Consider the following 57,419-nt stretch of genomic DNA (forward strand, 5'->3'; position numbering starts at 1 on the left):
CCTGTACCCATGCCGAACACAGCAGTTAAGCCCTAGAACGCCGGAAGTAGTTGGGGGTTGCCCCCTGTGAGATATGGTAGTCGCTTAGCAGTTATCCGCCATAGCTCAGTTGGTAGTAGCGCATGACTGTTAATCATGATGTCGTAGGTTCGAGTCCTACTGGCGGAGTTTCAAAGAGGTTTTACCTCTTTTTTTATTTTTACTGATAGAATATACTGGAGACGGAGACAAGGTATTCTATAGTCTTATTGATGAGCTATGAAACTTCTATTAGTTCTTAGTGTATTCTAAAGTTTGACTTTGTATTCTTTATAGTTGAATGAAAAAAGCAGAAGTTAGTCAGTGACTAGTTTCTGCTTTTTTGATCAGAGTTTGTTTGATAAAAATGGTTTCTAAATCTGGACTTACTTTAGAGTTTGGGGTTCAAAGAAAGCTCGGTAAAGTGCGCGAATGGCCGCTTTTTCTTGATTTTTTTCAACAACAAACATGATGGATACTTCGCTTGAACCTTGGGACATCATTTGAATGTTGATGTTGTTTTCTGAAAGAGCTTTGGTTGCAGTGGCTGTAACCCCGATATGACTCTTCATTTTCTCGCCAACAATCATGATAATGGAAAGGTCGTGTTCGATTTCTGCATGATCAACCTCTGCTTTTTGGACAAGTTGTCGAAGGATCTCTTCCTCTTTGATAGGAGTTAATTCGCGCTCACGTAAGATAATAGAGAGGTCGTCGATTCCTGTAGGCATGTGCTCCCAACCAATATTCAAATCTTCTAGAATTTGAAGGACGCGTCTACCAAAGCCGATTTCTCTATTCATCAGGTACTTAGACATGTTAATGCTGACAAAGCCTGCATCTCCAGCAATTCCAACGACTGGTAGATGGTCCTTGCTGTGTTTATGGACAATTTGAGTACCTGGATGTTCTGGATTGTTGGTATTTTTAATAACCAGCGGGATTTTGCCGCGGTAAGCTGGAAGCAGAGCTTCATCATGGAGAACTGTAAAGCCAGCGTAGGCCAATTCACGCATTTCCCGATAGGTTAGCTCAGGAATGGAATGTGGTTTGTGAACGATGCCGGGATGGGCAGCAAAGATTCCGTCAACATCAGTAAAGTTTTCATAAACATCTGCTTTGACTCCCGCAGCAATGATAGAGCCGGTAATATCAGAACCTCCGCGAGAAAATGTACAGATTTGTCCATCTTGAGTTACACCAAAGAAACCAGGAATAACTAGAACTTCATCAGAATTGTTGAGTTCTTCAATCTTATCATAGCTGGAAGGAAGAATTCTTGCATTGCCAGGTTCACTGGAAACGACGAGTCCTGCTTCTCTTGGATGTACGTAGCTAGCTGGAACGCCATTTTGACTGAAATATGCTGCAATCAGTTTGGCGTTGTTATTTTCCCCTGCAGCAAGAAAAGTATCATAAAGAAATGCATTATCTTCAATTGGCAAAGTAGCAAGGCTTGTGATGCTTTTGGAAATTTTCTCCAGAACTTTTGGTTTCAAACCAAGTTCTGCCACCATATCTGCATAGCGATTGATAATCCACTGTTGGTTTGGTGTGACATCATTTCCTGCAATATACTCTCGGTAATATTTAATCAGGGCATCGGTTACTTTGATATCGTCATCATGGCGTTTTCCTGGCGCTGATACTACAACAAATCGACGTTCAGGATCAGATTTGACAATGTTCAAAACTTTTTCTAATTGAGTCGCAGAAGCCAGTGAACTTCCACCAAATTTTACAACTTTCATTGGTTCTCCTATCTTATTTTAAAAATTATAACAAAATTCTGAAAATTATTCAAACGCTGTTTTTATACTATTTTTATCCAAATTATTACTTTCACACTTCAAATTTGAAGACCATCTAATTTTTCCCATTTTTTATTTCCTTTCTTTTATATTTTATGATAAAATATAAGTTGTGTATAATTTGAATATCAAATTATTTAAGAATAAAACAAAACGGCTGATTTGAAATCGGGTCGGGAATGGAGCTGAAATGACATTTAATGGAATTCTCTATCATGTAGCAGATGAGGTAGCAACGATTACTTTCAATCGTCCTGAAGTTTCAAATGGCTTTAATATTCCTATGTGTGAGGAAATTTTAGAGGCTATTGAACTTGCTGCTAAGGATGAGTCCGTCAAATTTTTAGTTATCAATGCGAATGGAAAGGTTTTTTCAGTGGGTGGAGACTTGGCTGAGATGCAGAGAGCAGTCAGTGATGATAATGTCCAATCCTTGGTGAAAATCGCTGAACTGGTGAATGATATTTCCTTTGCTATGAAGCGTCTGCCTAAGCCTGTTATCATGAGTGTTGATGGCCCTGTTGCTGGTGCGGCTGCTAATATGGTCGTTGCAGCAGATTTCTGTATTGCCACTGAAAAATCCCGCTTCATTCAGGCCTTTGTTGGGGTTGGTCTGGCGCCAGATGCTGGCGGTCTTTACTTACTGACTCGTGCTATCGGGGTGACTCGTGCGACCCATCTGGTTATGACTGGGGAAGCTCTGACTGCAGAGAAAGCTCTGGATTACGGCTTGCTTTATAAAGTCTGTGAAGCAGAAAAGTTGGAAAAAACAACGGAACAGTTGCTGAAGAAGCTGAAACGAGGCTCTCTAAATTCTTACAGAGCCATGAAAGAAATGGTTTGGAAGAGTCTGTTCAGCGGCTGGTCTGAGTATGCTGAGCTAGAATTGGAACTGCAGAAATCGCTGGCTTTCACAGAAGATTTCAAAGAGGGAGTTCGGGCTTACTCTGAGAAACGTCGTCCAAACTTCACAGGTAAATAATGTATTGGTTCAAGGTTGCTTAATTTGCAAGTTGTTTACGGAAATATCTGAAAATCAAATTAATTTTCAAAAAAGCTTGCAAATTACTTTTCTATCTGATAAAATTTGATTGTCAAAGTATTTTCTTAAGGAGGGTTGGTTTTGAATTTTCAGTTAGTAAATGATTACTTAACGTCTATTTTCAATAATGTCTTGGTTATTGAAGAATCGAGCCTAAGAAGCAGTCGCTTCAACGATGTCTCCATTAAGGAAATGCATACGATAGATGTCATCGGTACAACCCCCAATGCTACTCCAAGTGATATATCACGAGAATTGATGGTTACTTTGGGAACTGTTACGACCAGTTTGAATAATCTGGAGCGTAAGGGGTATATTGAGCGGCGTCGGTCGGAAGTTGACCGTCGTGTGGTGCATCTGAATTTGACAAAGAATGGGCGGCTTTTGTATCGTCTCCACAAGCGATTCCACAACCGCATGGTCATGCAAGTAGTGGATGGGATGAGTCCAGAAGAGAGACAAGTGATGCAAAAGGGCCTGCAAAATTTATATAGTTTCCTAGAGGATTTGAAATAATGAACTATGCTAAGATTAGCCAGGTGGCTCATTATGCTCCCCGTCAGGTTGTCAGCAATGATGATCTAGCCGAGATTATGGATACCAGTGATGAGTGGATTTCAAGTCGAACTGGGATTAAAAACCGCCATTTATCGTCAGATGAAACGACCAGTGATTTAGCTACAAAAGTAGCAGAGAATTTGCTGCAAAAGTCAGGAATTTCTGCTCAGGACCTGGACTTTATCATTGTTGCCACTATTACGCCGGATTCTTTAATGCCTTCAGCTGCTGCGAGAGTACAGGCCAATATTGGGGCTAAGAATGCATTTGCCTTTGATCTGACGGCGGCCTGCAGTGGCTTTATCTTTGCCCTATCTACTGGGGAAAAATTTATTTCTTCAGGCCGTTATCAAAAAGGTCTAGTCATAGGAAGTGAGACGCTCTCTAAGACGGTAGATTGGTCAGATCGTTCAACGGCTGTTCTCTTTGGAGATGGTGCTGGCGGTGTCCTGTTGGAAAGTGCTTCAGAACAGCATTTTTTGGCAGAAAGTCAGTTTACGGACGGATCTCGCGGAGATAGTCTGACCTGCGGAAAAATCGGTTTGTCTTCACCTTTTTCTGAAAAAGGTGAGAATCAGCCTTATCTGACAATGGACGGTAGAGCTATTTTCGACTTTGCTATTCGTGATGTTGCTCGTTCTATTAAAGAAACCATTGAAAGCAGTCAGCTTTCAGCGGAAGATTTGGATTTTCTGTTGCTGCATCAGGCCAATATCCGTATTTTGGATAAAATGGCTAAGAAGCTTGGTATTGCGCGGGAGAAACTTCCAGCCAATATGATGGAATATGGCAATACTAGTGCAGCTAGCATCCCGATTTTATTATCTGAGTGTGTGGAGCAAGGACTAATCAAACTGAACGGAAATCAGACAATTTTGATGTCAGGTTTTGGTGGAGGTTTGACATGGGGCACGCTTATTGTTACAATTTAGTTAATCAAGTGGAAACACATGATAAAAAATATTTTATTTTTAAAGGAGTCTATCCATGGCAGTATTTGAAAAAGTACAAGAAATTATCGTTGAAGAACTTGGCAAAGAGCCATCAGAAGTTACTCTTGAGTCAACTTTCGATGATCTTGAAGCAGATTCATTGGACTTGTTCCAAGTGATTTCAGAAATTGAAGATGCATTTGACATCCAAATCGAAACTGAAGAAGGTTTGAACACAGTTGGTGATTTGGTTGCTTATGTAGAAGAAAAAACTAAATAAGCAAGTAACTGAGAGTATCGAAAGATATTCTCTCTTGTTTAGGTAATAGTTTGACTGTCAAAGTAAAGAAAATACATCTAGCGTGTGGTAGTTTGAAATCAAGCTATTACTTAAGCAATGATAAAAGGAAGGTATTATGCAAACACGTATTACAGAATTATTGAACATTGATTATCCTATTTTCCAAGGCGGGATGGCCTGGGTTGCTGACGGTGACTTGGCTGGAGCGGTTTCAAAAGCTGGCGGTCTTGGTATCATTGGTGGCGGAAATGCACCCAAGGAAGTGGTAAAGGCTAATATTGACAAGATTAAGTCTTTGACAGACCGTCCTTTCGGTGTTAATATCATGCTCCTGTCTCCTTTTGCGGACGACATTGTGGATCTCGTCATTGAAGAGGGAGTAAAAGTAGTAACAACTGGTGCGGGTAATCCAAGCAAGCACATGGCTCGTTTCCATGAAGCGGGGATTACAGTTATCCCTGTTGTGCCAAGTGTGGCCTTGGCTAAGCGGATGGAAAAAATCGGTGCGGATGCGGTCATTGCAGAAGGTATGGAAGCCGGCGGTCATATCGGAAAATTGACTACCATGTCCTTGGTTCGTCAGGTTGCAGAAGCAGTCAGCATTCCGGTTATTGCTGCCGGTGGTATTGCTGATGGTGCTGGGGCTGCGGCTGGCTTTATGCTGGGAGCGGAGGCCGTTCAGGTCGGAACTCGCTTTGTTGTTGCTAAGGAATCCAATGCCCATCAAAACTATAAGAACATGATTTTGAAGGCTCGCGATATTGATACGACTATCTCTGCCCAGCATTTCGGCCATGCGGTTCGTGCTATCAAGAATAAGCTGACGCGTGATTTCGAAAAGGCAGAAAAAGAAGCCTTCAAGCAAGAAAATCCAGATTTGACTGTTTTTGAAAATCTGGGTGCTGGTGCTTTGGCCAATGCGGTTGTTCGCGGAGATGTGGAAAATGGTTCCGTCATGTCTGGTCAAATTGCTGGTTTAATCAGTAAGGAAGAAACAGTCGAAGAGATCCTCAAAGATATCTACTATGGTGCTGCTGAGAAGATTCAGCAGGAAGCAAAACGTTGGGCAGGAGTAACTAGAAATGACTAAAAGAGCCTTTCTCTTTGCCGGTCAGGGAGCGCAGTACCTTGGAATGGGGCGTGAGCTTTATGATCAGTATGAGCTTGTGCGGTTAACTTTTGATGAAGCTAGCCAAGTTCTAGGCTATGATGTCCGAGCTTTGATCGATCAAGATGAAGAAAAGCTCAATCAAACTCGCTACACGCAACCGGCTATTTTAACAACTTCAGTAGCTATATATCGCCTCTTGGCTGATAAGGGAATCGAGCCTGATATGGTAGCAGGTCTCTCGCTTGGAGAATATTCTGCTTTGGTGGCTGCGGGCGCTCTTGATTTTAAGACTGCAGTGGGCTTGGTCGCTAAGCGGGGTAGCTTCATGGAAGAGGCTGCTCCAGCTGGCTCTGGGAAAATGGTCGCTGTTTTAAATGCTGAGGTTTCTCTTATTGAAGAGGTCTGTCAGGAAGCAAGCGCTATTGGTGTAGTCTCACCAGCCAACTATAATACGCCTAGTCAGATTGTTATTGGTGGAGAAGTGGCAGCAGTGGACAAGGCTGTGGGGCTTTTGAAAGATGCTGGTGTCAAGCGCTTAATCCCGCTCAATGTATCCGGACCTTTCCATACAGCGCTTTTAAAGCCAGCCAGTGAACGATTGGCAGAAGTCTTGGAAACAGTTGAGTTTTCAGATTTTGTACGGCCATTAGTCGGAAATACTGAAGCAACTGTGATGGAAAAAGAAAGAGTCAAAGAGCTTTTGACTCGTCAGGTAATGGAGCCAGTGCGCTTTTATGACAGCATTGCTACAATGCAGAAAGCTGGTGTGACTGAATTTATCGAAATCGGTCCTGGCAAAGTTCTGTCTGGTTTTATTAAGAAAATTGATAAATCTGCAGATGTACGCCAAGTTGAAGATGTAGAAAGTTTGAATGCTCTTCTAGAAAAATAATGAGGAATCATCATGGAATTACAAAACAAGAATGTGTTAATTACAGGGTCCGCTCGTGGGATTGGGCTGGCAATTGCGCATAAATTTGCCAGTGTCGGAGCCAATGTTATCTTAAACGGACTAAGCGGGATTTCTGATGATATTTTGGCTGAATTTGCCGGCTATTCTGGTAAAGTCGTGGCTGTTATTGGGGATGTGTCTAAATCTGCGGATGCTCAGCGGATAGTGGAAGAAGCTGTTGCGGCTCTGGGGTCTGTTGATGTATTGGTCAATAATGCTGGTATTACCCGTGATAAGCTCATGCTGAAAATGACGGAAGAAGATTTTGAGCAGGTGTTGAAAGTGAATCTGACTGGAACGTTCAATATGACACAATCAGTCCTGAAACCGATGACAAAAGCTCGTCAGGGTGCTATTATCAACCTATCGAGTGTCGTTGGTTTGGCTGGAAATATCGGTCAGGCAAACTATGCAGCTTCCAAGGCCGGTCTGATTGGTTTTTCTAAGTCAGTAGCCCGTGAAGTGGCAGCGCGTAATATCCGTGTCAACTGCATTGCCCCTGGCTTTATCGCATCTGATATGACAGATGTGCTTCCAGAAAAAATCAAGGAAGCGTCTTTGGCACTCATTCCGATGAAGCGTTTTGGTACTCCGGAAGAAGTAGCAGATGTTGCTCTCTTCTTGGCAGGACAAGAATATCTGACGGGTCAAGTCATCACGATTGATGGCGGCTTTACTATGCAGTAAGTACAGATTTTGAATATTAACGAGTAGAAAATCAGTTGATTCATCTAAATAAAGGAGCTCAATATGAAACTTAATCGAGTTGTTGTAACAGGATACGGTTTAACTTCACCTATCGGCAATACTCCAGAAGAATTCTGGAATAATTTAAAAGAAGGCAATATTGGAATCGGTCCAATTACTAAATTTGATCATAGTGAATACAGTGTTCACAATGCGGCGGAAATTCAGGATTTCCCTTTTGATAAATACTTTGTCAAAAAGGATACCAATCGTTATGATAATTACACACTTTATGCAATTTATGCTTCCCAGGAAGCGGTCAACAATGCTCACTTAGATGTAGATGCGTTGGATAAGGATCGCTTTGGTGTCATTGTGGCTTCAGGTATCGGCGGGATTCAGGAAATTGAAGAACAGGTTGTTCGCTTGCATGAAAAAGGTCCTAAACGTATCAAACCTTTGACCCTGCCAAAAGCCTTGCCAAATATGGGAGCAGGAAATGTAGCGATGCGCTTTGGAGCCAATGGAATCTGTAAGTCTGTCAATACGGCCTGTGCCTCAGCAAACGATGCGATTGGTGAAGCATTCCGCTCAATTAAATTCGGTTATCAAGATGTGATGCTGGTCGGTGGTTCAGAGGCGTCTATTACACCATTTGCGATTGCTGGTTTCCAAGCTCTGACTGCTCTTTCTACCACAGAAGATCCTAAGCGTGCTTCTATTCCTTTTGACAAGGACCGCAATGGCTTTGTCATGGGTGAAGGTTCTGGTATGCTGGTCCTGGAAAGTTTGGAACATGCTGAGAAGCGCGGAGCTACTATCTTGGCTGAGGTGGTAGGATACGGTCATACTTGTGACGCTTACCATATGACTTCTCCGCATCCAGAAGGTCTGGGAGCTATCAAGGCTATAAAACAAGCGGTTGAAGAAGCTGAAATTGAGCCAAAAGATGTGGCTTATGTCAATGCTCACGGTACATCAACCCCTGCTAACGAAAAAGGCGAAAGCGGAGCTATTGTTTCTGTCTTTGGTAAAGATGTAGCGGTGTCTTCAACTAAATCCTTTACAGGACACCTGCTCGGAGCGGCGGGCGCAGTTGAGGCTATTGCGACGATTGAAGCAATGCGTCATAGCTATGTGCCAAAAACAGCTGGTACAACAGAGCTGCCAGACTATATTGAAGCCAACGTTATTTACGGTCAAGGTAAGGAACAGGAAATCCCTTATGCGATTTCTAATACATTTGGCTTTGGCGGTCACAATGCCGTTCTTGCCTTTAAACGCTGGGAGGCTTAAAAACCTATGAATATCAACGAAATTAAAGATTTAATGGCGCAGTTTGACCAGTCTAGTCTGCGTGAGTTTTCTTACAAAAATCAGAGCGATGAGCTGACTTTTAGTAAGAATGAAGGTCAGGTTGCAGTTCCAACAGCCAGTGCTGCTCCAATTGCTACACCTTTGCAGGCTGCGAATGCGCCTGTGATTGAGCCAACTCCTCAAGCAGCTCCGCCTGCAGAGCCAGAAACAGTTTCAGAAGCTCCGGCACCTGCTGCTGAAGGTGATGTTGTGGAAAGTCCTTTGGTTGGTGTGGCTTACTTAGCAGCTGGTCCAGACAAGCCGCCGTTTGTATCCGTTGGAGACCAAGTTAAAAAAGGTCAAACCCTTATGATTATTGAAGCGATGAAGGTCATGAATGAAGTTCCAGCACCTAAAGATGGTCTGGTTACAGAAATTCTGGTTCAGAATGAAGAAATGGTTGAATTTGGGAAAGGGCTGGTACGCATAAAATGATTGATATCAATGCAATAAAAGAAGCACTTCCTCACCGCTATCCGATGCTTTTGGTGGATCGTGTTTTGGAAGTTAGCGAAGATGAGATTGTTGCTCTGAAAAATGTGACAGTCAATGAGCCTTTCTTTAATGGACATTTTCCTCAATATCCTGTTATGCCAGGTGTCTTAATCATGGAAGCTCTGGCTCAAACGGCCGGCGTACTGGAATTGTCCAAAGAAGAAAATAAGGGCAAACTGGTCTTCTACGCTGGCATGGACAAGGTTAAGTTCAAGAAGCAAGTTGTACCAGGTGATCAGTTGATTATGACAGCTAAGTTTGTTAAGCGCCGCGGAACGATTGCGGTTGTAGAGGCGAAAGCAGAAGTTGATGGAAAACTTGCAGCCAGCGGTACTTTGACCTTTGCGATTGGCCAGTAGATAAAAGGAGCTTTCACCATGTTTCGTAAAATTTTAATTGCTAACCGTGGGGAAATTGCGGTCAGAATTATTCGTGCAGCCCGCGAGTTGGGAATTGATACGGTAGCTGTTTATTCAACGGCTGACAAGGAAGCACTCCATACCCTATTGGCTGATGAGGCTGTCTGTATCGGTCCAGCCAAGTCCACAGATTCTTATCTGAATATGAACGCAGTCCTGTCTGCTGCTGTTCTGACAGGTGCAGAAGCCATTCATCCTGGTTTTGGTTTTTTGAGTGAAAACTCTAAATTTGCGACCATGTGCGAAGAGGTCGGCATTAAGTTTATTGGGCCTTCAGGTGCTGTTATGGACTTGATGGGGGACAAGATTAATGCTCGGGCTCAGATGATTAAGGCGAAAGTGCCGGTTATCCCAGGATCTGATGGAGAAGTTCATACCTCTGAAGAAGCCTTGGAAGTCGCTGAAAAGATTGGTTATCCAGTCATGCTTAAAGCTTCTGCTGGCGGCGGCGGCAAGGGCATTCGTAAGGTTGAAAAGGCTGAGGATTTAGTAGCGGCCTTTGAGTCTGCTTCTAGCGAAGCAAAAGCAGCCTTTGGTAATGGTGCCATGTATATGGAGCGAGTAATCTATCCAGCGCGCCATATTGAAGTGCAGATTCTGGCAGATCAGCAGGGGCATGTGGTCCACTTGGGCGAGCGGGATTGCTCTTTGCAGCGTAATAATCAGAAAGTGCTGGAAGAAAGTCCATCTGTGGCGATTGGTAAAACCCTGCGCCAGCAGATTGGTGAAGCAGCTGTTCGGGCTGCTCAGTCTGTCAGCTATGAAAATGCCGGTACAATTGAGTTTCTGCTCGATGAAGCCAAGGGTGAATTCTACTTTATGGAGATGAACACTCGGGTGCAGGTTGAGCATCCAGTGACCGAGTTTGTGACTGGTGTGGATATTGTAAAAGAGCAAATCAAGATTGCAAACGGTCAAGAGCTGTCCTTCAGTCAGGATGATGTTGAAATCCGAGGGCATGCGATTGAGTGTCGGATCAATGCTGAAAATCCAGCCTTTAACTTTGCACCGAGTCCTGGCAAGATTTCAAATGTTTATCTACCGAGCGGTGGAGTGGGGCTGCGCGTGGATTCAGCCGTCTATCCTGGCTACACCATCCCGCCTTACTACGATAGCATGATTGCGAAGATAATTGTTCATGGGGAAAATCGCTTTGATGCTCTGATGAAGATGCAACGTGCACTCTATGAACTAGAAATTGACGGTGTTGTGACCAACAGCGGCTTCCAATTGGACTTAATCTCAGATCCTAATGTGATTGCTGGTGATTATGACACAGCCTTTCTCATGGAGAAGTTCCTTCCGGCTTATCGAGAGAAACAATAGATGAGACATGTAAGAGCTACTCTGTAAACTCGAAAGACGGCGGCTCTTGCAGTTTGATGTGCCTGAGTATAAAATCTTGAAAAGGAGAAGACGTAAACGATGGCTTTGTTTTCAAAGAAGGATAAATATATCCGTATCAATCCTAATCGAGCGAGTCGGGAAAAGCCTCAAGCAAAGCCTGAGGTACCGGACGAACTCTTTTCGAAATGCCCAGGTTGTAAGCATACCATTTACCAAAAAGATCTTGGGAATGACAGTGTGTGCCCTAACTGTGGCTATAATTTTCGTATTTCTGCTCATGAGCGCTTAAACCTAACCGTGGATGAGAATAGTTTTGAGGAGATGTTCACTGGAATTGAAACCAAGGATCCTCTGAACTTCCCAAACTATCAGGAGAAGTTGGCTCTTACCCGTGAGAAGACGGGACTTGATGAGGCTGTTCTGACTGGGACGGCTAGCATCAAGGGGCATAAAACGGCTCTTGGTATCATGGATTCAAACTTTATCATGGCATCTATGGGGACAGTAGTGGGTGAAAAGATTACCCGCCTCTTTGAGTATGCGACAGAGCATAAATTGCCAGTCGTTCTGTTTACGGCTTCTGGTGGTGCCCGCATGCAGGAGGGTATTATGAGCTTGATGCAGATGGCTAAGGTCTCTGCGGCTGTTCAGCGGCACTCTGCTGCAGGCCTCTTCTATTTGACTGTCTTGACAGATCCGACAACTGGTGGTGTCACAGCCTCTTTTGCCATGGAAGGTGATATTATTCTGGCCGAAACTCAGGCTCTTGTTGGGTTTGCCGGTCGTCGGGTTATTGAGTCCACAGTTCGTGAGAAGCTGCCAGATGATTTTCAAAAGGCTGAATTTCTCATGGAGCATGGTTTTGTGGATGCCATCGTCAAGCGTGGTGACATGAGAGATACACTTGCTACCTTATTAGCATTCCATGGAGGTCAAGCATGACAAAAATCACTCGGATTATAAAAGAAGCGCGTGATCAGGCTCGTTTGACTGCGCTGGATTTTGCACAAGGAATTTTTGATAACTTCGTCGAGTTGCATGGGGATCGCTCTTTTCGAGATGACGGTGCGGTGATTGGTGGTATCGGGACGCTAAACGGTCAGCCTGTAACGGTGGTCGGTATTCAAAAGGGACGCAATTTGCAGGACAATCTGCGCCGAAACTTTGGTCAGCCGCATCCGGAAGGCTACCGCAAGGCTCTGCGCCTCATGAAGCAGGCGGAAAAATTTGGCCGTCCTGTGGTAACCTTTATCAATACGGCAGGTGCTTATCCTGGTGTCGGTGCTGAGGAGCGTGGCCAAGGGGAAGCTATTGCTCGTAACTTGATGGAAATGAGCAATCTCAAAGTGCCGATTATTGCCATCATCATTGGTGAGGGTGGCTCTGGTGGTGCCTTGGCTTTGGCTGTAGCAGACAAGGTCTGGATGCTGGAAAACTCTATGTATGCAGTTCTCAGTCCGGAAGGCTTTGCTTCTATTCTCTGGAAAGACGGCAGCCGCGCTATGGAAGCAGCAGAGCTGATGAAAATTACTTCACACGAGCTCTTGCAGATGGAAGTGGTAGATAAGGTTATTCCTGAAAGAGGCTTTAACAACCATGAATTACTGGCTGCAGTGAAAGAAGAAATCGCAACTGAGTTGAATAGTCTGTCTCAGCTACCCTTGGAGCAATTACTGGAAAATCGCTACCAGAGATTCAGAAAATATTAAAAAATCGAAGCCAGAAGGCTTCTTTTTCTCGTTTCGGATTCTTGTTTAAAATTGATGTGGAGCTACCTCACGAGGGAAATATATTTTAGTTTGAAAAATCGTATTATATTCTCTTTATAGGACCTATATAAAATATATATTATACAAGCTATTGGTCCTATGTTAAGATAGTTTCTAATTAAAAGAAATGAGGTTTCATATGTCAGAATTTACTATCCACACGATTGAGTCCGCACCAGCTGAGGTAAAAGAAGTCCTGGAAACTGTTCAAAAAGATAACGGTGGCTACATTCCCAATCTTATCGGTCTTTTGGCTAATGCGCCAACGGCTTTGGAAACATATCGGACGGTTGGAGCCATCAATCGCCGTAACAGCCTGACACCAACTGAGCGTGAAGTAGTGCAGATTACGGCTGCAGTTACCAATGGCTGTGCTTTCTGTGTGGCGGGTCATACAGCCTTTTCAATCAAGCAGATTCAAATGAATGATGATCTTTTGAAGGCTCTGCGCAATCGTACTCCGATTGATACAGATCCGAAGCTAGATACACTTGCTAAATTTACCATTGCTGTCATCAATACTAAGGGACGGGTCGGAGACGAGGCTTTGGCAGACTTCCTAGAAGCAGGCTATACGCATGAGAATGCTCTGGATGTAGTTCTAGGTGTCAGCCTTGCGACCCTTTGCAATTATGCCAATAATCTGGCCAACACGCCAATTAATCCGGAATTGCAGCCTTATGCCTAGTCTTTGAGGAGGTGGCAAATGACATTTTTTTCAGAAGAGTTTATCAACTGGTTGGATGACCACGCTGACCAAATTGACAAAGAATCCTGTGCAGCAGGCAATCAATTGATTGAGCGTATCGCTGCTGAAGGAGCCTTCCGGGTTGGCGTTCCAGAAGAGCTGGGAGGCCGAGGTGGAAATGATACGGATGTGATTGAAGTGCTCAAGGATCTGGCTCACCATTCCTTGACCGCCTCCTTTATCTCTTGGGGGCAAAGGACCTTTATTGATAACGTCTTAAAGTCTGCTAATCCCTACTTTAGAGACCACTATTTGGAAGGGCTTCTGTCAGGGGAATATGCAGGTGCGACAGCACTGTCTAATGCCGTTAAATTCCTGTCGGACCTAGAAGAGCTAAATGTCTCTATTGTGGAGGAAGACGGGCAGCTTTATCTCAAGGGGCGTCTGCCTTGGGTAACCAATGCTCGCGCGGATCGCTTCCTCAGCATATTTGTTGCTGGTTTCGAAGACGGGAGCCGCCAGCCGCTGGTTCTGGCTGTGCCGTCTGACGCAGAGAATTTCTCCCGTTCAGCGGATTTAGAGTTTGTATCTCTACAAGGGGGAAATACAGCTGCCCTGACCTTTAATCATGTGGCTTTGCAAGAGGAATGGATTCTTGCACAAGATGCCCTGGAATTTTTGGCAGAAAATCGCCCAGCTTTTCTAGGTTATCAATTTGGTCTGGCTCTTGGCCTAGCGGAGAAGTCATTGGCAGAGGTCGAAGCTAATCTGTCAGTCCGCTCTATTTTGAGAGAGGAGTGGGAGGAGCAAGTGGCTACTCTTACTGCGATCCAGGATCAGCTCTATAGAGGTCTTCTCCAGCCTAGTTATTTTGTTGAGCGTCCTAAGGAGCTCTTCCAGCTGCGAATTGATATAATTGATGTGGTAGCCCAAAGTCTGCTCTTGGAGCTGCAGGCTAGTGGAGGCAGAGGATATTTGAGTAATTCGACTTCTGGCTTTATCCGCCGTTGGAACGAAGGAGCTTTTCTTCCCATTGTATCACCGAGTGCAGTACAGCTGCGGCATATTTTAGAAGTTTCATAGAAATGATGGCAAACAAACATTTGATTGTCATTGAAAAGGGACTTCAAGACATTACTATAAAGGAGTTGCTTCGTGAACAGTAAACGACCGCCCATTCTTTTATCTGGGTTGATTCTAGGCCTATTTGGCTTAGCTAATCTTTTACTGAACTACCATTCTATCTTTTTCCACTTCTTGAATGGTCTGGCTTTGATACTTTGGCTTTATCTGACACTGGCTTTGGTGCTGTCATTTTCGGACTATCGGCAAGATTTGCAAAAGGCCTCTTTCTTATCGAGCTTTGCGACTTATCCTATGGCTAGTATGCTTTTAGCTTCTTACCTAAGCAAGCTTGGTTTACTTTGGATGGGTCTGTTGCTTTGGTACATGGCCTTGCTGCTGCATCTTTCTCTAATAGCTATCTTTACTTGGAAGTATGTTCTTAAGGCTGAGGGGTTATCTTTGACCCCGAGCTGGACGGTCCTATATGTTGGATTAGCCATGGTAAGCTTGACTCAGGGTGTAGTTCATCAGCCGTTTTTGGGCTATTTGGCTTGGTTTTTTGCTCTGCTACTGAGTTTGATTCTCTATCCCTTGTTTTACAAGGTTAGGCGGTCACAAAGGCTGCCTGATGCTTTAAAGCCGCAGTGGGCCATTTACTGTGCACCTTTCTCGCTCCTGTTGGGAAGTTATATCCGTTTGGCTGGTTCTGATGCTGAAGGTTGGTTTGTTGCCTTGCTGATCCTCTTATCGCAAGCCTTTTATCTCTTGGTTTTATGTCTTTTACCTCGCATTTTCCGACTGAGCCCTCAGCTTAGCTGGTCAGCCTTGACCTTTCCTCTTGTCAATACAGCTTTTGCCCTGAAACTGGGACTTGATTATCTAGGTTGGACATGGCTTGTTTGGCTGAGTCATGCAGAAGCTCTGATAGCTTTCGTAATCATCCTCTATGTTTGTTTTTACTATATAGTCTCATTGCGAGCCAGAAAGATAACAAAAAATCCGAGATGATACTCTTTGAAACTCTGTTTTTGATTTTCTCTGAGTTGATCTCGGATTTTTTTAATTTTAGCAAAATAAGTCTGAACTTAGACCTAATAATACAGGCAAATTATCAGGATGAACTGCTTTTTATTTTGGCGCTATAACTTCTAATCCACCCATGTACGGACGCAGAACCTCTGGGATAGTCACAGAGCCATCTTCGTTTTGGTAATTTTCTAAGATAGCTGCCACTGTACGTCCGACAGCCAGTCCAGAACCGTTGAGAGTATGAAGGAGTTTGACCTTACCATCTGCTTCGTCACGGTAGCGGATTTGAGCTCGACGAGCTTGGAAATCTTCTGTGTTAGAGCAACTAGAGATTTCACGGTAGGTGTTCTGAGCAGGAATCCAAACTTCCAAGTCGTAGGTCTTAGCGGCTGAGAAGCCCATATCTCCAGTACAGAGTGCTACAACTCGGTAAGGCAAATTCAGCTTTTGCAGGATGTTTTCAGCGTTGGCAGTCATCTTTTCCAGCTCTTGATAAGATTCTTCTGGCTTGGCAAATTTCACCATTTCAACCTTGTGGAATTGGTGCAGACGGATGAGACCGCGCGTGTCACGACCAGCAGAGCCAGCTTCGGAGCGGAATGATGGGCTCATAGCTGTGAAGTAGATTGGCAATTCTTTTCCGTCCAAAATTTCATCTCGATAATAGTTGGTCAGCGGAACTTCAGCAGTTGGAATCAGAACGAAGTTGGTATCGCTTAGCTCAAACGTATCTTCTTTGAACTTAGGATATTGCCCAGTCCCAAACATAGAATCGTGGTTGACCATATAAGGAGTGATGACTTCTGTGTAGCCTTCTTTGCCATGCTCATCCAGCATGAAGTTGTAGATAGCACGCTCAAGTCTTGCTCCTAAGCCCTTGTAGAAGAGGAAGCGAGCACCAGTAACTTTTGCCCCACGCTCCCAGTCTAAGATATCCAGTTCTTCACCCAAATCCCAGTGAGCCTTGGCTTCAAAGTCAAATTGGCGCGGTGTGCCCCAGCGACGAACTTCAACGTTTTCGTCTTCGTCTGCTCCGACAGGAACACTTTCATGTGGGATATTAGGCAGAGTAGTAGTGAACTCGGTCAACTTAGCGTCTAGCTCAGCCAAGGTTGCGTCTAAGTTCTTGACTTCAGCAGAGAGTTTTTGCATGGCAGAAATCTTGTCATCTGCATTTTCTTTGTTGCGTTTAGCTTGGGCAATTTCAGCAGAAACAGTATTGCGCTCTGCCTTGAGTTCTTCGACCTTGACCAATAAATCCCGACGTTCTTTGTCAATGGTTTTCATTTGGTTTAGGGTAGCAGCGTCAACACCTCGCGTAGCTAATTTTTCAGCGACAGAATCAAAGTCCGTACGGATGCGTTTTAAATCTAACATAGGTACCTCCAAAAATAAAAGCACTTTATGAAACTGTTGGAGCGGCAGAGCCGCGGTTCCATCCAACTTCACAAAAGTGCACTTGCTTAATTATTCATTTTTAAAACTAACGGTAGAATTTCCTATTTTCTCCTTATCTGCTCACAGCCACCGCAGACTTTCTGAAAAGTGCCCAATAGTACTTATCCGTTTCGACTATTATACAGGATTTTCCGGAAAATGTAAATCCTAGGATAGGAAAAATCTTGACAGAAAAAGATAACTATGTTATCTTTAAATAAAGGTAACATAGTTATCTAAAGGAGTTCTTATGGTAAAACAAACAACGCGCGACCGTATGATTGAGAAGGCAAGCCAGCTTATCAGAGAATATGGTTATCAGAATATCCCCCTGAGGAAACTGGCATCTTTGCTGGGGGTTACGACTGGTGCTTTTTACAAGGCTTTTGAAAACAAGGAGGATCTTTACTATCAGGTCTGTCTTTTGGAAAATCAGAGCCAGCTTAGACGTTTAGAGGAGCAGTATCTTGACGGAGTATCTGATCCTTTGGATTGCATTTGGCAGATAGGACTTTTTCTTTTATCGGAATATGAGTCCAACAGTCGGATGATGGATTTTCTCTTTTTCAGTCCTGTGGCGATAGAGGCTTACCGGAGAGGTGAGCTTCTGGAAATCGGGAACAAGACGGTGGCTTATCTGGATAGGCTGCCTATTGAGAGTCAGAAAGAGAAAAAGATTCTCTTGCTCAAGCTGGATACCTTCATCACAGGCTATGGCCATTTTATTGCCAAAGGTTTGGAGCCTTTTGATGAGGAAGTCTATCGCTCAATGTTCAATGATTTACTAGGAGGTTACAAACATGATTAAAAATCTCATTGTTTATGCACATCCCTATGATAAAAGCTTTAACTATGCTATTTTAGAGCAGGTTCAGGACTTGTTGGAGAAGAAAGGTCAGACCTATGAACTGATTGATCTCTATGAGGATGGTTTTAACCCTGTCTATACCAAGGAAGAGCTAGCGCTTTTTAATAAAGGGCAGGCACTAGACCCGCTGGTTTTAAAATATCAGGAAGCTCTTGCGTCCTGTGACCGCCTTATCATGATTTTTCCTATCTGGTGGGCGGATATGCCAGCTATTGTCAAGGGCTTTGAAGATAAGGTCTTTTTGAAAAATAAGATTTACGAGGAGACGAAAACTCGCCAGTTAGTTGGTCGTCTGACCAATATTAAAGAGGTATTGGCTATTACTACCTCTGCAGCACCGACCTTCTATCTTAAGTATTTCTGTGGTGATGTCGTCAAGAAAGCCATGTTGGGCCATACCTTTAAGTCTATCGGTGCTAGACAGCGCCGTTGGTTGAATTTCGGGAATATTTCTCAGTCTACAGCTGAAAAACGGCAGGCTTTTTTAGAAAAATTAGCAGAAAAGATTTGAAGAGGTAGCTATCATGATTCGTTTTAGAAGAGCAGATGAAAGGGATCTTGCTGCTGCGGTCTCGGTTTTAACTGCTGCTTTTGCTGAGCATGAGGTCTACAGAGAAAAATTCCGTCCTCTCTTTGGCAGCAGTTGGTCTTATATTGATTTTCTAAATAGATTGCATGCAGTTATGGTTAAGGCGGCGATGCGTCATCATATTTGCCTGCTTGCTGAAGTGGACGGGCGTCTTATGGCGGTCGCTACCATTCATAAGCTCGGTAGCCATCCTGTCGGTATACTTTCCTTTTTGCAGGCAGGAGCATGGAGGATGTGGCAATATATTCCCCAGCTTTTAGCCTTTCAAAAAGTCTTTGGGGAGGGGAGCAAAGAAGCTAAGAAAAGGGGTGTTTCAACTCTATATCTTGAACTGCTGGGTGTGCTGCCTGATTATCAAGGACAGGGAGTTGGCGGTCTTTTTATCTCAAAGGGACTTGAGCTGCTTGCCAAAGAAGAGAAATGCCAGTGGCTTACTTTGATTACTCATACAGAAAGCAACTGTCGTTTTTACAAAAAGAACGGATTTAAACAACTAGATGTCCGTGATGTTGAAGGTGTCAAGACATGGACTTTCGAGAAAAATTTAGCTGATGTTTATACTTTTTGAAAATCTAATGATACGGTCTTGCATTGATAATGTCAGCTTACCCCACCCTATCATTTCAAGGGGCTGAAATAGTGCATTCTCAGATTGTTTCACTTTCCAATTTTTGTGCTAGCTCCATTTTGTTGATACAAGCAGTCTTTGTCTTAGTCGAAAATATAAAAAATAAGGTTGAAACTTTTTCAACCTTATTTTTTCTTCTTAAAGATTCCAGCAATTTTTTGTAACAGAGTCGGCAATCTAACTACCTTGTCATTGCCAATATGCTTACGCGCAATTTTGAGTATCTTACCAGAGTCTTTGGAGGCAAAGAGAAACTTTCCTTTTTCAGTCCAGATTTCAAAATGGCGGCTGACTTTCTTGCCAGAAACATTAGCACCGATAGCAGTGATGCTCGTCCAAGGCAGCTGGATATAGTCTTCTACATTGGCATCAGCGTAAAACTCCAGAGCAGTCTCGCCGATTAAAAATTTCCCAACCTTTCCGCCTAATCCAAGATAGGATACGCCAGTAGTATTAAACTCAACTGTTTTGTTTTGTGACTGTGCCATAGAGTAACTCCCTTTTAAATAATACAGCTATTATACCACAATAAAAAGAAGGCCGAAACCTTCTTTTTGATTACATCAAACCAGCAACGTGAGCTAGTACACCAACTACAAAGAGGGCGATGATGATAGTGATAGGGGATACTTTCTTCTTAAGCAACCACATACAAGCGAAAGTTAGAAGTAGTCCCATCAAACCAGGAATCAAGGAATCCAAGTTTTGTTGGAAAGTTGTAACTTTTTCAGGGGTTTGAGATAGTCCTTGACCTACTTGAGCAAAGGCTTCTTGGATACCCTTATAGCCACTAGACAATTTGTCCCAATGAATATATGCTTTATCATCTAGCTTAACAGATGAAACGTTAAAGACAAACTTAATAGATACCCAGCGCTCAACCAGAACAGCCAAGATAAACATACCTAGGATTGAAGCACCTTTAGTAATGTCTTGGAGGATACCACCAGACATGTCTTTAGTGATTTCAGAACCGGCCTTGTAGCCCAATTCTTGTGTGTACCAGAGGAAAGCCATCCGGATAGCATTCCAAGCTAAGAAGAAGATAAGTGGCCCAATGATATTTCCAGTCAAAGCAAGAGATGCCCCAAGTGCTCCAAGGATTGGACGAACTGTGAACCAGAAGACAGGGTCTCCGATACCAGCCAGAGGTCCCATCATACCGATTTTAACCCCTTGGATAGCCGCATCGTCAATTGCTGCACCATTTGCTTTTTCTTCTTCGAGCGCAAGTGTAACTCCGATGATTGGAGCTGCAACATATGGGTGAGTGTTGAAGAACTCCAAGTGACGCTCAAGAGCAGCAGCTTGATCTTCTTTTTTAGTATAAAGTTTCTTAATAGCTGGAATCAGTGAATAAGCCCAGCCCAAGTTTTGCATACGTTCGTAGTTCCAAGAACCTTGCAAGAAAGTAGAACGCCACCAAACTTTTTGACGGTCAGCCTTTGAAAGAGTCAATTTTCCTGACTCATCAGGTTTTACAGTATTTAATTCTGTCATGATAGTGTGTCTCCTTTCTTAGTAGTCTTCTAGGATGTCGCCGATTGGATCGTTAGATGAAGCTGTTGCTCCGCCGCCACCATTTCCGCCTTTTTTAGACAAGGCAAGGTAGATGAGGGCAATAGCGACACCGATTGCACCGAGGGCAATCAGAGTGAGTTCGCTGACAGCAGCTAAAGCAAAACCAATAGCGAAGAATGGCCATACTTCACGAGTTGCCATCATGTTGATAACCATTGCATAACCAACGGCTACGACCATACCACCACCGATTTGCATACCTTCTGATAGCCAAGCTGGCATAGCTTCAAGAGCAGATTTAACAGACTCAGCTGGAATCATCAAAAGAAGTGCTGCCGGGATAGCAATACGTGCTCCTTGCATGAAGAGAGCGATAAAGTGAGCGCGTTCAACTCCTTTAATGTCTCCTTTTTTCGCAGCAGCATCTGCACCGTGAACCAAACCGACTGACAAAGTACGGACAATCATAGTCAAGAAGAGACCAGCAACAGCAAGTGGAATAGCAACACCTTGTGCTACAGCGATTCCTTTGCTTGAGAAGTCTCCACCCAGTACCATGATGATGGCAGCGGCAACAGAAGCGAGGGCAGCATCAGGTGCTACAGCAGCTCCGATGTTAGCCCAGCCAAGAGCGATCAGCTGGAGAGAGCCACCCAGCATAACACCGGCAGCCAAATTACCAGTTACCAGTCCAATCAAGGTACAAGCAACCAGCGGTTGGTGGAATTGGAATTGGTCCAAGATACCTTCTAGGCCAGCTAAGAAGGCAACAAAGACTACTAAAACCATAGAAATAATAGACATGTTCTAAATCCTTTCCTAAATTAATAAAAGCAAAACGTTTGATTTTACTGCACGTTGGCTTTCTTAATCAAATCAAACAAATCTTTTTTAGAGTCATTTGGTACTTTACGTACGTCGAATTCAACGCCAAGGTCACGAAGCTTTTCATAAGTGGCAACGTCTTCCTTATCCATTGACAGTACGTTGTTGACCATTGTTTTACCAGTTGAGTGAGCCATAGAACCGACATTAAGGGTCTTGATTGGCACACCGCCTTCAACAGCACGAAGGGCGTCTTGAGGAGTTTCAAACAGAATCAAGGCATGAGTGTTGCCAAAGCGAGGGTCTTTTGAAACAGCAATCAATTTGTCGATTGGGACAACATTGGCTTTGACATTACCTGGTGCAGCTTGCTTAATCAATTCTTTACGAAGTTCATCTTGAGCAACTGAGTCAGAAGCAACGATAATACGATCTGCTTTTGAATCTGGCGTCCAAGCTGTTGCTACCTGACCGTGCAGCAAGCGTGTGTCGATCCGGGCAAGGTTGATTTTGAGCTTGCCGTCACCGATTACAGTCCCTTCAGGGATTGCTGCTTGGGCAACTGGAGCAGCTGCAGCAGGAGCATTTGCTTCTTCAGCAGCAGGATTCAGCTCTTCAGGCAGAGCTTTGACTCCTTCCTTGGCTTCTTTGATGATGTTAGCAACAACAGCTTCAACGCCGGCGTTGGCATCCATCATCCTTTCTGTATAAGCTTGAATCAGCATAGGCAGGTTCAAGCCTGTAATGATAGCGAACTTGCGGTCTGGATTTTCACCCATGACACGGCTAGCTTGGTTGAATGGAGAGCCACTCCAAAGGTCAGCCAAGACCAACACTTCATCGTCCGCATCAAACGAAGCCACAGCGTCATTGAACTTTGCATAGAGATCATCTGGTCCTTCGTTGGGCATGAAAGTTACAACTTGTACTTTTTCCTGCTCACCGAAAATCATAGAACCTGATTGATGAATACCAGCAGCAAATTCACCGTGGCTAGCAATAATGATTCCGATACTCATTATTGACATTCCTCCTTATAAAATGTTTGACTTAAGTTTTAAGAAAACTTTAAGGCAAGTTTATTATAAAACGTTTTCATGAAAAATGCAAGCGTTTGTTCCTAAAAACGACTTTTTCTTTCAAAAATGTCAGTATTTGCTGAAAACCTGATAAATATAGGTACAAGCAAACCTTAGCTATAGAAATGTTTTAATAAATTAGGAAAATAGAAAATATAATAGATTAATATATGAAAAACATTGAAATAATATGAAAGAGATTTTTGAAATGACAGAAGAGACTTTTGTTTGAGAAAGTGTTTATTTATCAAAAAAGAAAGAGGAGGACCAAAGACAGAAAATCGCATCTTATGTCTTTAGTCTCCCTCTATAATGGCAAAAGTTTCTAAATAATATCAAGCCTGTCTATCATAAGTTTCCAAAAGTTTGGTAAATGTTGGGATTAACATGTTTTAAAGTATTAGTGTGTGAAGTCAAGTACCATACGTCCCTGAATGGTACCCGCTTCCATTTCGTCAAAGACATCCACTGCATCTGAAACAGGGCGCTTTTGAACGACAGGAACCACCAATCCTTCAGCACCAAACTGGAAGGCTTCTTCCAAGTCCTTGCGAGTACCAACTAGGGAACCGATGACTTGGATGCCATCTAAAACGGTTTTGACAATACTGAGGTCCATCATTTCAGATGGCAATCCAACGGCAACTACCCGACCGCCAGCACGAACAGAGTCCACCGCTTGGTTGAAGGCAACTTTAGAAACGGCTGTTACTATGGCAGAATGCGCACCGCCAGTTTTTTCTTGGATAAGAGCAGCGACATCTTCAACTTCATGGCCGTTGATGACGATATCAGCACCAACTTCTTTGGCCAAAACTAGCTTATCATTGTTGATATCAACAGCGACAACATGGGCATTAAAGACTTTCTTGGCATATTGAACCGCTGGGTTACCCAATCCACCTGCTCCAAAGATAACTGTCCATTGGCCTGGTTGCAGCTGGGCTTCTTTGATAGCCTTGTAGGTGGTTACACTGGCACAAGTGATAGAAGAAGCTTGGGCGGGATCGAGTCCTTCAGGGACTTTGACAGCGTAGTCAGCTGTTACGATACATTGCTCTGCCATCCCACCATCAACGGAATAACCAGCATTTTTTACTGTACGGCAAAGGGTTTCGCGGCCAGTTGTACAGTATTCACAAGCGCCGCAGCCTTCAAAGAACCAAGCGACACTGACGCGGTCTCCGACTTTGAGACTTTTTACATCTGGAGCGATTTCTTTGACAATACCAATACCTTCGTGTCCAAGAACGCGACCTGGCACCTTGCCAAAGTCACCGTGTGCGACGTGCAGGTCCGTATGGCAGACACCGCAGTATTCGATGTCAACGAGAGCTTCCCCTGTTTCAAGCGGACGCATTTCTTTATTTTCAACGAGTTGGACATTAGTTCCCTCTGGATTTACAACAACTGCTTTCATAAGTAGTTTCCTTCTGTTATTTAGTTTTTTGATTATGTTAATTATATCACAAACTCAAACAAAATAGCAAACGCTTACAAAACTAAGCGTGAATTCACTCTAATATTCTGACATAGCTGATAAGCTCCTATTTTTAAAGCTTTTTGCAACTAACGGAGTTTGAGGGAAGAAAAAAATAAAAGACAAACTCTCGAACAGAGTTTGCCTAATTGTCTACTTTTATAAAAAGAGTTTGTTTAGCTCGTGGGCGACGCCATCTTGGTCATTGGTCAAAGATAACTGCTGGTCAGCGTATGGAAGAAGGTCAGTATTAGCATTTTTCATGGCATAGCCAGTGCCAGCAAAGGACAGCATCTCAGTATCATTTTGCTCATCGCCAAAGGCAATCAGATTTTTACGGTCTACATTGAGAATATTAAGCAGATACTGAAGGGCAAAGGCCTTATTGACACCCTTGGGAGCACACTCGAGGATGTTGAGTGGGCCGCCCCAAGAGTTGATAGAAAGTTCATGCTGGTAAAAAGCATTCATTTCCTCTGCCAAAGCATATTTGTCAGCTGCTCGCGTCTGCAGGAGAATGGCGTTAGGATTCTCCGTTACCAGATTGGCTTGAAACTGGTTTTCAGGCTTGAAAGCATCGATGCCAAAGAGCTTGGGATCAGCGATTTCTTCATTGGGATTGGTGATGTAGAACTTATTGCGGTATTCGCCAGCAATGAAATCCGCTTCAATCTCATCCCTGCGCTTAACCATATCCAGCAGAAAGGATTTATCCAGCGTTAGCGATTTTTCAAAGTCCCATTTCTTTTCTGGAATATGAGTCAAAGAGCCATTGAAGTTGATCATGGGCGTATTGAGCTCTAATTCTTTATAATATTTCAAAGCCATGCGGTAGGGCCGGCCTGTTGTGATAATGACCTTGTGGCCCTTTTTGGAAATTTTTTTGATAGTTTCTTTGGTGAAGTCAGACAGATTGCTGTTAGAATCCAGCAAGGTTCCGTCCAAGTCCACAGCGATTACTTTTTTTGTCATGTGAGTCTCTTTTCAGTGATAATACAGACTATTATAACAGAATTCAGTGTAAATAACACGACTTATGTTATAATGATGCTCTAATCAGTCACAATTATGACATAGCAAGGAGGAGCTTTTCGTATGCGTAAACCAATCATGATTCATGCTCTTTTTCTGATGATTGCCTTTTTTATCTATATCCAATCTCTAAATGGCGGTCCGACCTATCTCATCTGGAATATGACCTTGGCCTTAATCAGCTATGATGCAGCTATCTTGACACTTTTATTCAAGAAGCAGAAGTGGGTATATCCTCTTCTTTTCCTGCTGTGGTTGCTTTTCTTCCCCAACACTTTCTATATGATCACTGATTTGATTCATATGACTTGGGTGACAGATGTTCTGAGTAAGCCAAGTGTTTTCCTGCTCTTTTTAGCTTTTGTTTCCAGTATTTTATTCGGAGTTTTCTGTGGTATGGAGAGCTGGTATGTCATCAAGGAACGCTGGAAGTTTAACTGGTATTTGGACTTGTTGCTGATGGCAGCTCTGTCGGCTGTGTCCAGTATGGCTATCTACATAGGACGTTATGATCGTCTCAATAGCTGGGATTTATTGCTTCATCCTCAGCTAGTTCTACAGAAGCTCTTGCAAACTTTGCAGCCTGATCGTCTGCCTTTCATTCTTGGATTTGCCTTTTTGCAGTTTATGAGTTTGGTATTTCTGATGAGAGATAATAAAAAATAAGAAAAGCGAAACATTCATCTTGAAAAAGTGAATGTTTTTTATTATAATTTAAATTATCGTTCGTAAATAAACGAAATTCAATCTGTTTTTCTTTGTTATTGAACTAGATATTATAAATTTTACTCAAAAGGAGATTTATTGAAAAATGGATAAATTTTTCAAACTGACCGAAAAAGGGACAGATGTCCGGACAGAAGTTTTGGCTGGTCTGACGACTTTCTTTGCCATGTCCTACATTTTATTCGTCAATCCGGCCATGTTGGCTCAGACTGGTATGCCCAAGCAGGGTGTTTTCCTAGCTACGATTATCGGGGCTGTTGCCGGCACCTTAATGATGGCCTTCTTTGCCAACTTGCCTTATGCGCAGGCACCGGGTATGGGTCTGAATGCCTTTTTCACTTTTACGGTCGTCTTTGCCTTGGGCTACACTTGGCAGGAAGCCTTGGCTATGGTCTTTATCTGCGGGATTATTTCGCTCATTATCACTTTGACCAAGGTGCGTAAAATGATCATCGAGTCCATTCCTGGCTCCTTGCGCGCAGCAATTTCAGCAGGAATCGGGGTCTTTCTGGCCTATGTAGGTATTAAAAATGCTGGCTTGCTCAAGTTTTCAATCGATCCAGGCAATTATACAGTAGCTGGCAAGGGAGCAGATAAGGCTGCAGCGGCTATCACGGCTAATTCAGCAGCAACTCCCGGTCTGGTAGACTTTAATAATCCAGCTGTCATCGTAGCCTTGGTTGGTCTCGCCATCACAATCTTCTTTATCGTGAAAAATATCAAGGGTGGTGTTATCCTATCCATCCTAGTAACGACTGTGGTAGCTATTCTGGTTGGCTTGGTTGATTTGTCAGCTATTGACTTTGGGCAGAATAACATTGGCACTGCTGTTAGTGAATTGGGACAGATTTTTGGGGTGGCAGTAGGTCCGAAAGGTCTGGGTGCCCTCTTAGCAGATTCGACTCGCTGGCCTCAGACATGTATGGCTATTCTGGCTTTCTCCTTGACAGATATTTTTGATACCATTGGTACCTTGATCGGTACAGGTGAAAAGGTCGGGATTGTGGCAACTTCTGGGGAAAACCATGAATCAGAAGGTTTGGATAAGGCTCTTTACTCGGACCTCATCGGAACCTCTATTGGCGCCATTGCTGGAACCTCTAACGTGACGACTTATGTGGAGTCTGCAGCTGGTATCGGAGCTGGCGGCCGAACAGGTCTGACCGCCTTGGTCGTAGCTATCTGCTTCGCAGTGTCAAGCTTCTTTAGCCCACTCTTGGCTATTGTTCCTAATGCTGCAACTGCACCGATTCTCATTATTGTTGGGATTATGATGCTGGCTAGTCTGAAGAATATCCATTGGGATGATATGACAGAAGCCATTCCGGCTTTCTTTACTTCTATTTTTATGGGATTTGCCTATTCTATCACTCACGGGATAGCAGCTGGGTTTATTACCTACACCTTGGTCAAAATCTTCAAAGGTCAAGCCAAGGATGTGCATTCTATGATTTGGATTTTGGATCTTCTATTTATTTTGAATTTCGTAAATCTGGCTTTAAATTAGGTCTAAACATTGCTGGATTTCCTTGATTTTAGTACCCTTTGTATAGGATATGTTTTTGGTATAAAAAATCAGCTTTTCCTAGCTGATTTTTCTTTTGCAAAATTAAGCAGAAAAAAATTTTTTCTGGTATAATAAGAGAATGTTTAGTCATAATGAGGAAGAATTAATCCAGTGGGGTCAGCGTCTGGGCAAATTGCTTCGGGCAGGGGATGTACTGGTTTTAACGGGAGATTTAGGAGCAGGGAAGACAACCTTTACTAAGGGTCTGGCTCTAGGTTTGGGCATCAGTCAGATGATTAAAAGTCCAACCTATACCATTGTTCGGGAATACGATGGGCGCTTGCCGCTCTATCATCTGGATGTCTACCGCATCGGAGACGATCCAGATTCCATTGATTTGGATGACTTTCTCTTCGGGGAGGGTGTGACGGTCATTGAATGGGGGGAGCTGCTGGGAGAAAATCTGCCTGAAGACTATCTCAAATTAAGCCTCTTGAAAAAAGAAGACGGGCGTGAATTGGTTTTTGAAGCCAAAGGAAAGCGAGCCCAAGTGCTACTTGAGGGACTGCAGAATGACTGAATATGAATTGTGCTTGCGAGAAGCAGAAAAAACAGATGCTGCTGAGCTGATTGCCTTCCTCAATCAGGTCGGGTCTGAGTCAGATTATATGACGCTGGATGAGGCTGGAATCTTGATGAATCAAGAGGAGATGGCTTCATTCATTGAGCATCAGGCTGCTTCCAGTAATCAGCTTTATCTGTTGGCGCTTTTGAATGGTGAGATTGCCGGTCTTGTCAGCATCACAGCTGATTTCCATGAGCGAATTCGCCATATTGGTCAAGTCTTTGTCGTGGTGAAGAAAACTTTCTGGAACCAAGGACTGGGACGCATATTGCTAGAAGAGGCACTGACTTGGGCAGAAGATTCTCAAGTTATTCGACGTTTAGAATTGAGCGTTCAGGTTAGAAATGAACGAGCAGTTCACCTTTATAAAGATTTAGGATTTGAAATTGAAGGCTTACAAAAAAGAGGAGCCTATTTAAAAGAAGGGAAATTTCTTGATGTTTACCTGATGGGTAAATTGATAGACTAAAAAAGATATGTTTAAAAAGATTATAATGATGTTTCTTAGCCTCCTTGTCGTAACGACAGCTGGTATCGGTACTTATGCTTGGACAATCTATGGTCAGTCAACAGATGAGCTGTCCAAGACTTATAAGGGCTTGGGAAATGAGACAGATGTCATTTCTGCGACTAAGCCCATGACCATTTTGCTGATGGGTGTAGATACAGGGAGCGGTTCCCGCGAGGATACCTGGGTCGGGAACAGCGATACCATGATTCTCCTGAGTGTCAATCCCAAGACTAAGAAAACAGTCATGATGAGTTTGGAACGTGATATTCTGACTCAGATTGATGAGAACGGTCAGACAGTTGAAGCCAAGCTGAATGCAGCCTATGCGACAGGCGGAGCAGAGTTAGCCATTTCGACTATTGAGGGCTTGATGAATATCCACATCGACCGCTATGTGATGATCAATATGCAGGGCTTGGTTCAGTTAGTAGACGCAGTAGGTGGTATTGAGGTCAATAATACCTTTGACTTCCCAATTTCTATTGAGGATAATGAGCCGGAGTATACTGCTAAGGTTGAGCCTGGCAAGCAAACCATCAATGGTGATCAGGCGCTTGTCTATGCTCGCATGCGCTATCAGGATCCAGAGGGTGACTATGGCCGCCAAAAGCGTCAACGTGAAGTAATTAAGAAAGTGGTTGAAAAAGTTCTCAGTCTCAACAGTGTCAGCCATTATCAGGCTATTTTAAAAGCTGTCAGCAGCAATATGCAGACCAATATCGCGCTTGATTCAAAAAGCATTCCCCAACTGCTAGGCTATCAGGATGCCTTTAAGAACATCAAGTCTGAGCAGCTGCGTGGAGAAGATGCGACCTTGCCTGACGGTGGAAGCTATCAGCTGGTGACGTCAGAGCATTTGCTGAGCATGCAGAATCTAATCCGTAAGTCTCTGGGCTTGGACACAGTTAAGAGTCTGAAGACCAATGCTGTTCTCTATGAAGATATTATGGGCGGCAACAGTCTAAGAAGCAGCAATAGCAGCAGTGCGTCTAGCAGTACAGAAAGCAATAGTAACTACGTGCCTCCTTATAGTCAGCCAACTTATAATAATGGCTATGAGAATTACTCTTATCCGACGACAGATACAACAGTTGGAACTACGAATACGACTCCAGTTGCTCCAGCGGCTTCCTCCGCCCCAGCGGCAGATGTCAGTGTCAGCGCTCCGCAAAGTCAGCCAGTAGTCAATGCGACTACAGAGTAAAAAGTTAAATATAAAAAGAGGCCGGGACAAAATGTCTCGGTCTCTTTTGGTTATGACGGAAAGCTCTTGACGCGGCGGCTGATTGGAATTATTGTTCCCCTATCATACGCCTTTTCTCTATCAAGCCTCGTACTTTTCCCAGATCTCTTTGACTTGCTGGATCTGCACTTGAGCTTGATTTTCAAGGACTTTATATTTATAAGTAAGATCTTGGGCCATGTCTTTGACTTGCTCTTTTTGCTCTTGAATGATGGCAATATTTCGTTGGATATTGGCTAGACTGTCCTTTACTTTGTCTAGACTATCTGTTGTTTCAATGATTTCTTCTTGGATTTTTTGACGGTTTTCAACCAGTTTGTAGCTGGCTGCTGCGGCACCGATAAATAGGAAAATATTTGAAAGTTTCATATTCCCTCCTTAAGCTTGCGCAATCTTCTCAGCTAATTCGGCCAGAGCTGGGAAGTCTGGCTCGTGGGCTTCGAAAGTAATCTTGAGGTCATCTGCATCACTGTAGCGTGGTGCCAAATGCACATGGGTATGAAAGACAGTCTGTCCAGCAATTTCTTCGTTGTTGTTGATGATATTCATACCAGCTGCACCTGTGGCTTTCATCACCTTACGGGCAATGTCAGGTACGCGAGCAAAGAGCTGACTGGTGCTGTCGGCATCCATATCCAGCACATTTCGGAAATGCTCTTTAGGGACAACCAAGGTATGACCTGGTGTTACCTGGGAAATATCCAGAAAAGCAAGGACTTTCTCGTCTTCATAGACTTTTGAAGAAGGGATTTCTCCAGCAATAATTTTACAAAAAATACAATCAGCCATAAATGGTACCTCTATTCGCTAGATTTTGTTATAATATAAGAACCATTATACCAGAATTCGGAGAAAATATGTTAGAAATCAAAGAGCTTACGGGCGGCTATGTTAATATCCCGGTTTTAAAGGATGTCAGCTTTGAAGTGGGCAATGGCCAGCTGGTTGGTCTGATTGGTCTCAACGGTGCGGGCAAGTCCACGACTATCAATGAGATTATTGGTCTTCTGACGCCTTATAAGGGGCAGATTCAGATTGATGGACTGGAGTTGCGGACCAATCCCAGCGATTATCGCAAGAAAATCGGTTTTATCCCGGAAACGCCTAGTCTCTATGAAGAATTGACCCTGCGCGAGCACATTGAGACGGTAGCCATGGCATACGACATTGAACAAGAAACAGCTTTTATGCGCGTGGGTAAGCTACTGGAAATGTTCCGACTCAAGGAAAAACTGGATTGGTTCCCTGTTCACTTTTCAAAAGGGATGAAGCAAAAAGTGATGATTATCTGTGCTTTTGTAGTTGATCCCAGCCTTTTTATTGTGGATGAGCCTTTTCTGGGTCTGGATCCGGTAGCGATTGCAGACCTTATCCAGCTCTTGGAGGAGGAAAAGAAGAAGGGCAAGTCGATTCTGATGAGCACCCATGTTCTGGACTCTGCCGAGAAGATGTGCGATAGTTTTGTAATTCTGCACAAGGGTCAAGTGCGGGCCAAGGGCAGCTTGACTGAGTTGCGGGCTCAATTCCAAATGCCGGATGCTAGTCTGAATGACATCTATCTAGCCCTGACAGAAGAGGCAGCGCTATGAAAGAATTATTTGCTAAACGAAAGCAGGATTTTCGTCAGCAGTGTCTGAAATACCTGCGTTATGTTCTTAATGATCATTTCGTGCTCTTTCTGCTGATTTTTATGGGATTTTTAGGTGTTCAGTACAGTCAGCTTTTGCGACATTTTCCGACCAATCACCTACCCATTATTGTCAGTCTAGTTATTCTATCGCTCTTTATCCTGCCTTTTGGACGGATTGCGACCTATCTGGAAAAGCCGGATGCTCTTTTTCTCTTGGTCAGAGAAGCAGAAGTCAGGGCTTTTATCAAGGCTCAGATTCTACGTTCCTATCTCTTGTACGCAGTCTTACAGACAGGGCTATTGCTACTGTTAGCTCCGCTTTTTCTGGCTTTGGGATTGCCTATTTGGGGCTTTGGGCTCTACTGCCTCCTTATGCTAGTCTTAAAATGGTTTTTGTTTCAGGCTAAGGCTAAGAAGTTCTTTACTGAAAATGGTTTAGATTGGCAGGTTCTGGTGGCTTATGAAGCTGCTCGAAAGCAGATGATTCTCCGTTTCTTTGCTCTCTTTACCAATGTTAAAGGCATTTCAAATAGTGTCAAGCGCCGGGCCTATCTGGATGGTTTGACGAGACTTGTGGGCAAGCAGCATAGCAAGACTTGGCAGAATCTCTTTTTACGTTCTTACTTGCGAAATGGAGATTTGTTTGCTTTGACCCTAAGACTGCTCTTTCTAGCTCTTTTGGCTTTGGTTTTTGTCAGTCAAGCTTGGATTGCTGCAGCTTTTGCGGTCTTGTTCAATTACCTCTTGCTCTTCCAGCTGACGGCTTTGTATGAAGCTTTTGACTATCAATTTTTGACCCAGCTTTTTCCAATAGAAATAGGGGAAAAGCTGAAGGGAGCAAGACAAATTATCACATCTATTGGCAGCAGTGTTCTCTTGGCTGAAGTGCTGACTGCTCTGCTCTTTTTCCAAGACAAGACAGCCGTGCTGGCCGTGCTGGGAGCGACTGCCCTACTCTATCTGTTCTATCTGCCGTTTAAGTTACGGAGATTGGTTGACTAAAAGAGGTAAAACTAGTAAAATGATAAAGAAACTTTTTACGGAGGGGAAATATGGACTTGGTTGATAACGAGCTGACCCTGACACCGATAGCTGGCAAGAGCGGAAAGGCCTATATGGGGACTTATCCGGACGGGGGGCGCGTTTTCGTCAAGATGAATACAACCCCTATCTTAGCAGGCTTAGCTCGAGAACAAATCGCACCGCAGCTTTTGTGGAGCCGCCGGATGCCGGACGGTAACGTAATGAGCGGGCAGGAGTGGCTTTCAGGCACTATTCTGACCCCAAATGATATGTCCAAAAAGCAGGTAATCAATATTTTGACACGGCTGCATCGCTCGCGCCCATTGATGACTCAGCTGACCAAGCTGGGCTATACTTTGGAAACGCCGACTGATTTGCTGAATGCTTGGCTCAATCAAGTGCCGCTTGCTTTGAGAAATAATCAATATCTGCAATCAGTTATCCGAGACTTGCGCCAGACAGTACCGGCCTTTCGTGAGGATTATGCGACCATTGTTCACGGAGATGTGCGCCACAGCAACTGGGTAGAGACCGACAGCGGGCTTATTTACTTAGTGGATTGGGATTCTGTGCGCCTGACAGACAGGATGATGGATGTAGCACATATTTTGAGCCATTATGTGCCTGATTCAGGTTGGCAAGAGTGGCTGAGCGCTTATGGTTATAAGTATAATCAGACTGTTTTCAATAAGCTATACTGGTTTGGTCAGTATTCTTATCTGATGCAGATTGCCAAATACTATGAAAATAATGATTTAGAAAATGTGAACCGGGAGATTTACGCATTACGAAACTTCCGTTCCAAATACGGAAGAGGACAATGAGAGTAAGGAATCGTAAAGGAGCGACGGAACTGCTAGAGGCGCATCCCCAGTATGTGATTTTAAATCCGGCAGACGCCAAGGGCAGATGGCAGGAGATTTTTGGTAACGACCATCCCATTCATGTAGAGGTTGGCAGCGGTAAAGGAGCTTTTGTATCCGGTATGGCCAAGGCCAATCCTGAGATTAACTACATCGGGATTGATATTCAAAAATCGGTCCTCAGCTATGCCTTGGACAAGGTGCTGGCAACGGATGTTCCCAATATCAAACTGCTCTGGGTGGACGGTTCGGATCTGACTGATTATTTTGAAGATGGCGAGATTGACCGCCTTTATCTGAACTTCTCAGATCCTTGGCCCAAGAAACGCCATGAAAAGCGCCGTCTGACTTATCAGTCCTTTCTGGCGACCTATCAGCAGATTTTGCCGGAAAATGGAGAAATCCACTTCAAAACGGACAACCGAGGTCTTTTTGAATATAGCTTAGTTAGCTTTTCACAGTATGGTATGAAGTTGAAGGGTGTGTGGTTAGATTTGCATGCCAGCGACTTTGAAGACAATGTCCTGACTGAGTATGAGCAGAAATTTGCTAACAAGGGACAAGTCATCTATCGGGTGGAAGCAGCGTTTGAATAAGAAAGAGTCTTCTAGGAAATACTCCTTGAAGACTTTTTATTGGGAAAGAATTTTGCTTAAAAATAAGATCGTTTTAAGTGGAATTCCGTCTTAACAAGCTTGCATGGCACATTTCCCTTGCATTCTGGGACTTGTCGTGCTATAATACTAATAATGAATAAGGAAAGAGAGGCGAGGAAGTATCTTCGCCTCTTATCTGTGAGGAGGTGTCGTCATATCGCAACGATTGTTGAATTGGTGAGGGAGGTTATTGAACCAGCCATTTTGGCCCCCTATGAATTAGTTGATATTGAGTACGGAAAGATGGGCGGAGACTACGTTCTCAGTGTCTTTGTAGATAAGCCTGAGGGCATTACGGTCAATGATACAGCGGATTTGACGGATATTATCAGTCCGCTCTTGGATCAAATCAAACCAGATCCCTTCCCAGAACAGTATTTTCTGGAAGTGACCAGTCCTGGCTTGGAGCGTCCGCTCAAGACCAAGGAACAGCTATCCGATGAAGTCGGCAGTTATATCCATGTCAGTCTCTATAAGGCTGTTGACAAGCAGAAAGTCTTTGAAGGCACCTTGCTGAGTTTTGAAGAGGATGTTCTGCACATGGAATATCTGGACAAGACTCGCAGAAAAGAAGTCGAAATTCCCTACAGTCTGGTTTCCAAAGCCAGATTAGCCGTTAAGTTTTAGCCGCAGAAGCAATATAGAAAAGAAAGGAACACTTTTGTTTCGGCAAAAGTTACATGAAAATGAGTAAAGAAATGCTAGAGGCCTTCCGCATTCTGGAAGAAGACAAAGGAATCAAGAAAGAAGATATCATTGATGCAGTGACCGAGTCACTCCGCTCAGCCTATCGTCGTCGCTATGGTCAGGCAGACAGCGCAGCCATTGAGTTTGACGAAAAGTCAGGAGATTTCCGTGTCTATACTGTTCGCGAAGTCGTGGACGAGGTCTTTGACAGCCGTTTGGAAATCAGTCTCAAAGATGCCTTGGCTATCAGTTCAGCCTATGAATTAGGAGATAAGATCAAGTTTGAAGAAGCGCCAGCTGAATTTGGCCGTGTCGCTGCTCAGTCTGCCAAGCAAACCATCATGGAAAAGATGCGCAAGCAGACCCGAGCAATCACCTACAATACCTATAAAGAGCATGAAAATGAAATCATGAGCGGGACGGTGGAGCGCTTTGACAATCGCTTTATCTATGTCAATCTTGGCAGCATTGAAGCGCAGCTATCGAAGCAAGATCAGATTCCTGGTGAGGTATTTGCCTCTCATGACCGTATCGAAGTCTTTGTTTACAAGGTAGAAGACAATCCTCGCGGTGTCAATGTCTTTGTCAGCCGCAGCCATCCAGAAATGATCAAGCGCTTGATGGAGCAGGAAATCCCTGAAGTCTATGACGGAACTGTGGAAATCATGAGCGTGTCGCGGGAAGCAGGCGATCGGACCAAGGTAGCGGTTCGCAGCCACAACCCTAATGTGGATGCCATCGGAACAATCGTCGGACGCGGTGGAGCCAATATCAAGAAAATTACGAGCAAGTTCCATCCTGCCAAATACGATCCGAAGAGTGGCCGTATGGTGCCGACTGAAGAAAATATCGACGTCATTGAGTGGGTAGCAGATCCAGCTGAATTTATCTACAACGCTATTGCTCCTGCAGAGGTTGACCAAGTTATCTTTAACCAAGAAGATAACAAGCGGGCTTTGGTTGTTGTACCGGACAACAAGCTTTCTCTGGCTATCGGCCGTCGCGGACAGAACGTACGCTTGGCAGCTCATTTGACAGGCTTTAGAATCGATATCAAGTCTGCCACAGAGTTTGAAGAAATGGAAGCAGCCAATGAACTGGGCGGATTTGCTCAGGAAGCAGAAGAAATTCTTGCGGATGCAGATGTTCTAGAGACAGAAGTTTCAGCAGCAGAAGCAACAGACTTTGACGCAGCTGCAGAGGAAACTGTACTAGAAACAGCTGGTTTAGAAAGCGAAGCTGAAGAACTAGACTAAGGGGGCTGGAATGGCAAAAACAAGAAAAATCCCTTTAAGAAAATCAGTGGTGTCCAACGAAGTGATTGACAAGCGTGATTTGCTGCGGATTGTCAAGAACAAGGAAGGTCAAGTCTTTATCGATCCGACAGGCAAGGCCAACGGCCGTGGAGCCTATATCAAGCTGGACAATCAAGAAGCTCTTCAAGCTAAGAAGAAGCGGGTCTTTAACCGCAGCTTCAGTATGGAAGTGGATGAGGCTTTCTATGATGAGTTAATCGCTTATGTCGATCATAAGGTCAAAAGAAGAGAGTTAGGTCTTGAATAAAGAGAAACTTGCAAATTTGCTGGGACTGGCTCAGCGGGCTGGCCGCATCATTTCTGGTGAGGAGCTGACCGTCAAAGCTATCCAGGAGGGAAAAGCACATCTGGTCTTTTTGGCCCAGGATGCAGCTCCTAATCTCAGCAAGAAAATCACTGATAAAAGTCGTTACTACCAAGTAGAAGTATCAACCGTGTTTTCAACACTGGAATTAAGCTCTGCCATTGGCAAGGCCAGAAAAGTGCTCGCCGTGACAGATGCTGGTTTTACAAAGAAAATGAGGTCTCTTATGTAATAGAAGAGGAGGACAAGATTTGTCTAAAGTAAGATTGTATGAAATCGCCAAAGAACTGGGAAAAGAAAGCAAGGAGGTAGTGGCTCGTGCTAAGGAGCTGGGATTGGATGTCAAAAGTCATTCATCCAGCGTAGAAGCTGACGCTAGTGAGCGAATCAAATCCAGCTTCAAGAAAGCAGCCACACCTCAAGCTACTGCAGAAAAGCCTGCAGCAGCTCAGCCATCATCGCAAAAAACTCCTGCCAAAGAGGTTACGCCAGTCAAGGCAGAACAGACAGAAGCAAAAGTAGCTGCTAAGCCAGAAGCGAAAACAGAAACAGCTGCGCCAGTCAAGCGCCCACAAAGCCGGAACTTTAAGGCAGAGCGTGAAGCGAGAGCCAAGGAAGAGGCAGAACGTCGTAAGCAGCAAGGCAACCGCAAACCGCAAAACAAAGAGCAAGGCAAGCGCGACGATCGCGATAATCGAAATAAGAATCGCGGAAACCGCAACGACCGAGACAGGGGCAATCGTCCAAATGACCGTCGCGATAATCGTGGTCAAGATGGCCGCCGCAATGGTCAGAATCATCAAGGATTTAACAGTCAAAACCGCCAACAGTCACAAGGACCGAAGATTGACTTTAAGGCTCGGGCAGCAGCTTTGAAAGCAGAGCAGAATGCTGAATACGCTCGCTCAAGCGAAGAACGCTTTAAGCAAGCACAGGAAGCAAAAGAAGTGTTGGAACGGCAAAACCGCCGCAAGGAGCAGCCTAAGGCAGAAGCAAGTGCACCAGCTCAGCCTGCACCGGCCCCATCTGCTCCAGCAGCGAATCCAAGCCCAGCGCCGGCCGCTGTGGATACGCGTCGTAAGAAGCAAGCTCGACCAGATAAGAAGCGCGATGATTTTGATCGCGAAGAAGAAGGTCCAAGAAAACAACAAAAGAATCGAAGCAGTCAAAATCAAGTGAGAAATCAAAGAAATAGTAATTGGAATAAAAACAAGAAAAATAAAAAAGGAAAGGGCAACAATAATCAGGCACCAAAACCTGTTACAGAACGTAAGTTCCATGAGTTGCCAACTGAATTTGAATATACAGACGGAATGACCGTTGCAGAAATTGCAAAACGGATCAAGCGCGAGCCAGCTGAAATTGTTAAAAAGCTCTTCATGATGGGCGTGATGGCAACGCAAAACCAATCTCTTGACGGCGATACTATTGAGCTCCTCATGGTGGACTACGGTATTGAAGCTAAGAAGAAGGTGGAAGTTGACACAGCTGACATTGAGCGCTTCTTCGTAGAAGAAGGTTATATCAACCAAGATGCCTTGGCAGAGCGTCCTCCAGTTGTCACCATCATGGGACACGTTGACCATGGTAAAACAACCCTCTTGGATACCCTGCGTAACTCTCGGGTAGCAACAGGTGAAGCAGGTGGTATCACTCAGCACATCGGTGCTTACCAGATTGAGGAAAGCGGCAAGAAGATTACTTTCTTGGATACGCCTGGACACGCGGCCTTTACTTCTATGCGGGCCCGTGGTGCCTCTGTTACGGATATCACTATCCTGGTCGTTGCGGCTGATGACGGTGTTATGCCGCAAACGATCGAAGCCATTAACCACTCCAAGGCGGCTGATGTCCCAATCATCGTAGCCATCAACAAGATTGATAAGCCAGGAGCGAATCCTGAGCGCGTGATTGGTGAATTGGCTGAGCATGGTGTCATGTCAACAGCTTGGGGCGGAGATTCTGAATTTGTTGAAATCTCAGCGAAATTCAATCAAAATATTGACAGCTTGTTGGAAACAGTCCTCTTGGTAGCTGAAATTCAAGAGCTCAAGGCAGATCCGACTGTTCGAGCGATTGGTACAGTCATTGAAGCCCGTCTGGATAAAGGAAAAGGTGCTGTCGCAACCCTTCTGGTTCAGCAAGGAACTCTGAATGTGCAGGATCCAATCGTTGTTGGTAATACTTTCGGTCGGGTTCGTGCTATGACCAATGACCTGGGCCGTCGCGTGAAGGTGGCTGGACCATCTACACCGGTTTCCATCACTGGTCTCAATGAAACTCCGATGGCTGGTGACCACTTTGCGGTTTATGAAGATGAAAAAGCTGCGCGTGCAGCCGGTGAAGAACGTGCTAAACGTGCCCTTCTCAAACAGCGTCAAGCTACTCATCGCGTCAGTCTGGAAAATCTCTTTGATACCCTCAAAGCTGGTGAAGTTAAGTCTGTCAATGTTATCATCAAGGCTGATGTGCAAGGTTCAGTAGAAGCCCTGTCTGCTTCCCTGCAGAAGATTGAAGTGGAAGGCGTTAAGATTACCATCGTTCACTCAGCGGTTGGTGCTATCAATGAATCTGACGTAACACTGGCAGAAGCTTCAAATGCCTTCATCATCGGATTTAACGTGCGTCCTACATCTCAAGCTCGCCAGCAGGCAGAAGCTGATGATGTCGAAATCCGTCTCCACAGCATTATCTACAAGGTTATCGAAGAAATGGAAGATGCCATGAAGGGAATGCTGGACCCAGAATACGAAGAAAAAATCATCGGGGAAGCTCTTATCCGCGAGACCTTCAAGGTTTCCAAGGTTGGTACTATCGGTGGATTTATGGTTATCAATGGTAAAGTTACCCGTGATTCCAAGGTTCGTGTTATCCGTGACGGCGTCGTGATTTACGATGGGGAGCTTGCCAGCCTCAAGCACTTCAAGGATGATGTTAAGGAAGTTACTAACGGCCGCGAAGGTGGACTCATGATTGATGGCTACAATGACATCCAAGTAGATGACACGATCGAAGCCTATATCATGGAAGAAATTAAGAAATAAGATAAGAAGTAGGTTAAAAACTCGCAGTGAAATCATATTTGGTGGAAGTTGATACTTCTAGTTCCACATCTTTTTCACAAAGAGTTTAGATCGAATTTCATTCATTAAAACTAAAATATAAGCTAGGCCTAGCCTAGCTTATATTGCAGAAAAGAAAAATTAGAAAGGAAATCTCATGGCAAACAATTTTCGTACAGACCGTGTCGGCATGGAGATCAAGCGCGAAGTCAATGAAATCTTGCAGAAGAAAGTTCGTGACCCGCGGGTGCAGGGAGTGACCATCACCGATGTCCAAATGCTGGGCGACCTATCCATGGCCAAGGTCTACTACACGATTATGAGCAATATGGCCTCTGATAATCAAAAAGCTCAGACCGGTCTGGAAAAAGCAACCGGTACCATCAAGCGAGAACTGGGTCACAATCTGAAGATGTACAAGATTCCAGATTTGACCTTTGTCAAGGACGAATCCATCGAGTATGGCAATAAAATCGACCAGATGCTGCGCGATTTAGATAAAAAATAAAGCAGAAACTCAGCTGTCATGGCTGGGTTTTCTTATTTTTTAATTTAATATAACAATTTTTTATAAAAATAGGTATATACCATTTACAAATAAAAAAGAAAGAGTTATAATATAGTCAAGAAAACTCAGAGATTCAAAAGCGGGGGGTAGAAAGCAGCTATAGAAAGATGCTAGCTCTATCACAGAATTCCGCTTTGAATGGCAGAGAATACAGAAGTCAAGAACAAGGGAGGCAGTCTTATGCCTACATATATCAAAGCAGATCAATTTTTCTATCCTCAGGGAATTCGTCATGGCGGTTATTTAGAGCTGATTGACGGCAAGTTTGGCAAGTTGGTGCAGTCTGTTCCGCAGGATGCAGAGGTCATAGACTACAGTGGCTACTCGATTGCACCAGGTCTAGTAGACACTCATATTCACGGCTTCGGTGGTGTTGATGTGATGGACAACAATATCGAAGGAACTCTTCATACCATGAGTGAGGGTCTCTTGACTACCGGTGTGACCAGCTTTTTACCAACAACCCTGACTTCATCCTATGAGCGGCTCTTAGCGGTTACTGAAAATATCGGTGCACGCTATCAAGAAGCTAGCGGAGCCAAGATTCGCGGTCTCTATTTTGAAGGGCCTTATTTCACCGAAAAGTATAAAGGCGCTCAAAATCCGGCCTATATGAAAGATCCTAGCATGGATGAGTTTCGTGCTTGGCAGAAGGCCGCAAATGGCTTGCTCAATAAAATTGCTCTCGCGCCAGAACGTGATGGCGTTGAGGAATTTGTCCGCACGCTGACTGACGAGGGCGTGACTGTTGCTTTGGGGCATTCTAATGCAACCTATGATGAAGCCAAAACTGCGGTCGAAGCAGGTGCCAGTGTCTGGGTGCATGCTTACAATGGTATGCGGGGCTTGACCCACCGGGAGCTGGGCATGGTTGGTGCCATGTATGAGCTGCCCCACACCTATGCGGAACTGATTTGTGACGGCCACCATGTGGACCCTAAGGCCTGTGACATCTTGCTCAAGCAGAAGGGACATGAAAATATTGCTCTCATTACTGACTGTATGACCGCAGGAGGTCTTGAAGATGGTGACTACATGCTGGGAGAATTTCCAGTGGTTGTGGCGGAAGGAACAGCTCGACTCAAGTCAACGGGCAATCTAGCTGGCTCTATCCTCAAACTCAAGGACGGATTGAAAAATGTGGTCAAATGGGGCATTGCCAATCCTCATCAGGCGGTTATGATGGCTAGCCTGATTCCAGCAAAATCCGTCCATATTGATGATGTCTGCGGACAGATCAAGGAAGGCTACGACGCTGACTTTATCGTTTTAGATAAAGATTTAGAGCTGGTAGCTACTTATCTTGATGGTCAAGAACGATTCCATGTATGAGAACCGCAGGTATTTTAAATTAGTCTCCTTATATTTTTCAGAAAGAGCAGGGCAACCTGTTCTTTTTGGTTGGCAGACGCCTTGATAGTCTTCGCCTAGATTTGAATTGCTTTCTTAAGCGTGATATAATGAGACTATAATGCAAACAGGAGTAGGCTATGAAACGAATTGATGCGAAATTTTTGATAATGGGACTTGTTTTACTGCTGGCCGGACTGATATTTGGACGAATCTTGATCCTTGTCGCAGGACTTGCTTTCATTATCTATAGCTTTTTCAGTAAAGGTATGGAGCCGACCAAGGAAAATATCTTCAAACCCAAACCAATACTGAAGAAAAAGGAAAAGAAATGAGCAGTTCTGCTCTTGTAATCACTGTAGCAGCTGCCTTGCTGAAGGCAGTAGATGGAACTTATAAAGGAGACATGAGATGAGAGAATATCTTTTGAACAATGGTGTTGGCATTCCGGTGCTGGGCTTCGGTACTTGGAAGGCTCAGGATGGCGAAGAAGCCTATCAAGCAACATTAGCCGCTCTCAAGGCAGGCTATCGGCATATTGATACGGCAGCCATCTATAAGAACGAAGAGAGTGTCGGACGGGCAATCAAGGACAGCGGCATTCCGCGGGAGGAGCTCTTCATCACGACCAAGCTTTGGAATGACATTCATACTTATGAGGAGGCTCAAGAGGCCTTTACTGCCTCAATGGAGCGGTTGGGACTGGACTATCTGGACCTCTACCTCATCCACTGGCCGAATCCCAAACCCCTGAGGGAAAACGATGCTTGGAAAAAGCGCAATGCCGAAGTCTGGCGGGCTATGGAAGACCTCTATAATCTCGGAAAGATTCGAGCGATTGGCGTCAGCAATTTCCTACCTCATCACTTAGAAGCCTTGCTTGAAACAGCTCGCATGACTCCTGCTGTCAATCAAATCCGCCTGGCTCCAGGTGTCTATCAGACTGAGGCAGTGAACTCCTGCCGTGAGCATGAGATTTTACTGGAAGCTTGGGGACCATTTGGCCAAGGAGAGCTCTTCCAAAATCCAGCCGTGCAGGCTGTGGCAGACAAGTATGGCAAGACCATTGCACAAGTCGCGCTAGCTTGGAGCTTGCAGGAAGGCTTCCTGCCCCTGCCTAAGTCGGTCACTCCGAGCCGGATTGCCAGCAATCTGGACTGCTTTGACATTGAGCTAGATGCTGCGGACTTGGAAGTGCTCAAAAATGTCAGCGGTTTGGCCGGTGGCGCACCAAATCCGGATGGGATGGATTTTTAGATGCAAATCCTAAGCAGGAAATTGCTAGATACTAGTGTCTAAGTCATTAGATTTAGGACACGAACATATTGAAGATAAAATAAATCTCTCAGTTTATATATTGAGAGATTTTTCGTTAGCTGATTTATTTTATGTAATGAATAAGAAACGAATGAAAAAATGGTATAATAAGAAATAATAGATTTTATAGTAAGGGTTGATTATATGAGAACAAGAGCAGACCAAATTAAATTTTCTGAATTAACTCGCGTCCAAATTCCTGCTGTACTTCACTTAATTCGGATGGGCTATACCTATCTGTCTCGTAAAAGCCAAGAAATTGTTGAAAGGGATCCTGAAACGAATATTTTGGTATCTATTTTTAGAGGACAGTACCTTAAGTTGAATAATTATGCAACAGATATGGACTTTGAACGAGATTTAAATAATATCAAGCTAGAATTGAATCAAAATGATTTGGGGCGAGCTTTCTATAATCGTATTCAGGGAAATGAAGGGGCAACCTACATTGATTGGAACAATCTGGAGGCGAACACTTTTCATGTAGCCTTGGAAGTTTCTTGTCAAAATGGCAATGATGAGTTCAGACCAGATGTGATGGTTTTTATTAATGGCTTGCCACTCTCTTATATTGAGGTGAAACAGCCCAATGCGATTAGAGACGGGAAAACAGGTATTCAATCCGAGCAGGATAGAACAAGATATCGCTTTGAAAACAAGAAATTTCGCCGTTTCAATAATATAGCACAATTTATTGCCTTCTCAGATAATTCATCTTATGTGAGTGGGCAAGGAGGCCAAAGACAGGGGTCTTATTATTGTTCAAACTCCTTTTCCAAAACTAAATTCAATGCCTTTAAAGAAGAAAGGGAGGCTGATTTTCTTCATGCTTTTCAGTCTCTGACTCAGGAAGATATTGAAAATGTTTTAGCAGATATGAATCAGCTCCCGCTTCAAACCCTTCCAGAGTTTGCAACAAATATGCATCCGGATACCCCATGCAATTCGTTTCTGACTTCTATTTACCAAAAAGAGCGTCTCTTTTTTATGTTGCGTTTTGGTCTTGCTTATGTTGAGGAAGAAGGTAAGGACGGGCAACGCCAACTCCAAAAGCATGTAATGCGCTATCCGCAATATTTTGCTACCCGAGCTATCAAAGATATGATTTCAAAGGGTATTAAAAAGGGTGTTATTTGGCATACTCAAGGTTCGGGTAAGACAGCCTTGGCTTATTTTAATATTCGTTATTTAAAGAATTATTTTTCAAAACAAAGCATTATTCCAAAATTCTATTTTGTTGTTGATCGCCTAGATTTAGCTGACCAAGCCTATAGAGAGTTTGCTAAGCGGGGTTTACGGGTTAAACGTATCAATAAACCAAAAGAACTAAATCAAAAGCAGGATGGCTATGATGTTGCTGTTGTAAATATCCAAAAATTCAAAGATAACTCTGATTTGACTGATAGTTCTGGCTACGATCTTAACTGTCAAAATGTTTACTTTATTGATGAAGCTCATAGGTCATACAATGAACGAGGATCCTATCTGCCCAATCTTTACAACTCGGACAAAGGTGCTATTAAAATTGCACTAACAGGTACTCCTTTGATTACCTACAAGAAAGATGGACGGACCAAAGAGAGTCATGCAACGACGCGAGATATTTTCGGAAATTACATCCATAAATATTACTACAACCAATCTATTGACGATGGCTTTACTCTCCGACTGATGAGAGAAGATATTGAAACCTCATATAAGGAAAATCTTCGGGCTATAAATGAAGAAATCCAACGTGGTGGACTTTCTAAGGAAGACATCTTTGCCCATCGTAAGTATGTCTCACCAATGTTAGATTTTATCTTAGAAGATTTCACTAGAGCAAGGGAATTTATTTTTGATGACGATTCTATCGGAGGGATGATTGTTTGCGATTCTTCTAAACAGGCGCGTGAATTAGAACGTCAACTTGAGGAACGACGGCAAAATGGTCAAACAAACCTAAGTTCAGCTCTCATTTTGCATAATGAAGGGGATAAGGACTATAAGAAAGAAAGGGTGGAAGCATTTAAGGAAGGCAAGATTGATTTGATTATTGTCTACTCTATGCTTCTAACTGGTTTTGACGCTCCTAGGCTAAAACGTCTTTATTTAGGTCGCAAAATAAAAGCTCATAATCTCTTACAAACTCTGACTCGTGTTAATAGACCCTATAAAGATTATTTGTTCGGTTATGTAGTTGACTTTGCAGATATTTCCAAAGAGTTTGATAAGACTAATCGAGCCTATCTTGAGGAACTTAATCATGAGTATGATATTACAGTCACTGGTGAAAATGGAGAAGATGTCTTTGGGTCTCTTTTTGTACCAGCTGATGAGATAAGTCGAGAATTGGAAAAATCAAATCTTATTTTGATGGATTACCCAACTGGAAATCGAGCAGCCTTTGCAATAGCTGTTGATGAAGTGAAAGACAGAAGAGAGTTGATTGAACTCAAAAAAGCGATAGAATCTGTGAAACAGTACTATAACATTGCAAGTCTCCTAGGCTATAAGGAGTTAATGGATCAAATTGATATCAAATTAATTTCGACTTTTTTGAACATCATCTCCAGAAGATTGATCAACCTTTCTGCTATGGAAAGACCCGATGACTTTTCTAGCCAGGCATTACTGAACCTTGCGATGTCAGAAACTAGTTTTTCTTTTGTAAAGATTGCAGAAGAGGAATTGCGATTAGCTGCTAATGATCTGGACGATTTACGTCGGCGGGTCGCCAATGGACTTAATAATCATAAAGATAAAAAAGATCCTGAATGGGTTCAACTTTTTGAAGAGTTCAAGCGAATTATGAAAAAACATATGATCCATGAGGAAGAAGGATACACCATGGATGTTATTCTGCATACCAAAGAGGCTTATCATAAACTTTTTGGAGCAGTTGATGATTATCGAACTCGTATGAGACGTTTGACAATGAATTTTGATGGAGATGAGATGGCTGCTAGAAGCTATAAGCATGCAACGAACTCGTCCAAAGTAAGTGCTTTTCCTGCTGTTTATCATGTTATCAAGGGAGCTAAGATTCAGATTGATAGACTAGTTGGTCAAAATCAAGGCGTACTAGATAATGAGGCTTTTCTAAAAAGGATGATTAGTCAGGCAGCTCGTGAGGAAATGAAAAGAACAAAATTAAACAGTAGTTTGACCAGAGAAAATTTTGAAAAACTTGTGGAATCACTGTTTGAACAATATGAAGAGGAATACCAACATTAATGAATGAGAAATACAAAAATCTTGTCAAAGATTTAGTTGATGATTTAAAAGCTGTGTTTACACATGCTGGTTTAGGAGGAGAGGCTGGTGAATACAAGCTTCTTACCCAATCGTTCTTATATAAATTTTTAAATGATAAGTTTCTCTATGAGGCAAAGGCAGTAGATGCCAAGAATAATTATGAGGAACTTATTCAGATGAGCCATGATGATTATAGCTGGCTCTTGGAAGATATCGGCACTGCGACTGCTCAGCTCAAACCTGAGCAGTTCATTGAGACTTTGCATCGTAAGCAAAATGAAGATGATTTCCATGAGACTTTTGAAAATACTCTCAACCAGATCGCTATTGACAATAACGATATTTTCTCCGTTCATACCGACGGGGATACGGCTATTCGTCTCTTTGACGAGCGTTTGATTACAGATACCATCTCAGATAGCAGTAAGCGCAACGAGGTCGCAAAGTCTATCATCAATCTCCTAGCCCGTGTCAAGTTTGACGAAGATATCTTTTCACAAGGCTTTGACTTTTTCTCTACTCTTTTTGAGTACATGATTAAGGACTACAACAAAGACGGTGGTGGCAAGTACGCTGAGTACTACACACCTCACTCAGTTGCTAAGATTATCGCGGATATCCTAGTGGGGCATGACCAGCCGTCAAATGTGCGCATCTACGATCCCTCAGCTGGTTCGGGGACCTTACTCATGAATCTGGCTAGTCGTATCGGTGTGGATAAGACCACGGTCTATAGTCAGGATATCTCGCAGAAGTCCTCTAATCTTCTCCGTCTTAACTTGATCTTGAATGGTCTCCAACACTCCATCCATAATATCGTACAGGGAAATACCATCACTGCTAACCGCCATCCAGAAAAGATGGACTATATCGTGTCTAATCCTCCTTTCAAGCTGGACTTTTCAGAGTGGCGTGACCGTGTGGAGGCCTTGCCAGAGGCCAGTGAGCGATTCTTTGCAGGGGTGCCAAAGGTTCCTGCCAAGTCTAAGGATAAGATGGCTATTTACGAGCTCTTTGTCCAGCATATCATCTACTCATTGAAGCCAGATGGTCAAGCAGCCGTTGTCTTACCGACAGGCTTTATCACAGCCCAGTCAGGGATTGACAAGACCATCCGCCAACACTTGGTGGACAATCAAATGCTGGCAGGCGTCGTGTCTATGCCGTCCAATATCTTTGCGACGACAGGTACTAACGTTTCCATCCTCTTTATCGATAAGAAAAACAAAGGGGATGTCGTCCTGATCGACGCTTCAAACCTAGGAACCAAGGTCAAGGAAGGCAAGAACCAAAAGACCGTGCTCTCTCCTGAAGAAGAGCAGAAGATCATCGAGACCTTTATCCAGAAAGAAGCCGTCGAAGACTTTTCTGTAACCGTCTCTTATGAGGACATCAAGGAGAAAAACTATTCTCTCAGTGCAGGCCAATACTTTGACATCAAGATTGACTATGTAGATATCACAGCAGAAGAGTTTGAAGCCAAGATGACTGCCTTTCAAGACAAACTCTCAGACCTTTTCCAGCAATCGCATGCATTGGAGCAGGAGATTGAAGAGCAAATGAAGGGGTTGAAGTATGAGTGATTGTGATGTAAAAGAATTCAAATTATGTGAGTTGCTTAAAATTTACAACGGAACAAAATATGATCATTTAAATAAAGGTGATATTCCTTTATATGGGAGTGGAGGGTTAATGTCTCATGTAGATGAAGCATTATACTCTGGAGAAGCGATACTGCTACCACGTAAAGGAACTTTAAGCAATATTATGTATGTAAATGAGAGTTTTTGGACAGTAGATACTATGTATTATGCTGTTGTAAATGATAAATTAGCAGATGCATTTTATTTGTACTCTTATCTATCTCAACTTGATTTGAGTAATTTAGATTCAGGCTCAACTTTACCTAGTATGACCAAATCTGCGTATGAAAGTATAGTAGTCAAACTACCAGATTTAAGAATTCAAAAAGCAGTTGCAACTATTTTATTTAATATACGAAAAAAGTTGGAAACCAACAACCAAATAAACCAAGAGTTGGAAGCCATGGCTAAGACCCTCTATGACTACTGGTTTGTGCAGTTTGATTACCCAGACCAGAATGGCAAACCCTACAAATCATCAGGCGGAAAGATGGTCTATAACCCAGAACTCAAACGCGAAATCCCTGAGGGGTGGGGAGTGTCTAATCTTTTTGATGCCGCAGAAGTTCAGTATGGATATCCTTTTAGTACAGATTATTTTAATAGTACCGGCGAAGGTGTTCCGGTGATTAGAATTAGAGACATTCTTGGAAATGATATTACTAATTATTCTACAGAAGAAGTAGAAGATAAATATAGAATTAATGTTGGTGATGTTTTAATTGGTATGGATGGAAATTTTCATATGAATTATTGGATTAAAGAGAATTGTTATCTTAATCAACGAGTTGTAAAAGTAAATAGTGATAAATTACCTAATATGGTGCTTAAATATCAGATTGAACCTTTTATCAAATTGCGAGAAAAATCAGTCTCAAGAACAACAGTAGGTCATTTAAGTGATAAAGATTTAAAAGCAATCAATGTTATTCTGCCTAAAGATAAGTGTTTATCTTCAATTTTTGAAAAATTTGAAAGTATATTAGAGAATATAATCATCAATCAACAACAAAATCAAGAACTCACCCAACTGCGCGATTGGCTCTTGCCAATGCTGATGAATGGACAGGTGAAGGTGGAGTAAATCATTTGTAGCTAAGTAAATAAAGGAGAAATGATGATTACCGAATTGCAACTCCCTTCTGATCGTTTTTTTAATACTACATATAGAGGTTTAAAACAAAAAAATTTTATTTACGGAAAAAACGGAACAGGAAAATCAACAATTACTCAGACAATTTTTGACTCTTTTCACGCTACTCATGATGTACGAATTTTTCAAGGATTTGATTCTGTGGCGGAGAATTCAGTATTGAACGCTATTTCGTTAGGTAAAGAAAATGCTAGTATTCAACCTCAAATTGATCAGGTAAGTCTTGAAATTTCTGAATTAGAGAAGGATATTATTGCTAACGAGAGTAAACCGGATAATCTTTATGCCAGATGTCAAGCTAAGGAAAAAGAATATGAGGAACAAAATAAATCTATAAAGGATAACTGTAGATCCTCAGCTAGTAAGCTAAAAAGGGAGCATACTGATTTAACTGGAGTTAATTATGATATTCGAGACTTCAAAAAAGATATAGAAAGTATTGATAAAAGTGTTACGAATGTTTCCTTAAGTAATACTGAGACAGAACAACTTCAACAATTAATAAATCAAGAAGAGATTAAGAACGAATCAAAACAATCATTTCCAAATATTGATGTAAGTGGATTTTTAAAAGCAACAAATGAAATTATCACAACAGAACTTGCAAAAAGTATCATCCTAGAGTTTTCAACAATTGAAGAACAAAACTGGGTTAGACAAGGTATGAACTATCATGAGAAAGGGGATGTTTGTAAGTTCTGTAATAATCCAATTTCTGTTCAACGTTTGGAACAATTAAATCATTTCTTTAGTGATAATGTTAAGAAGTTCGAGATAAGATTATCACATGCTATCGAACTTTTAAAAACTCAAAGAGATGAAATTAGTAAAATTAAATCTATCAATCCATCTCACTTTTATCCAGAGTATCATAACCAAATTTCAGATTTAAATACTTCAATATTGAAGTTAACCAAATCATATGTTTACTTTCTGGATTTTCTTATTGAGACCTTGAACATTCGCAATTCTGATATTTTTACAGCTATGCCTGAAATAGATTATGAGTTGCCCGATAGCTTTGATTCTATTACAAAACAGTATGATAAAGTTTATGAGGAAAATAGACGATTTGGACAAGATTTATCAAATAAAAAGGAAAATGCTAAAAAAAGGTTGAGACTTAACTTGGTAAATGGAGAGCTATCTAAGAACGAATATAGTCAAAAGTTATCCAGATTGAACGAGTTAGATATAGAAAAGAATAGATTAGCAGAGGAGTTACAAACCAATCAAAATAATTTGCTTACTTTAAGAAAGCAAAAATATGACCTTATTTCCCAGACTGTAGACGAAAGTATTGCTGCAGAGATAATTAACAAAACATTAAGAAGTCTAGGCAACCATTCCTTTCAGTTAGCGTTAGTATCAGGTGAACAAAAAGGTCAATATACGATAAAAAATATCGATGGTAGTACCCGAAATGTAGATACATTGAGCACGGGAGAAAAAAATATAGTTTCATTTTTGTGGTTCTTAGCTGATCTGGATAATCCTTCCAAAATATCAGAAAAGCCACAAATTATAGTTTTCGATGATCCTATGAATTCAAATGATGATACAACTCAGTATTTAATAATATCGTATTTACAAGATCTGATAAATAATTTATCTGAGAATCGACAGTTATTTATTTTAACTCATAATATCCATTTCTACTTAAATGTAAGATATGATTGGTGGAGGAAGGCTCCTTCGACTAAGTTGACTTTACATCTTAAAAAGATTAATGGGAAAAGTAAAATTGACCCAATTGAAACTCAAAATGAAGATTTAAAAACTAGTTATGATGCTCTCTGGACAGAGTTAAGATGGCTTTATCAGCAGGATAAACCAAATTTTATGTTAAATCCTATTCGACGAATTTTTGAAACTTTTTCGAAGTTCAATAACATATCTCCTAGTGTTTTATTTAAAAGTGATGTTGAGGCTAAAAAATTATTTGATGTTAATTCACATTCAATCGATGATTTAGAGGCTGAATTAAATGGAAAAACTAAGGAGGATATTATTTCAAAAGTCAGTGAGATATTCCGTAGCAACAATGCACAGTCACATTTTGAAAAATACTGGTCATGAATGAAGAATAACATTTACTAAAAATCACCTGTAAAATATTATTCAATTAAAAATCTTAGAGATTCAATATCCAGCCAAATCAAACTTTGGCTGGGTTTTTATCTACATAGCTAGGAGGTGGGTATAAAATCATAGGTATCTGTGCTATAATAAGAGATGTAAAACGACCAAATGAATAAGAACAGGGGCTGTGCCTGTCTTCTGTTTTGTCCAGTGAGTTAAAACCATTCTCGTTTTGATTTTTTATGAAAGCGATAGAAGTAAAAGAATGGGGTGATAAGTATGAAGAATAACTACTTTAAGTCCTTGATTTTTCCCATTTCGATAGAAATACTCTTTATCTTGGGATGCTACCTATCCAATCCCAAAGATCATATTTTTCTTAACTTTTTGTTTTATCTAGTCTTAGCTTTCTATTTTTACTGGAAGAAGGATTTTTCTTTAAGCGAGTGGTGGAAGACTCTAAGAAGTGGTAGCAGGTTTTGGAAACAGGTTCTTCTGACCATCCTCTTTCTTAGCCTGGCTTTTGTCTTTACTAACTTCTTGGAGAGTATCTTTCCCGATTTAGATAAGGGAATGATTTATTTAAGAGCAGACAGTTTGTTGAAACTTATGTTATACGCAACTTCGACCATTCTATTGCCTCCTATTGAAGAAGAAATTTTCTACCGAAAACTCGTTATATCTTTTAAAAATAAGCAAATCCTAGTAGCGACAACTCTCCTGAGCATGTTTCTATATGCTCTGGAACATGCCCTTGCCATTTGGGGCATCTTCCTATATATGGTCTGGGCCCTGCCTTTCAGTCTTTCCTATATTCGGACCAGAAACATCTATGTCCCTATGACAGCTCACCTCATCTGTAATATGGTTATAAATGGGATAGCAGTTATTGAAGTTTGTAACTTTTTACTGAACTAGAGGCGCATCATACTAAAAAATCAGCTAGAGCTGGTTTTTTTTAATAATCTAAATCGATTGCAAAGAAAAGTGTTGTATCTCTAGCAATCAGGGCAGATGCAGTAGAGAAATTGAAATTTATTCAGATTATTTGAAATTGAAAACGTACATTTTTTCAAAATTGTTCTACAAATCAAACCAACTAAGGATTAAAACTTTATAAAATTCTATTTTTATGAATAAAACGTCCGTCATTATTACATTTTTGTTACATTTGTTATATGTGTATGAATTGTCAGAAAATTTTTATTATAATATGGTTTATAAATAAAGTAAGGAGACTTCTATGCAAAGACAACGTTTTTCACTCCGTAAATACAAGTTCGGTTTGGCTTCAGTTCTGCTGGGGACTGCCCTGGTTTTTGGTGCGGGACAGGCTCAGGCAGATGAGCAGGCGACAGTTAGTTCGTCAGGACAAGGTCAGCCGACTGCCGCTGTGGTATCAGCGACTGAGTCTGCTTCTCAATCATCTACACCTGAGAGTCAGCCGATAAGTCCAGCCTCTGTGGAGAAAGCAGCACCAGCTTCTTCTGAATCGGCTGCTTCAAGTACAGAGCAGGATAGCCAGCCTTCTACGGCAGAGGCTAAGGAAGCAGCTGCAGCTCCTGTAGAGAAAGGAGCGACTTCTTCAAGTGCTGAGAAAGTAACTCAGCCATCTGCCACAGAGACCAAGCCAACAGCTCCGGCTAGTCCGACTGTAGAGTCTCCGGCAGCTGTAAACTCAGACAAGCCTACTGCTAATCCTGATGCAACAGCAGAGCCTGCCGCTTCTCAAGGTGCTAAACCAAGCAGCATCAGTACCAATGAGATTATCAAGGTTCCTCAGACCTGGTCTCAAGGCTATAAAGGTCAAGGCCGTGTGGTAGCCATTATCGACTCAGGTCTGGATGTCCATCATGAGGTTCTGAAGATCTCTGATCCATCAAAGGCCAAGTATCAGACAGAGGCAGCTCTGGAAGAGGCTAAGAAAAAGGCCGGTATTGACTACGGGAAGTGGTACAACAGCAAGGTTGTCTATGCCTATAACTATATCGACGGTGATGACAATATCAAGGAAAAGAACAGTTACTCACATGGTATGCACGTAACAGGGATTACAGCGGGAAATCCCAACAAGAAAGCTCCTAATGATGAGTATGTCTATGGTGTTGCGCCAGAAGCACAAGTTATGTTTATGCGGGTCTTCTCTGACCGTCAACGTACAACAAGCGACGCTATCTATATCAAAGCCATTGATGATGCGGTAGCTTTGGGGGCTGATACCATCAATATGAGTCTAGGTTCAGCAACAGGTTCAACGGTTGATGTCAGCCCTAGTCTGCAGGCCGCTATTGAGCGCGCTCGGGCCAAGGGGGTGAGCGTGATCATTGCTGCGGGTAATGACAACACCTTCGGAAGTGAATACTCTAAACCGCTGGTTGAAAATCCAGACTATGGTCTAGTTGGCAGTCCTTCAACAGTAGAAAGCTCTATCTCAGTCGCTTCTGTCAATAATACTGTTCTGACAGAGGAAGTCATGGAAGTGCGTGGTCTGGAAAAGAATGATAAGCTTTTGAACGGTCATTTCAGCTACTCCATGGGTGAGACAAATGCAACCTTTGAAAAGGGCAAAGAATATGAGTATGTCCATGTTGGTCTTGGCCGTGAAGAGGACTTTGCTGGTAAGGATCTGACAGGGAAGCTGGCTCTTATCCAGCGTGGTTCCTTTACCTTTGCTGAAAAGGTTAGAAATGCCATCAGCCATGGTGCTGTTGGTGCTCTGATCTACAATAATGTCGACGGAGCTAACCTGACTATGAGCCTGGACAGTGAATCTAAAAAGGTTCCGTCAGCCTTTATCAGTAAGGAATATGGAGAGTCTTTAGCAGCTGGTAATTACAAGGTGGTCTTTAATGGTCTTAAGGTCAATCGGCCGCATCCAGGAGCAGGTAGTCTGTCTGACTTCTCTAGTTGGGGTGTAACGACAGATGGTTTGCTCAAGCCAGATGTGACAGCGCCAGGTGGCGATATCTACTCATCGCTTAATGACAATACCTATGGCTCTATGAAGGGAACCAGTATGGCTACGCCTCATGTGGCTGGTGTAGCAGCTCTGGTCAAGGAATATCTCCTTCAGCACTATCCAGACTTGACGCCTGCTCAGAATGCTGATTTGGTCAAAGCCCTCATCATGTCCACAGCCAAGCTGCATGTCAACAAGGAAACTGGTGTCTATACCTCTCCGCGTCAGCAGGGTGCTGGTATCGTGGATACGGCAGCGGCTATTTCTACCGGCCTCTATGTGACAGGGGATAATCAATATCCTAGCGTTTCCTTGGGCAATGTCCAAGACAGTTTCACTTTTGATGTTACGGTTCATAATATCACTGATAAGGACCGGACGCTGAAGATGATTGTCAATACCAACACAGATGCGGTCAAGGATGGCTACTTTACTCTGACACCTCGCAAACTAACTGAAACGGTCTGGCCAGAAGTTACTGTCAAGGCTCACAGCAGCCAGAAAGTGACGGTCAAGGTAAATACTGCTAAGTTTGCGGAAGAGTTGATTAAGCAGATGCCAAATGGCTATTTCTTAGAAGGCTTTGTCCGCTTTGTGGATCCAGCGGATGACGGCGATGTGGTTAGTCTGCCATTTATGGGCTTCCGTGGGCAATTCCAAGATCTTCCAGCTGTAGAAAGACCAATCTATGATCTGGTCCAAGAAGGTAAGTCAGGCTTCTATTACCCAGTGCCAAAGGACAAGAGTATCCTGTCTGATGACAATGTCTCTTCCCTTGTGACAGAGTCAAATGATACACTCTACTCTACCGGTCGAACAGCTGCTCGCAGCTCAATTGTACTGGGAACTGCAGAAAATGCAGATGGTAAGCATGTGCTGCAGCTAGGAGCGGATGGCAAGATTCGCCTGGCCTTTTCACCTAATGGAGATGGTAATCAAGACAGCATCCAGTATCGGACAGTTCTCTATCGCAATATCAATAATCTGACAGCTAGTGTCTATACGGCAGATGATACGGACTATCGCTTCCCAATCTGGCAGAGCAGCACGATTAGAGAAGGCCGCAAGAACTATTATAGTGGTCAGTCAGACAATCCTAAGTCCTACCTACTGGAAGATACATATTGGGATGGTCGTGATAGCAAGGGTGAGAAGTTGGAAGATGGCCTCTATACCTATGTGGTTCGCTATACTCCAGATGTACCAGGTGCTAAAGAGCAGCAGATTAGCTTTAAGCTGCAGATTGATACTCAGAAACCTCTGATTAGCTCAGGCTATATCAGTACCAAGGATGGTGCGGAAACCTTTACGGCTCGCAAGCCAAAAGATGTCGGCAACGGCGGTATTTTGAGAGAACAGGTCTTCTATCTGCAGGCAGATGAAAAAGGGAAAGAGACCTATAAAGCCGTGGATGATTTTGGCATTGAGCGTGATTACGAGCGTCGGGTTTACATCTCAGCCAATGCGGATGGCAGCTACAGCTTGCCAAAAGGAGTGGACAAGTCCAAGATCTTCTATGTGGTAGAGGACTATGCGGGCAACCGTGATGCCATAGCTCTGTCAGAACTAGTCAGTGCTGAAAATGATGGTCGTATCCGTGTCGCTCTGGTGGATGCCAATACGCGTCAAGATGTGCATTCGACCTTTGTCTATCGAATCAAGGATAGCAAGGGCAAGTATGTCGAACTGGACAAGGGCAAGAAAATCAACGCTCTGCCGTTTGGACGCTACACAGCTGAGATCTTTACTTATGATAAGGATGAGCTTCGTTTCTACAGCGCTCTGACTCAGGAGTTTGAGCTGACAGCCCAAGATAGCTTTAAGACGATTGAGTTTCTGGTCAAGAAGCTGGTCTTTGCACCGGTCAGCGTTGCCTTTGATCAAGCTGTTCCGAAGAATACCCAAGTGGTTCTCAAGAATAATAATGGCGATGCTTATACGCTTCCAGCAGAACTGTTTGGTAAGCATGCCTTTGGAAGATCTGTAGCGGCTGGATTCTACTCTGTCTTTGTCAACCTACCGACTGGCTATGAGCTCTGGGAAAGTAAGCCGACTGTTGAGGTCAAAGAGGGCAAGAATAACCTACTCAAGCTAGGAGTTATCGTCAAGTCAGGCTTGCTGGCAGCTGTCAATCAGCAGTCTAATCTGGTCGGCACTGCTCAGTATTACAATGCTTCTGCAGCGAAGCGCACGGCCTACGACCAAGCCTATCAAGCAGCCAAGGAAGCTTTGACAAGCAAACTGACCCAAGCGCAAGTTGATGATGTAAGAGCAAAACTAGAAACAGCATCAGCTGATCTAGACGGCAAGGACTCTGACCTTGCTGCGGTTAAGGCGGCTGTGGAAGCTTATGCTGCTACCACTAAGACAGGTGCTTATGCCAATGCTAAGGATAGAACTCGCCGCGCTTATGACAAGGCCTTCCAAGCAGTGGCTCTGCTCTTGGTGCAGGATAAGGTGACCCAGGAGCAAATCGATACAGCTCTAGCTCAGCTGACTACAGCAGAGAAGAAGCTGGATGGCAAGGCGACTAACTTTACCAATCTCAAGAAGATAGTCGATGATGAGGTGCATTACCAAGCTATCAGCAATAAGTTTATCTATGCTACTGACGCGGTTAAGGCGGCTTATCTAGAGGCTTATGCACAGGCTAAGGCAGTCTTGGCGGATCCAGGTGCCAGCCAGGAAGATGTCAAAGAAGCTATCGCCAATCTCAGAGCAGCCAAGAGAAAACTTGATGGCAGAAAGCCAAGAGTAGTAAAACCGAAAAAACCTAAACAAGTCTAATTGGTTTTCAAGTCAGTTAAAATCCCTTAAGTTGAAACTTGAGGGATTTTTCGATAAGTATTTTACATTGGCTCTATTTTCTGCTATAATCTTTTTTAGAAAGAATTCTCATTGTCTACTTTTTAGCGAGTTCGGGATAGTGTGAGCCGGATAAGGAAGCAGTGCAGATGGCGCTTTCGGTTATAATTTTTAAAGTAATGAAGTAATAAATTAGGGTGGAACCGCGTTTTGACGCCCCTAGGTTGAAGAACCTAGGAGTGTCGGATGTGGTTCTTTTGCTTATTTAAACAGAACAGAGGACAGACCTAGCGCAAGAAATCTAAACAAACAAAAGGAGTAACTAATGTCCAAGAAACTTACCTTTCAGGAAATAATTTTGACTTTACAGCAGTTCTGGAATGATCAGGGTTGTATGCTCATGCAGGCTTATGACAATGAGAAGGGGGCGGGAACGATGAGTCCCTATACCTTCCTGCGGGCTATTGGGCCAGAGCCTTGGAATGCGGCTTATGTCGAGCCGTCTCGCCGGCCAGCAGATGGCCGTTATGGGGAAAATCCTAACCGTCTTTATCAGCACCACCAATTTCAGGTGGTTATGAAGCCTTCTCCAAGCAATATTCAAGAACTTTATTTGCAGTCTTTGGAACTCTTGGGTATCAATCCACTGGAGCATGATATTCGCTTTGTCGAGGATAACTGGGAAAATCCGTCAACCGGCTCGGCTGGTCTGGGCTGGGAAGTTTGGCTGGATGGTATGGAAATCACTCAGTTCACTTATTTCCAGCAGGTCGGAGGTCTGCCAACTCAGCCGGTGACTGCTGAGGTGACTTATGGTCTGGAGCGTCTGGCTTCTTATATCCAGGAAGTAGACTCTGTCTATGATATTGAGTGGGCTGATGGCGTTAAGTATGGCGAAATTTTCACGCATCCTGAGTATGAGCATTCCAAGTACAGCTTTGAGGTCAGCGATCAAGACTTGCTCTTGGGGAATTTTGAAAAGTTTGAAGCGGAAGCCAAGCGCTGTCTGGACGAGCATCTGGTGCACCCCGCCTATGACTATGTTCTCAAATGCTCGCATACCTTTAACCTCTTGGATGCGCGTGGCGCTGTATCTGTGACTGAGCGGGCTGG

At 43.1% G+C, this 57,419-nt stretch carries 54 protein-coding genes, 1 tRNA gene and 1 rRNA gene (1 of these 56 running past the window's edge); 46 read left to right on the forward strand and 10 right to left on the reverse strand.

The genetic code is table 11. The features are described 5' to 3' along the window. Both rrf and K1J09_RS10810 read left to right on the forward strand, forming a co-directional pair. Positions 1–89 (forward strand): 5S ribosomal RNA (gene rrf / locus K1J09_RS10805); the annotation flags it as partial. Between the two features lie 5 nt (positions 90–94). Next, positions 95–168, forward strand: a tRNA-Asn gene (locus K1J09_RS10810). 236 nt (positions 169–404) lie between these two features. Here K1J09_RS10810 and K1J09_RS10815 read toward each other — a convergent pair. After that, positions 405–1,769, reverse strand: a complete 1,365-nt coding sequence (locus K1J09_RS10815; protein ID WP_223323976.1) for an aspartate kinase — start codon at positions 1,767–1,769, stop codon at positions 405–407. Between the two features lie 250 nt (positions 1,770–2,019). On the opposite strand from K1J09_RS10815, the gene K1J09_RS10820 reads away from it, so the two are divergent. The 16 genes from K1J09_RS10820 (at position 2,020) to K1J09_RS10895 (ending at position 15,559) form a co-directional block, all read left to right on the forward strand. After that, complete coding sequence (locus tag K1J09_RS10820) at positions 2,020–2,811, forward strand: enoyl-CoA hydratase (protein WP_223323975.1); 792 nt, start codon at positions 2,020–2,022, stop codon at positions 2,809–2,811. Between the two features lie 141 nt (positions 2,812–2,952). Further along, complete coding sequence (gene fabT / locus K1J09_RS10825) at positions 2,953–3,387, forward strand: fatty acid biosynthesis transcriptional regulator FabT (protein WP_002901186.1); 435 nt, start codon at positions 2,953–2,955, stop codon at positions 3,385–3,387. Next, the gene (locus K1J09_RS10830; RefSeq protein WP_223323974.1) at positions 3,387–4,361 is read left to right on the forward strand and encodes a beta-ketoacyl-ACP synthase III; all 975 of its coding nucleotides are present in this window, start codon (positions 3,387–3,389) and stop codon (positions 4,359–4,361) included. Before fabT ends, K1J09_RS10830 begins: the two co-directional genes overlap by 1 nt. A 55-nt stretch (positions 4,362–4,416) precedes the next feature. After that, positions 4,417–4,641 (forward strand): acyl carrier protein, encoded by a 225-nt coding sequence (locus tag K1J09_RS10835; RefSeq protein ID WP_002893611.1) that lies wholly within the window; start codon positions 4,417–4,419, stop codon positions 4,639–4,641. 136 nt (positions 4,642–4,777) lie between these two features. Beyond that, complete coding sequence (gene fabK / locus K1J09_RS10840) at positions 4,778–5,752, forward strand: enoyl-[acyl-carrier-protein] reductase FabK (RefSeq protein WP_002902460.1); 975 nt, start codon at positions 4,778–4,780, stop codon at positions 5,750–5,752. Then, positions 5,745–6,665, forward strand: coding sequence for an ACP S-malonyltransferase (gene fabD, locus K1J09_RS10845; RefSeq protein ID WP_223323973.1), 921 nt, complete (start codon positions 5,745–5,747; stop codon positions 6,663–6,665). The genes fabK and fabD overlap by 8 nt, the downstream gene beginning before the upstream one ends. Before the next feature lie 12 nt (positions 6,666–6,677). Further along, on the forward strand, positions 6,678–7,412 hold the full coding sequence (gene fabG, locus K1J09_RS10850) for a 3-oxoacyl-[acyl-carrier-protein] reductase (protein WP_002893608.1): 735 nt from the start codon (positions 6,678–6,680) through the stop codon (positions 7,410–7,412). Between the two features lie 63 nt (positions 7,413–7,475). Beyond that, a complete protein-coding gene (gene fabF / locus K1J09_RS10855; protein WP_002893606.1) occupies positions 7,476–8,708 on the forward strand; it encodes a beta-ketoacyl-ACP synthase II in 1,233 nt (410 codons plus the stop codon). A 6-nt stretch (positions 8,709–8,714) separates the two neighbouring features. Continuing rightward, positions 8,715–9,203 carry an acetyl-CoA carboxylase biotin carboxyl carrier protein gene (gene accB / locus K1J09_RS10860; RefSeq protein WP_223323972.1) on the forward strand — a complete coding sequence of 163 codons (489 nt, stop codon included), beginning with the start codon at positions 8,715–8,717 and terminating at the stop codon, positions 9,201–9,203. Next, positions 9,200–9,622 carry a 3-hydroxyacyl-ACP dehydratase FabZ gene (gene fabZ / locus K1J09_RS10865; protein ID WP_002896886.1) on the forward strand — a complete coding sequence of 141 codons (423 nt, stop codon included), beginning with the start codon at positions 9,200–9,202 and terminating at the stop codon, positions 9,620–9,622. The genes accB and fabZ overlap by 4 nt, the downstream gene beginning before the upstream one ends. An 18-nt stretch (positions 9,623–9,640) precedes the next feature. Next, complete coding sequence (locus K1J09_RS10870; RefSeq protein WP_223323971.1) at positions 9,641–11,008, forward strand: acetyl-CoA carboxylase biotin carboxylase subunit; 1,368 nt, start codon at positions 9,641–9,643, stop codon at positions 11,006–11,008. 99 nt (positions 11,009–11,107) lie between these two features. Next, complete coding sequence (gene accD, locus K1J09_RS10875) at positions 11,108–11,971, forward strand: acetyl-CoA carboxylase, carboxyltransferase subunit beta (RefSeq protein WP_002901174.1); 864 nt, start codon at positions 11,108–11,110, stop codon at positions 11,969–11,971. Further along, positions 11,968–12,738 carry an acetyl-CoA carboxylase carboxyl transferase subunit alpha gene (locus K1J09_RS10880; protein ID WP_002927615.1) on the forward strand — a complete coding sequence of 257 codons (771 nt, stop codon included), beginning with the start codon at positions 11,968–11,970 and terminating at the stop codon, positions 12,736–12,738. The genes accD and K1J09_RS10880 overlap by 4 nt, the downstream gene beginning before the upstream one ends. 199 nt (positions 12,739–12,937) lie before the next feature. Further along, entirely contained in the window at positions 12,938–13,486 is a 549-nt protein-coding gene (locus K1J09_RS10885) for a carboxymuconolactone decarboxylase family protein (RefSeq protein WP_125331945.1), read from the forward strand. 18 nt (positions 13,487–13,504) lie between these two features. Then, complete coding sequence (locus tag K1J09_RS10890; RefSeq protein WP_125331947.1) at positions 13,505–14,569, forward strand: acyl-CoA dehydrogenase family protein; 1,065 nt, start codon at positions 13,505–13,507, stop codon at positions 14,567–14,569. A 72-nt stretch (positions 14,570–14,641) separates the two neighbouring features. Then, entirely contained in the window at positions 14,642–15,559 is a 918-nt protein-coding gene (locus K1J09_RS10895) for a TDT family transporter (RefSeq protein ID WP_223323970.1), read from the forward strand. A 120-nt stretch (positions 15,560–15,679) separates the two neighbouring features. On the opposite strand, the gene serS is transcribed toward K1J09_RS10895, so the two are convergent. After that, on the reverse strand, positions 15,680–16,957 hold the full coding sequence (gene serS / locus K1J09_RS10900; RefSeq protein WP_125331951.1) for a serine--tRNA ligase: 1,278 nt from the start codon (positions 16,955–16,957) through the stop codon (positions 15,680–15,682). A gap of 310 nt (positions 16,958–17,267) precedes the next feature. Between serS and K1J09_RS10905 the strand changes: the two genes are divergently transcribed. Genes K1J09_RS10905 through K1J09_RS10915 form a run of 3 tightly spaced genes read left to right on the forward strand, consistent with a single transcriptional unit; the run spans position 17,268 to position 19,042 of the window. Continuing rightward, entirely contained in the window at positions 17,268–17,825 is a 558-nt protein-coding gene (locus K1J09_RS10905) for a TetR/AcrR family transcriptional regulator (RefSeq protein WP_125331952.1), read from the forward strand. Next, complete coding sequence (locus K1J09_RS10910; protein WP_125331953.1) at positions 17,818–18,396, forward strand: NAD(P)H-dependent oxidoreductase; 579 nt, start codon at positions 17,818–17,820, stop codon at positions 18,394–18,396. The genes K1J09_RS10905 and K1J09_RS10910 overlap by 8 nt, the downstream gene beginning before the upstream one ends. 13 nt (positions 18,397–18,409) lie before the next feature. After that, positions 18,410–19,042, forward strand: coding sequence for a GNAT family N-acetyltransferase (locus K1J09_RS10915; RefSeq protein ID WP_125331954.1), 633 nt, complete (start codon positions 18,410–18,412; stop codon positions 19,040–19,042). 185 nt (positions 19,043–19,227) lie between these two features. Here K1J09_RS10915 and K1J09_RS10920 read toward each other — a convergent pair whose 3' ends face one another. The 6 genes from K1J09_RS10920 to K1J09_RS10945 all read right to left on the reverse strand — a co-directional run bounded on the left by K1J09_RS10920 (position 19,228) and on the right by K1J09_RS10945 (position 24,979). Beyond that, a complete protein-coding gene (locus K1J09_RS10920; protein ID WP_125331955.1) occupies positions 19,228–19,590 on the reverse strand; it encodes a DUF956 family protein in 363 nt (120 codons plus the stop codon). Positions 19,591–19,660: 70 nt separating this feature from the next. Continuing rightward, positions 19,661–20,602 (reverse strand): PTS system mannose/fructose/sorbose family transporter subunit IID, encoded by a 942-nt coding sequence (locus K1J09_RS10925; RefSeq protein WP_002893579.1) that lies wholly within the window; start codon positions 20,600–20,602, stop codon positions 19,661–19,663. A gap of 18 nt (positions 20,603–20,620) precedes the next feature. After that, positions 20,621–21,427, reverse strand: a complete 807-nt coding sequence (locus K1J09_RS10930; RefSeq protein ID WP_002893578.1) for a PTS mannose/fructose/sorbose transporter subunit IIC — start codon at positions 21,425–21,427, stop codon at positions 20,621–20,623. 44 nt (positions 21,428–21,471) lie between these two features. Next, positions 21,472–22,467 (reverse strand): PTS sugar transporter subunit IIB, encoded by a 996-nt coding sequence (locus K1J09_RS10935; RefSeq protein ID WP_002893577.1) that lies wholly within the window; start codon positions 22,465–22,467, stop codon positions 21,472–21,474. 460 nt (positions 22,468–22,927) lie between these two features. Further along, a complete protein-coding gene (gene adhP / locus K1J09_RS10940) occupies positions 22,928–23,947 on the reverse strand; it encodes an alcohol dehydrogenase AdhP (RefSeq protein ID WP_125331957.1) in 1,020 nt (339 codons plus the stop codon). 219 nt (positions 23,948–24,166) lie between these two features. Then, positions 24,167–24,979 (reverse strand): Cof-type HAD-IIB family hydrolase, encoded by an 813-nt coding sequence (locus K1J09_RS10945; protein ID WP_125331959.1) that lies wholly within the window; start codon positions 24,977–24,979, stop codon positions 24,167–24,169. 123 nt (positions 24,980–25,102) lie between these two features. Between K1J09_RS10945 and K1J09_RS10950 the strand changes: the two genes are divergently transcribed. The 5 genes from K1J09_RS10950 to lytR all read left to right on the forward strand — a co-directional run bounded on the left by K1J09_RS10950 (position 25,103) and on the right by lytR (position 29,612). Next, the gene (locus K1J09_RS10950; RefSeq protein ID WP_125331961.1) at positions 25,103–25,705 is read left to right on the forward strand and encodes a DUF1361 domain-containing protein; all 603 of its coding nucleotides are present in this window, start codon (positions 25,103–25,105) and stop codon (positions 25,703–25,705) included. Positions 25,706–25,850: 145 nt separating this feature from the next. Continuing rightward, positions 25,851–27,272, forward strand: coding sequence for an NCS2 family permease (locus K1J09_RS10955; protein ID WP_126435157.1), 1,422 nt, complete (start codon positions 25,851–25,853; stop codon positions 27,270–27,272). Positions 27,273–27,411: 139 nt separating this feature from the next. Then, the gene (tsaE, locus tag K1J09_RS10960) at positions 27,412–27,852 is read left to right on the forward strand and encodes a tRNA (adenosine(37)-N6)-threonylcarbamoyltransferase complex ATPase subunit type 1 TsaE (RefSeq protein WP_223323969.1); all 441 of its coding nucleotides are present in this window, start codon (positions 27,412–27,414) and stop codon (positions 27,850–27,852) included. Continuing rightward, positions 27,845–28,366: a GNAT family N-acetyltransferase gene (locus K1J09_RS10965; protein ID WP_223313471.1), complete on the forward strand. Its 522-nt coding sequence runs from the start codon at positions 27,845–27,847 to the stop codon at positions 28,364–28,366. Before tsaE ends, K1J09_RS10965 begins: the two co-directional genes overlap by 8 nt. A gap of 7 nt (positions 28,367–28,373) precedes the next feature. After that, positions 28,374–29,612, forward strand: coding sequence for a glycopolymer--peptidoglycan transferase LytR (gene lytR, locus K1J09_RS10970; protein ID WP_125331967.1), 1,239 nt, complete (start codon positions 28,374–28,376; stop codon positions 29,610–29,612). A gap of 120 nt (positions 29,613–29,732) precedes the next feature. Here the strand turns inward: lytR and K1J09_RS10975 are convergent, their stop codons facing one another. Further along, complete coding sequence (locus tag K1J09_RS10975) at positions 29,733–30,020, reverse strand: hypothetical protein (protein WP_125331969.1); 288 nt, start codon at positions 30,018–30,020, stop codon at positions 29,733–29,735. A gap of 9 nt (positions 30,021–30,029) precedes the next feature. Continuing rightward, positions 30,030–30,440 carry an HIT family protein gene (locus K1J09_RS10980; RefSeq protein ID WP_125331971.1) on the reverse strand — a complete coding sequence of 137 codons (411 nt, stop codon included), beginning with the start codon at positions 30,438–30,440 and terminating at the stop codon, positions 30,030–30,032. A gap of 68 nt (positions 30,441–30,508) precedes the next feature. Here K1J09_RS10980 and K1J09_RS10985 point away from each other — a divergent pair, with 68 nt between their 5' ends. The 20 genes from K1J09_RS10985 to glyQ all read left to right on the forward strand — a co-directional run. After that, positions 30,509–31,240, forward strand: coding sequence for an ABC transporter ATP-binding protein (locus K1J09_RS10985; protein ID WP_164549539.1), 732 nt, complete (start codon positions 30,509–30,511; stop codon positions 31,238–31,240). Beyond that, positions 31,237–32,283 (forward strand): ABC transporter permease, encoded by a 1,047-nt coding sequence (locus K1J09_RS10990; RefSeq protein ID WP_223323968.1) that lies wholly within the window; start codon positions 31,237–31,239, stop codon positions 32,281–32,283. The genes K1J09_RS10985 and K1J09_RS10990 overlap by 4 nt, the downstream gene beginning before the upstream one ends. Positions 32,284–32,333: 50 nt before the next feature. Beyond that, positions 32,334–33,128 carry a cell cycle regulator CcrZ gene (ccrZ, locus tag K1J09_RS10995; protein ID WP_002893562.1) on the forward strand — a complete coding sequence of 265 codons (795 nt, stop codon included), beginning with the start codon at positions 32,334–32,336 and terminating at the stop codon, positions 33,126–33,128. After that, positions 33,125–33,763 carry a tRNA (guanosine(46)-N7)-methyltransferase TrmB gene (gene trmB / locus K1J09_RS11000; protein ID WP_002896910.1) on the forward strand — a complete coding sequence of 213 codons (639 nt, stop codon included), beginning with the start codon at positions 33,125–33,127 and terminating at the stop codon, positions 33,761–33,763. Before ccrZ ends, trmB begins: the two co-directional genes overlap by 4 nt. A gap of 198 nt (positions 33,764–33,961) precedes the next feature. After that, positions 33,962–34,450 carry a ribosome maturation factor RimP gene (gene rimP, locus K1J09_RS11005; RefSeq protein WP_317627847.1) on the forward strand — a complete coding sequence of 163 codons (489 nt, stop codon included), beginning with the start codon at positions 33,962–33,964 and terminating at the stop codon, positions 34,448–34,450. Positions 34,451–34,509: 59 nt separating this feature from the next. Further along, complete coding sequence (gene nusA, locus K1J09_RS11010; protein ID WP_223323966.1) at positions 34,510–35,766, forward strand: transcription termination factor NusA; 1,257 nt, start codon at positions 34,510–34,512, stop codon at positions 35,764–35,766. A gap of 10 nt (positions 35,767–35,776) precedes the next feature. Then, positions 35,777–36,073 (forward strand): RNase P modulator RnpM, encoded by a 297-nt coding sequence (rnpM, locus tag K1J09_RS11015; RefSeq protein WP_002893558.1) that lies wholly within the window; start codon positions 35,777–35,779, stop codon positions 36,071–36,073. Then, complete coding sequence (locus tag K1J09_RS11020) at positions 36,066–36,362, forward strand: YlxQ-related RNA-binding protein (protein WP_002893557.1); 297 nt, start codon at positions 36,066–36,068, stop codon at positions 36,360–36,362. The genes rnpM and K1J09_RS11020 overlap by 8 nt, the downstream gene beginning before the upstream one ends. 19 nt (positions 36,363–36,381) lie before the next feature. Beyond that, positions 36,382–39,174 (forward strand): translation initiation factor IF-2, encoded by a 2,793-nt coding sequence (infB, locus tag K1J09_RS11025; protein ID WP_223323965.1) that lies wholly within the window; start codon positions 36,382–36,384, stop codon positions 39,172–39,174. A gap of 175 nt (positions 39,175–39,349) precedes the next feature. Further along, positions 39,350–39,700: a 30S ribosome-binding factor RbfA gene (gene rbfA, locus K1J09_RS11030; RefSeq protein WP_223323964.1), complete on the forward strand. Its 351-nt coding sequence runs from the start codon at positions 39,350–39,352 to the stop codon at positions 39,698–39,700. 240 nt (positions 39,701–39,940) lie between these two features. Then, the gene (gene nagA, locus K1J09_RS11035; protein WP_002908126.1) at positions 39,941–41,092 is read left to right on the forward strand and encodes an N-acetylglucosamine-6-phosphate deacetylase; all 1,152 of its coding nucleotides are present in this window, start codon (positions 39,941–39,943) and stop codon (positions 41,090–41,092) included. Positions 41,093–41,250: 158 nt separating this feature from the next. Beyond that, positions 41,251–41,445, forward strand: coding sequence for a hypothetical protein (locus K1J09_RS11040; protein ID WP_002918060.1), 195 nt, complete (start codon positions 41,251–41,253; stop codon positions 41,443–41,445). A gap of 76 nt (positions 41,446–41,521) precedes the next feature. Further along, a complete protein-coding gene (locus tag K1J09_RS11045; protein ID WP_223323963.1) occupies positions 41,522–42,367 on the forward strand; it encodes an aldo/keto reductase in 846 nt (281 codons plus the stop codon). Positions 42,368–42,571: 204 nt separating this feature from the next. Continuing rightward, positions 42,572–45,643, forward strand: coding sequence for a type I restriction endonuclease (locus K1J09_RS11050; protein ID WP_223323962.1), 3,072 nt, complete (start codon positions 42,572–42,574; stop codon positions 45,641–45,643). Further along, complete coding sequence (locus K1J09_RS11055) at positions 45,643–47,247, forward strand: HsdM family class I SAM-dependent methyltransferase (RefSeq protein WP_223323961.1); 1,605 nt, start codon at positions 45,643–45,645, stop codon at positions 47,245–47,247. Before K1J09_RS11050 ends, K1J09_RS11055 begins: the two co-directional genes overlap by 1 nt. After that, a complete protein-coding gene (locus tag K1J09_RS11060; RefSeq protein ID WP_223323960.1) occupies positions 47,240–48,391 on the forward strand; it encodes a restriction endonuclease subunit S in 1,152 nt (383 codons plus the stop codon). The genes K1J09_RS11055 and K1J09_RS11060 overlap by 8 nt, the downstream gene beginning before the upstream one ends. Before the next feature lie 33 nt (positions 48,392–48,424). After that, a complete protein-coding gene (locus K1J09_RS11065) occupies positions 48,425–50,539 on the forward strand; it encodes an AAA family ATPase (RefSeq protein WP_223323959.1) in 2,115 nt (704 codons plus the stop codon). 612 nt (positions 50,540–51,151) lie between these two features. After that, complete coding sequence (locus tag K1J09_RS11070) at positions 51,152–51,460, forward strand: CPBP family intramembrane glutamic endopeptidase (protein ID WP_223323977.1); 309 nt, start codon at positions 51,152–51,154, stop codon at positions 51,458–51,460. A 325-nt stretch (positions 51,461–51,785) separates the two neighbouring features. Then, a complete protein-coding gene (locus tag K1J09_RS11075; protein ID WP_223323958.1) occupies positions 51,786–56,288 on the forward strand; it encodes a S8 family serine peptidase in 4,503 nt (1,500 codons plus the stop codon). Positions 56,289–56,631: 343 nt separating this feature from the next. Next, a protein-coding gene (gene glyQ / locus K1J09_RS11080; RefSeq protein ID WP_125331659.1) for a glycine--tRNA ligase subunit alpha crosses the window boundary here: on the forward strand, positions 56,632–57,419 show its 5' portion. 130 nt of this gene lie beyond the right edge of the window; the window shows 788 of its 918 coding nt (coding positions 1–788); the start codon lies at positions 56,632–56,634; the stop codon falls past the right edge of the window.

Source organism: Streptococcus sanguinis, from assembly GCF_019928825.1.
Classification (GTDB): Bacteria; Bacillota; Bacilli; order Lactobacillales; family Streptococcaceae; genus Streptococcus; species Streptococcus sanguinis_L.

Excerpts from the sequence above, each read along its gene's own strand:
- K1J09_RS10815 (WP_223323976.1), bottom strand. The coding sequence starts at position 1,769 with ATGAAAGTTGTAAAATTTGGTGGAAGTTCACTGGCTTCTGCGACTCAA.
- K1J09_RS10820 (WP_223323975.1), top strand. The coding sequence starts at position 2,020 with ATGACATTTAATGGAATTCTCTATCATGTAGCAGATGAGGTAGCAACG.
- K1J09_RS10830 (WP_223323974.1), top strand. The coding sequence starts at position 3,387 with ATGAACTATGCTAAGATTAGCCAGGTGGCTCATTATGCTCCCCGTCAG.
- K1J09_RS10835 (WP_002893611.1), top strand. The coding sequence starts at position 4,417 with ATGGCAGTATTTGAAAAAGTACAAGAAATTATCGTTGAAGAACTTGGC.
- fabK (WP_002902460.1), top strand. The coding sequence starts at position 4,778 with ATGCAAACACGTATTACAGAATTATTGAACATTGATTATCCTATTTTC.
- fabD (WP_223323973.1), top strand. The coding sequence starts at position 5,745 with ATGACTAAAAGAGCCTTTCTCTTTGCCGGTCAGGGAGCGCAGTACCTT.
- fabG (WP_002893608.1), top strand. The coding sequence starts at position 6,678 with ATGGAATTACAAAACAAGAATGTGTTAATTACAGGGTCCGCTCGTGGG.
- fabF (WP_002893606.1), top strand. The coding sequence starts at position 7,476 with ATGAAACTTAATCGAGTTGTTGTAACAGGATACGGTTTAACTTCACCT.
- accB (WP_223323972.1), top strand. The coding sequence starts at position 8,715 with ATGAATATCAACGAAATTAAAGATTTAATGGCGCAGTTTGACCAGTCT.
- fabZ (WP_002896886.1), top strand. The coding sequence starts at position 9,200 with ATGATTGATATCAATGCAATAAAAGAAGCACTTCCTCACCGCTATCCG.
- K1J09_RS10870 (WP_223323971.1), top strand. The coding sequence starts at position 9,641 with ATGTTTCGTAAAATTTTAATTGCTAACCGTGGGGAAATTGCGGTCAGA.
- accD (WP_002901174.1), top strand. The coding sequence starts at position 11,108 with ATGGCTTTGTTTTCAAAGAAGGATAAATATATCCGTATCAATCCTAAT.
- K1J09_RS10880 (WP_002927615.1), top strand. The coding sequence starts at position 11,968 with ATGACAAAAATCACTCGGATTATAAAAGAAGCGCGTGATCAGGCTCGT.
- K1J09_RS10885 (WP_125331945.1), top strand. The coding sequence starts at position 12,938 with ATGTCAGAATTTACTATCCACACGATTGAGTCCGCACCAGCTGAGGTA.
- K1J09_RS10890 (WP_125331947.1), top strand. The coding sequence starts at position 13,505 with ATGACATTTTTTTCAGAAGAGTTTATCAACTGGTTGGATGACCACGCT.
- serS (WP_125331951.1), bottom strand. The coding sequence starts at position 16,957 with ATGTTAGATTTAAAACGCATCCGTACGGACTTTGATTCTGTCGCTGAA.
- K1J09_RS10905 (WP_125331952.1), top strand. The coding sequence starts at position 17,268 with ATGGTAAAACAAACAACGCGCGACCGTATGATTGAGAAGGCAAGCCAG.
- K1J09_RS10910 (WP_125331953.1), top strand. The coding sequence starts at position 17,818 with ATGATTAAAAATCTCATTGTTTATGCACATCCCTATGATAAAAGCTTT.
- K1J09_RS10915 (WP_125331954.1), top strand. The coding sequence starts at position 18,410 with ATGATTCGTTTTAGAAGAGCAGATGAAAGGGATCTTGCTGCTGCGGTC.
- K1J09_RS10920 (WP_125331955.1), bottom strand. The coding sequence starts at position 19,590 with ATGGCACAGTCACAAAACAAAACAGTTGAGTTTAATACTACTGGCGTA.
- K1J09_RS10925 (WP_002893579.1), bottom strand. The coding sequence starts at position 20,602 with ATGACAGAATTAAATACTGTAAAACCTGATGAGTCAGGAAAATTGACT.
- K1J09_RS10930 (WP_002893578.1), bottom strand. The coding sequence starts at position 21,427 with ATGTCTATTATTTCTATGGTTTTAGTAGTCTTTGTTGCCTTCTTAGCT.
- K1J09_RS10935 (WP_002893577.1), bottom strand. The coding sequence starts at position 22,467 with ATGAGTATCGGAATCATTATTGCTAGCCACGGTGAATTTGCTGCTGGT.
- adhP (WP_125331957.1), bottom strand. The coding sequence starts at position 23,947 with ATGAAAGCAGTTGTTGTAAATCCAGAGGGAACTAATGTCCAACTCGTT.
- K1J09_RS10945 (WP_125331959.1), bottom strand. The coding sequence starts at position 24,979 with ATGACAAAAAAAGTAATCGCTGTGGACTTGGACGGAACCTTGCTGGAT.
- K1J09_RS10950 (WP_125331961.1), top strand. The coding sequence starts at position 25,103 with ATGCGTAAACCAATCATGATTCATGCTCTTTTTCTGATGATTGCCTTT.
- K1J09_RS10955 (WP_126435157.1), top strand. The coding sequence starts at position 25,851 with ATGGATAAATTTTTCAAACTGACCGAAAAAGGGACAGATGTCCGGACA.
- tsaE (WP_223323969.1), top strand. The coding sequence starts at position 27,412 with ATGTTTAGTCATAATGAGGAAGAATTAATCCAGTGGGGTCAGCGTCTG.
- K1J09_RS10965 (WP_223313471.1), top strand. The coding sequence starts at position 27,845 with ATGACTGAATATGAATTGTGCTTGCGAGAAGCAGAAAAAACAGATGCT.
- lytR (WP_125331967.1), top strand. The coding sequence starts at position 28,374 with ATGTTTAAAAAGATTATAATGATGTTTCTTAGCCTCCTTGTCGTAACG.
- K1J09_RS10975 (WP_125331969.1), bottom strand. The coding sequence starts at position 30,020 with ATGAAACTTTCAAATATTTTCCTATTTATCGGTGCCGCAGCAGCCAGC.
- K1J09_RS10980 (WP_125331971.1), bottom strand. The coding sequence starts at position 30,440 with ATGGCTGATTGTATTTTTTGTAAAATTATTGCTGGAGAAATCCCTTCT.
- K1J09_RS10985 (WP_164549539.1), top strand. The coding sequence starts at position 30,509 with ATGTTAGAAATCAAAGAGCTTACGGGCGGCTATGTTAATATCCCGGTT.
- K1J09_RS10990 (WP_223323968.1), top strand. The coding sequence starts at position 31,237 with ATGAAAGAATTATTTGCTAAACGAAAGCAGGATTTTCGTCAGCAGTGT.
- ccrZ (WP_002893562.1), top strand. The coding sequence starts at position 32,334 with ATGGACTTGGTTGATAACGAGCTGACCCTGACACCGATAGCTGGCAAG.
- trmB (WP_002896910.1), top strand. The coding sequence starts at position 33,125 with ATGAGAGTAAGGAATCGTAAAGGAGCGACGGAACTGCTAGAGGCGCAT.
- nusA (WP_223323966.1), top strand. The coding sequence starts at position 34,510 with ATGAGTAAAGAAATGCTAGAGGCCTTCCGCATTCTGGAAGAAGACAAA.
- rnpM (WP_002893558.1), top strand. The coding sequence starts at position 35,777 with ATGGCAAAAACAAGAAAAATCCCTTTAAGAAAATCAGTGGTGTCCAAC.
- rbfA (WP_223323964.1), top strand. The coding sequence starts at position 39,350 with ATGGCAAACAATTTTCGTACAGACCGTGTCGGCATGGAGATCAAGCGC.
- nagA (WP_002908126.1), top strand. The coding sequence starts at position 39,941 with ATGCCTACATATATCAAAGCAGATCAATTTTTCTATCCTCAGGGAATT.
- K1J09_RS11040 (WP_002918060.1), top strand. The coding sequence starts at position 41,251 with ATGAAACGAATTGATGCGAAATTTTTGATAATGGGACTTGTTTTACTG.
- K1J09_RS11045 (WP_223323963.1), top strand. The coding sequence starts at position 41,522 with ATGAGAGAATATCTTTTGAACAATGGTGTTGGCATTCCGGTGCTGGGC.
- K1J09_RS11050 (WP_223323962.1), top strand. The coding sequence starts at position 42,572 with ATGAGAACAAGAGCAGACCAAATTAAATTTTCTGAATTAACTCGCGTC.
- K1J09_RS11055 (WP_223323961.1), top strand. The coding sequence starts at position 45,643 with ATGAATGAGAAATACAAAAATCTTGTCAAAGATTTAGTTGATGATTTA.
- K1J09_RS11060 (WP_223323960.1), top strand. The coding sequence starts at position 47,240 with ATGAGTGATTGTGATGTAAAAGAATTCAAATTATGTGAGTTGCTTAAA.
- K1J09_RS11065 (WP_223323959.1), top strand. The coding sequence starts at position 48,425 with ATGATTACCGAATTGCAACTCCCTTCTGATCGTTTTTTTAATACTACA.
- K1J09_RS11070 (WP_223323977.1), top strand. The coding sequence starts at position 51,152 with ATGTTATACGCAACTTCGACCATTCTATTGCCTCCTATTGAAGAAGAA.
- K1J09_RS11075 (WP_223323958.1), top strand. The coding sequence starts at position 51,786 with ATGCAAAGACAACGTTTTTCACTCCGTAAATACAAGTTCGGTTTGGCT.